The sequence below is a fragment of the Nocardia sp. NPDC057272 genome (genome assembly GCF_042668615.1).
Taxonomy (GTDB): Bacteria; Actinomycetota; Actinomycetes; order Mycobacteriales; family Mycobacteriaceae; genus Nocardia.
The window spans coordinates 226,341-284,011 of sequence record NZ_JBHUYK010000007.1; the positions used below are offsets into that span (position 1 = coordinate 226,341).

Annotated in this window: 47 protein-coding genes (2 of these 47 cut by a window edge); 27 read left to right on the plus strand and 20 right to left on the minus strand. The window is 68.6% G+C overall.

Features of this window, described 5'->3' with window-relative positions:
• Positions 1-1,143: the 3' portion of an SLC13 family permease gene (locus tag ACFULV_RS13620; protein ID WP_378656308.1), read on the plus strand. 141 nt of this gene lie to the left of the window's left edge; 1,143 of the gene's 1,284 nt are visible here — the last part of the coding sequence; its start codon lies off the left edge, out of view; the stop codon is at positions 1,141-1,143.
• Positions 1,144-1,158: 15 nt separating this feature from the next.
• On the opposite strand, the gene hutG is transcribed toward ACFULV_RS13620, so the two are convergent.
• The gene (gene hutG / locus ACFULV_RS13625; protein ID WP_378656311.1) at positions 1,159-2,076 is read right to left on the minus strand and encodes a formimidoylglutamase; all 918 of its coding nucleotides are present in this window, start codon (positions 2,074-2,076) and stop codon (positions 1,159-1,161) included.
• Entirely contained in the window at positions 2,073-3,260 is a 1,188-nt protein-coding gene (gene hutI, locus ACFULV_RS13630) for an imidazolonepropionase (RefSeq protein ID WP_378656313.1), read from the minus strand. Before hutI ends, hutG begins: the two co-directional genes overlap by 4 nt.
• 219 nt (positions 3,261-3,479) lie before the next feature.
• On the opposite strand from hutI, the gene hutH reads away from it, so the two are divergent.
• A complete protein-coding gene (gene hutH, locus ACFULV_RS13635) occupies positions 3,480-5,039 on the plus strand; it encodes a histidine ammonia-lyase (RefSeq protein ID WP_378656316.1) in 1,560 nt (519 codons plus the stop codon).
• Positions 5,040-5,122: 83 nt separating this feature from the next.
• Here hutH and helR read toward each other — a convergent pair whose 3' ends face one another.
• The gene (helR, locus tag ACFULV_RS13640) at positions 5,123-7,315 is read right to left on the minus strand and encodes an RNA polymerase recycling motor ATPase HelR (RefSeq protein ID WP_378656318.1); all 2,193 of its coding nucleotides are present in this window, start codon (positions 7,313-7,315) and stop codon (positions 5,123-5,125) included.
• Positions 7,316-7,458: 143 nt separating this feature from the next.
• Positions 7,459-9,135 (minus strand): urocanate hydratase, encoded by a 1,677-nt coding sequence (gene hutU, locus ACFULV_RS13645; protein ID WP_378656320.1) that lies wholly within the window; start codon positions 9,133-9,135, stop codon positions 7,459-7,461.
• A gap of 86 nt (positions 9,136-9,221) precedes the next feature.
• Here hutU and hutC point away from each other — a divergent pair, with 86 nt between their 5' ends.
• The 15 genes from hutC (at position 9,222) to ACFULV_RS13720 (ending at position 25,660) form a co-directional block, all read left to right on the plus strand.
• Positions 9,222-9,977, plus strand: a complete 756-nt coding sequence (gene hutC / locus ACFULV_RS13650) for a histidine utilization repressor (RefSeq protein ID WP_378627331.1) — start codon at positions 9,222-9,224, stop codon at positions 9,975-9,977.
• A gap of 381 nt (positions 9,978-10,358) precedes the next feature.
• Positions 10,359-10,688 (plus strand): hypothetical protein, encoded by a 330-nt coding sequence (locus ACFULV_RS13655; RefSeq protein ID WP_378627333.1) that lies wholly within the window; start codon positions 10,359-10,361, stop codon positions 10,686-10,688.
• Positions 10,689-10,698: 10 nt separating this feature from the next.
• On the plus strand, positions 10,699-11,295 hold the full coding sequence (locus tag ACFULV_RS13660) for a hypothetical protein (RefSeq protein WP_378627335.1): 597 nt from the start codon (positions 10,699-10,701) through the stop codon (positions 11,293-11,295).
• Between the two features lie 719 nt (positions 11,296-12,014).
• The gene (locus ACFULV_RS13665) at positions 12,015-13,064 is read left to right on the plus strand and encodes a polyprenyl synthetase family protein (protein ID WP_378656323.1); all 1,050 of its coding nucleotides are present in this window, start codon (positions 12,015-12,017) and stop codon (positions 13,062-13,064) included.
• Positions 13,061-14,323 (plus strand): hypothetical protein, encoded by a 1,263-nt coding sequence (locus tag ACFULV_RS13670; RefSeq protein ID WP_378656325.1) that lies wholly within the window; start codon positions 13,061-13,063, stop codon positions 14,321-14,323. The genes ACFULV_RS13665 and ACFULV_RS13670 overlap by 4 nt, the downstream gene beginning before the upstream one ends.
• A 50-nt stretch (positions 14,324-14,373) precedes the next feature.
• Complete coding sequence (locus ACFULV_RS13675; RefSeq protein ID WP_378627340.1) at positions 14,374-15,369, plus strand: fatty acid desaturase; 996 nt, start codon at positions 14,374-14,376, stop codon at positions 15,367-15,369.
• The gene (locus ACFULV_RS13680; RefSeq protein ID WP_378627342.1) at positions 15,360-16,157 is read left to right on the plus strand and encodes a methyltransferase family protein; all 798 of its coding nucleotides are present in this window, start codon (positions 15,360-15,362) and stop codon (positions 16,155-16,157) included. The genes ACFULV_RS13675 and ACFULV_RS13680 overlap by 10 nt, the downstream gene beginning before the upstream one ends.
• Before the next feature lie 36 nt (positions 16,158-16,193).
• Positions 16,194-17,240, plus strand: coding sequence for a mevalonate kinase (gene mvk / locus ACFULV_RS13685; RefSeq protein ID WP_378627343.1), 1,047 nt, complete (start codon positions 16,194-16,196; stop codon positions 17,238-17,240).
• Entirely contained in the window at positions 17,237-18,301 is a 1,065-nt protein-coding gene (gene mvaD, locus ACFULV_RS13690) for a diphosphomevalonate decarboxylase (RefSeq protein WP_378627344.1), read from the plus strand. Before mvk ends, mvaD begins: the two co-directional genes overlap by 4 nt.
• Positions 18,298-19,380: a phosphomevalonate kinase gene (locus ACFULV_RS13695; RefSeq protein WP_378656327.1), complete on the plus strand. Its 1,083-nt coding sequence runs from the start codon at positions 18,298-18,300 to the stop codon at positions 19,378-19,380. Before mvaD ends, ACFULV_RS13695 begins: the two co-directional genes overlap by 4 nt.
• Complete coding sequence (gene fni / locus ACFULV_RS13700) at positions 19,377-20,474, plus strand: type 2 isopentenyl-diphosphate Delta-isomerase (protein ID WP_378627347.1); 1,098 nt, start codon at positions 19,377-19,379, stop codon at positions 20,472-20,474. Before ACFULV_RS13695 ends, fni begins: the two co-directional genes overlap by 4 nt.
• Entirely contained in the window at positions 20,467-21,525 is a 1,059-nt protein-coding gene (locus ACFULV_RS13705; protein WP_358065645.1) for a hydroxymethylglutaryl-CoA reductase, read from the plus strand. The genes fni and ACFULV_RS13705 overlap by 8 nt, the downstream gene beginning before the upstream one ends.
• Positions 21,522-22,694 (plus strand): hydroxymethylglutaryl-CoA synthase, encoded by a 1,173-nt coding sequence (locus ACFULV_RS13710; RefSeq protein WP_378627350.1) that lies wholly within the window; start codon positions 21,522-21,524, stop codon positions 22,692-22,694. The genes ACFULV_RS13705 and ACFULV_RS13710 overlap by 4 nt, the downstream gene beginning before the upstream one ends.
• Positions 22,695-22,703: 9 nt before the next feature.
• Positions 22,704-24,185, plus strand: a complete 1,482-nt coding sequence (locus tag ACFULV_RS13715; RefSeq protein ID WP_378656329.1) for a flavin-containing monooxygenase — start codon at positions 22,704-22,706, stop codon at positions 24,183-24,185.
• Positions 24,182-25,660 (plus strand): flavin-containing monooxygenase, encoded by a 1,479-nt coding sequence (locus ACFULV_RS13720; protein ID WP_378656331.1) that lies wholly within the window; start codon positions 24,182-24,184, stop codon positions 25,658-25,660. The genes ACFULV_RS13715 and ACFULV_RS13720 overlap by 4 nt, the downstream gene beginning before the upstream one ends.
• Here the strand turns inward: ACFULV_RS13720 and ACFULV_RS13725 are convergent.
• The 6 genes from ACFULV_RS13725 to mftR form a co-directional block, all read right to left on the minus strand.
• Entirely contained in the window at positions 25,652-28,012 is a 2,361-nt protein-coding gene (locus tag ACFULV_RS13725) for a SpoIIE family protein phosphatase (RefSeq protein ID WP_378627356.1), read from the minus strand. The genes ACFULV_RS13720 and ACFULV_RS13725 overlap by 9 nt on opposite strands.
• Positions 28,013-28,064: 52 nt before the next feature.
• The gene (locus ACFULV_RS13730) at positions 28,065-28,658 is read right to left on the minus strand and encodes a SpoIIE family protein phosphatase (protein ID WP_170112222.1); all 594 of its coding nucleotides are present in this window, start codon (positions 28,656-28,658) and stop codon (positions 28,065-28,067) included.
• Positions 28,659-28,677: 19 nt separating this feature from the next.
• On the minus strand, positions 28,678-29,091 hold the full coding sequence (locus tag ACFULV_RS13735) for an ATP-binding protein (RefSeq protein ID WP_056809992.1): 414 nt from the start codon (positions 29,089-29,091) through the stop codon (positions 28,678-28,680).
• Positions 29,081-29,461 carry an STAS domain-containing protein gene (locus ACFULV_RS13740; protein ID WP_056809990.1) on the minus strand — a complete coding sequence of 127 codons (381 nt, stop codon included), beginning with the start codon at positions 29,459-29,461 and terminating at the stop codon, positions 29,081-29,083. Before ACFULV_RS13740 ends, ACFULV_RS13735 begins: the two co-directional genes overlap by 11 nt.
• A 10-nt stretch (positions 29,462-29,471) precedes the next feature.
• Complete coding sequence (locus tag ACFULV_RS13745; RefSeq protein ID WP_056809988.1) at positions 29,472-30,377, minus strand: STAS domain-containing protein; 906 nt, start codon at positions 30,375-30,377, stop codon at positions 29,472-29,474.
• A gap of 110 nt (positions 30,378-30,487) precedes the next feature.
• Positions 30,488-31,114 carry a mycofactocin system transcriptional regulator gene (gene mftR / locus ACFULV_RS13750; protein ID WP_378656334.1) on the minus strand — a complete coding sequence of 209 codons (627 nt, stop codon included), beginning with the start codon at positions 31,112-31,114 and terminating at the stop codon, positions 30,488-30,490.
• Between the two features lie 76 nt (positions 31,115-31,190).
• Between mftR and mftE the strand changes: the two genes are divergently transcribed.
• Both mftE and mftD read left to right on the plus strand, forming a co-directional pair.
• Positions 31,191-31,892, plus strand: a complete 702-nt coding sequence (gene mftE, locus ACFULV_RS13755; protein WP_378656336.1) for a mycofactocin biosynthesis peptidyl-dipeptidase MftE — start codon at positions 31,191-31,193, stop codon at positions 31,890-31,892.
• Positions 31,889-33,133 (plus strand): pre-mycofactocin synthase MftD, encoded by a 1,245-nt coding sequence (gene mftD, locus ACFULV_RS13760; protein ID WP_378656339.1) that lies wholly within the window; start codon positions 31,889-31,891, stop codon positions 33,131-33,133. The genes mftE and mftD overlap by 4 nt, the downstream gene beginning before the upstream one ends.
• Positions 33,134-33,233: 100 nt before the next feature.
• On the opposite strand, the gene ACFULV_RS13765 is transcribed toward mftD, so the two are convergent.
• Complete coding sequence (locus ACFULV_RS13765) at positions 33,234-33,425, minus strand: hypothetical protein (RefSeq protein WP_378627362.1); 192 nt, start codon at positions 33,423-33,425, stop codon at positions 33,234-33,236.
• On the opposite strand from ACFULV_RS13765, the gene ACFULV_RS13770 reads away from it, so the two are divergent.
• The gene (locus ACFULV_RS13770) at positions 33,418-33,687 is read left to right on the plus strand and encodes a hypothetical protein (protein WP_378656342.1); all 270 of its coding nucleotides are present in this window, start codon (positions 33,418-33,420) and stop codon (positions 33,685-33,687) included. The genes ACFULV_RS13765 and ACFULV_RS13770 overlap by 8 nt on opposite strands.
• Here the strand turns inward: ACFULV_RS13770 and ACFULV_RS13775 are convergent.
• Positions 33,684-34,193, minus strand: coding sequence for a MarR family winged helix-turn-helix transcriptional regulator (locus ACFULV_RS13775; RefSeq protein WP_378627366.1), 510 nt, complete (start codon positions 34,191-34,193; stop codon positions 33,684-33,686). The genes ACFULV_RS13770 and ACFULV_RS13775 overlap by 4 nt on opposite strands.
• Before the next feature lie 257 nt (positions 34,194-34,450).
• Between ACFULV_RS13775 and ACFULV_RS13780 the strand changes: the two genes are divergently transcribed.
• The 3 genes from ACFULV_RS13780 (at position 34,451) to ACFULV_RS13790 (ending at position 38,175) form a co-directional block, all read left to right on the plus strand.
• Positions 34,451-36,127 (plus strand): fumarate hydratase, encoded by a 1,677-nt coding sequence (locus ACFULV_RS13780; protein WP_266290066.1) that lies wholly within the window; start codon positions 34,451-34,453, stop codon positions 36,125-36,127.
• Positions 36,128-36,264: 137 nt separating this feature from the next.
• On the plus strand, positions 36,265-37,656 hold the full coding sequence (locus tag ACFULV_RS13785) for an ABC1 kinase family protein (RefSeq protein ID WP_378627367.1): 1,392 nt from the start codon (positions 36,265-36,267) through the stop codon (positions 37,654-37,656).
• Positions 37,657-37,665: 9 nt separating this feature from the next.
• Positions 37,666-38,175: a M15 family metallopeptidase gene (locus ACFULV_RS13790; RefSeq protein ID WP_378627369.1), complete on the plus strand. Its 510-nt coding sequence runs from the start codon at positions 37,666-37,668 to the stop codon at positions 38,173-38,175.
• Between the two features lie 48 nt (positions 38,176-38,223).
• Here ACFULV_RS13790 and ACFULV_RS13795 read toward each other — a convergent pair whose 3' ends face one another.
• Positions 38,224-39,363: an epoxide hydrolase family protein gene (locus ACFULV_RS13795; RefSeq protein WP_378656343.1), complete on the minus strand. Its 1,140-nt coding sequence runs from the start codon at positions 39,361-39,363 to the stop codon at positions 38,224-38,226.
• 85 nt (positions 39,364-39,448) lie between these two features.
• Between ACFULV_RS13795 and ACFULV_RS13800 the strand changes: the two genes are divergently transcribed.
• A complete protein-coding gene (locus tag ACFULV_RS13800) occupies positions 39,449-40,411 on the plus strand; it encodes a helix-turn-helix transcriptional regulator (RefSeq protein WP_378656345.1) in 963 nt (320 codons plus the stop codon).
• Between the two features lie 142 nt (positions 40,412-40,553).
• On the opposite strand, the gene ACFULV_RS13805 is transcribed toward ACFULV_RS13800, so the two are convergent.
• The gene (locus tag ACFULV_RS13805) at positions 40,554-40,973 is read right to left on the minus strand and encodes a RidA family protein (protein ID WP_378656347.1); all 420 of its coding nucleotides are present in this window, start codon (positions 40,971-40,973) and stop codon (positions 40,554-40,556) included.
• A gap of 63 nt (positions 40,974-41,036) precedes the next feature.
• Here ACFULV_RS13805 and ACFULV_RS13810 point away from each other — a divergent pair, with 63 nt between their 5' ends.
• Positions 41,037-42,041, plus strand: a complete 1,005-nt coding sequence (locus ACFULV_RS13810) for a helix-turn-helix transcriptional regulator (RefSeq protein WP_378656349.1) — start codon at positions 41,037-41,039, stop codon at positions 42,039-42,041.
• A gap of 23 nt (positions 42,042-42,064) precedes the next feature.
• Here ACFULV_RS13810 and ACFULV_RS13815 read toward each other — a convergent pair whose 3' ends face one another.
• The 4 genes from ACFULV_RS13815 to ACFULV_RS13830 form a co-directional block, all read right to left on the minus strand.
• Positions 42,065-46,471 (minus strand): SbcC/MukB-like Walker B domain-containing protein, encoded by a 4,407-nt coding sequence (locus ACFULV_RS13815; protein ID WP_378656351.1) that lies wholly within the window; start codon positions 46,469-46,471, stop codon positions 42,065-42,067.
• A 2-nt stretch (positions 46,472-46,473) separates the two neighbouring features.
• On the minus strand, positions 46,474-47,844 hold the full coding sequence (locus ACFULV_RS13820) for a TIGR02678 family protein (protein ID WP_378656353.1): 1,371 nt from the start codon (positions 47,842-47,844) through the stop codon (positions 46,474-46,476).
• Between the two features lie 88 nt (positions 47,845-47,932).
• On the minus strand, positions 47,933-49,435 hold the full coding sequence (locus tag ACFULV_RS13825; protein WP_378656400.1) for a TIGR02677 family protein: 1,503 nt from the start codon (positions 49,433-49,435) through the stop codon (positions 47,933-47,935).
• A 132-nt stretch (positions 49,436-49,567) separates the two neighbouring features.
• Positions 49,568-50,707, minus strand: a complete 1,140-nt coding sequence (locus ACFULV_RS13830) for an XRE family transcriptional regulator (protein WP_378627384.1) — start codon at positions 50,705-50,707, stop codon at positions 49,568-49,570.
• A gap of 348 nt (positions 50,708-51,055) precedes the next feature.
• Here ACFULV_RS13830 and ACFULV_RS13835 point away from each other — a divergent pair, with 348 nt between their 5' ends.
• The gene (locus ACFULV_RS13835) at positions 51,056-51,361 is read left to right on the plus strand and encodes a hypothetical protein (RefSeq protein WP_056809962.1); all 306 of its coding nucleotides are present in this window, start codon (positions 51,056-51,058) and stop codon (positions 51,359-51,361) included.
• Here the strand turns inward: ACFULV_RS13835 and ACFULV_RS13840 are convergent.
• Together ACFULV_RS13840 and ACFULV_RS13845 are read right to left on the minus strand one after the other, a co-directional pair.
• Positions 51,263-53,836 carry an AMP-binding protein gene (locus tag ACFULV_RS13840; RefSeq protein ID WP_378656355.1) on the minus strand — a complete coding sequence of 858 codons (2,574 nt, stop codon included), beginning with the start codon at positions 53,834-53,836 and terminating at the stop codon, positions 51,263-51,265. The two genes, ACFULV_RS13835 and ACFULV_RS13840, sit on opposite strands and share 99 nt — an antisense overlap.
• Before the next feature lie 72 nt (positions 53,837-53,908).
• On the minus strand, positions 53,909-54,739 hold the full coding sequence (locus tag ACFULV_RS13845; RefSeq protein ID WP_235569430.1) for a PAC2 family protein: 831 nt from the start codon (positions 54,737-54,739) through the stop codon (positions 53,909-53,911).
• 192 nt (positions 54,740-54,931) lie between these two features.
• Between ACFULV_RS13845 and metH the strand changes: the two genes are divergently transcribed.
• Positions 54,932-57,671, plus strand: the 5' portion of a protein-coding gene (gene metH / locus ACFULV_RS13850) for a methionine synthase (protein ID WP_378656357.1). Its footprint extends 857 nt past the window's final position; only the first 2,740 of its 3,597 coding nucleotides appear in the window; it begins with the start codon at positions 54,932-54,934; its stop codon lies off the right edge, out of view.

Genomic DNA, 57,671 nt, shown 5'->3' on the forward strand with positions numbered 1-57,671 from the left:
TATTCCGCCCACGAGGGCATCGACTGGAACGTCATCTTCCTGCTGCTCGGGATGATGATCATCGTCGGCGTCATCAAGCAGACCGGCCTGTTCGACTATCTGGCGATCTGGTCGGCGAAACGCTCGCGGGGCAATCCGTATCGCCTGATGGTGATGCTGATGTTGATCACCGCGGTCGCGTCACCGTTCCTCGACAACGTCACCATCATCATGCTGGTCGCCCCGGTGACGCTGGTGGTGTGCCGACGTCTCGGCATCGCCGCGCAACCGTTCCTGATCGCCGAGGTGCTCGCGTCCAATATCGGCGGTGCGGCGACGCTGATCGGTGACCCGCCCAACATCATCATCGCCAGCCGGGCCGGGCTGACGTTCAACGACTTCCTCGTGCACATGGCCCCGATCGTGGTGATCACCTTCGTGCTGTTCGTCGCGCTGACCCGGGTGCTGTTCCGCTCGGCGCTGCGCACCGATCCCACCTCGGCCGAGGCGGTGATGGCGCTGCAGGAACGGCGCGCGATCCGCGATCCGGCACTGCTGGTGCGCTCGATGGTCGTGCTCACCGGTGTGGTCGTCGGCTTCTGCCTGCACAGCGTGCTGCACGTCGCGCCGTCGGTGATCGCGCTGGTCGGCGCGGGCATCATGGTGCTGGTCTCCGGCCTCGACATCGGCGAGGTTCTGCACGAGGTGGAATGGCCGACGCTGGTGTTCTTCATGGGACTGTTCGTGATGGTCGCGGGCCTGGTACACACCGGGGTGATCGCCACCATCGGTGACGCCGCGATCGGCTGGGTCGGTGACGACTACTTCCTGGCCGCGACCGCGCTGGTGTTCGGTTCGGCGATCCTCGGCGCGTTCGTCGACAACATTCCCTACACCGCGACCATGGCGCCGGTGGTGGAGGACATCGTCGCGGGCGCACCGGATCCCGCTACCGGGCAAGCGCTGTGGTGGGCATTCGCCCTGGGCGCCGACTTCGGCGGGAACGGCACGGCGGTGGCGGCCAGCGCCAATGTGGTCGCCCTCGGGATCGCCGCCCGCGCGGGGCAGCGGATCACCTTCTGGCAGTTCACCAAGTACGGCATGTTGGTCACGATGCTCAGCAGCGTCATCGCCTGGATCTATGTGTGGATCCGCTACTTCTGAGTCCCGCGCCGGAGCTCACCCGACGTGGCGGGTGACGATCCGGTGGATCAGCCGGGCGGCGGTGCGGGCGGTGCGGTTGTCGATGTCGAGCCGCGGATTCAGTTCGGCGACATCGACAACCGCGAGTTTGCCGCAGGCGGTGACGCGGTCGCACACGGCCTGGATCGTGGACAGCGCGACACCGTAGGCGGCAGGGGCACTCACACCGGGGGCCACCGCGGCCGGAAGGACGTCGAGATCGATCGTCAGATACAGCAGGTCGATCCCGGCCAGGAAGACGTCGACGAAGGCGGCGACCCGGGTCGGCTCGCAGTCGTCGTCGAGGAGATAGCGCACGCCGAATCTGTCCGCGGTGTCGAACAGGACCCGGGTGTTGCTGGGCTGGCTGATCCCGATCACCGCGTACCGGACGTCGTCGCCGGTCTCGAGGATCTGCCGGAACGGGGTGCCGGAACTGGGCACGGGATCGGGCCGCAGGTCGAAATGCGCGTCGAGGTTGAGGATCCCGATGACGCTGCCGGGGACGCGGCGAGCCGAACCGGCCAGCCCGAGGTAGGTGCCGTAGGCGACCTCGTGGCCGCCGCCGAGAACGACCGGGAAAGCGCCGTCGTCCAGCAGCGCGGACACCGTCTCGCCCAGCCGCCGCTGACCGTCCTCCAACCGGTCGCCGGTGACGGCGATCGTGCCCGCGTCGAAGGCGCGCAGTTCGGTGGCGAGCGCCATCGGCGACAATGCCCCGCGCAGCGCGTCCGGGCCCGCCGCCGCGCCGAGGCGGCCCTTGTTCCGGCGCACGCCTTCCTCGCAGGCGAAACCGACGAAAACACACGCGCCGGGATCGTTGCCCGGCTGGTAGGGCGTGACGGCCTGATGCCAGCGCAGGTGCTCCGGCGTCGTGCCGTCGACGCGACCGGTCCAGGCGGATTCGGAAGTCATCGCACCCCACCTCGATGCGCGACGAGGACTCCTTCGCGCCACACCTGACCGACCAGCGCAACGCCGGGGCGGTAGGCGAGGTGCAGGTGCGAGGGGGCGTCGAGCGCGATGACATCGGCGCGGGAACCAGGGGAGAGGGAACCGATATCGGTGCGCCGCAACGCCTTCGCGCCACCTGCGGTTGCCGCCCAGACCGCTTCGTCGGGCGTCATGTGCATTTCCCGCACCGCCAGGGCGATACAGAACGGCAAGCTCGTGGTGTAGCTGGTGCCCGGATTGCAGTCCGCGCCGAGCGCGACGGTGACTCCCGCGTCCACCAGCGCCCTGGCATCGGGATAGCTGTTGCGCGTACAGAAGTCGGCGCCGGGCAGCAGCGTGGCCACCGTATCGCTGCCCGCGAGCGCGTCGATATCGGCACGATTCACGTGCGATACATGATCCACCGACGCGGCGCCGAGCTCGACGGCCAACTGCACCCCTGGTCCCTGCCGCAGCTGATTGCCGTGGACGCGCGGCACCAGCCCGTGCGCGATCCCCGCGGTCAGCACGGCATGCGCCTGATCGCGATCGAAGGCGCCCTGTTCGCAGAACACATCGATCCACCGGGCATACGGCGCGCACCGCGGAATCATCTGCTCGCACACCATCGTCACGTAGTCGTCGGTTCGCCCGGCGTATTCGGGCGGCGGCACGTGTGCGGCCAGCAGCGTCACCTCGTCGGTGCAGCGGGCCGCGATCCGGACGCTGCGCAGTTCGTCGGCCACGGTCTGCCCGTAGCCGCTCTTGCACTCGACCGTGGTGCTGCCTGCCCGCAACGACTCGTCCAGCAGCCGTCGCACAGTCGCTGCGAGCTGCTCGTCGCTCGCAGCCCGCGTCGCGGCGATCGTGGTGCGGATGCCACCCGCCCCGTAGGCCCGCCCCGCCATCCGCGCCGCGAACTCCTCGGCGCGGTCGCCCGCGAACACCAGATGCGAATGCGACTCGACGAACCCGGGCAGCACCGCGCGTCCGCCGAGATCGAACGCGGTGTCGGCGGCCGGTGCGGCGGCACTGTCACCGACCCATGCCACCCGCCCGTCGTCGATGACCAGTGCGGCGTCGCGCCGCAGCCCCAGCGGGCCCTCGCCCAGCGCCGGGTCGTTGGTGACGAGAGTGCCGATATCGCTCAGCACGGTGGTGGGCATGGAGGAGTCCTCCTGGGCGCGTTGTCGAGCACGGCGGTGTGTGAGGGGTACATCATGTGCGCGGGAGAGCAGCGCGGCACGTTCCCCGCACCGTAGCGGCCCTTCGGATCGTAGAGCGCGGGTAGAGCCCGGTGGATGCCCGCCGGGATACGTACGATAGGTATAGACCTGTATAGACAACAACGTCAAGGGATAGCCCGCAGTGAGGGGAGAAGCATCGTGAGCATCGACTCGGATCGGCCCGGACCGGTCGTCGTCGGCACAGGTCCGGTCTCGGCGCGGGATCTGGTCCGGGTGGCCAGGGACGGCGTCGCGGTGGTGGTGTCCGACGATGCCGTCGCCGCCGTCGAGGCGAGTCGTGCGCGGATCGAAGCGCTGGCCGCGGACCCGAGGCCGGTGTACGGGGTGTCGACCGGGTTCGGCGCGCTGGCCGTCCGTCATATTCCGCCGGAGTCACGCAAGCAGTTGCAGCGGAGCCTGATTCGCTCGCATGCGGCGGGGTCGGGCGCGGAAGTGGAGCGGGAGGTGGTGCGCGCGTTGATGTTGCTGCGCCTGTCGACCCTGGCCACCGGCCGGACCGGGGTGCGCCCGGTGGTCGCGCGGACCTATGCCGCGCTGCTGTCGGCGGGCATCACCCCGGTGGTCTACGAGTACGGCAGCCTGGGCTGTTCCGGTGATCTCGCGCCGCTGGCCCACGTCGCACTGGCGGTGATGGGGGAGGGCACCGCCCGGGACGCGACCGGCGCGCTGCGATCTGCCGCCGAGGCCATGGCCGATGCCGGGATCGCCCCGGTCGAGCTCGCGGAGAAAGAAGGCCTCGCGCTGATCAACGGCACCGACGGCATGCTCGGCATGCTGGTGCTCGCTTGCCACGACCTGCGGGCCCTGCTGCGGCTGGCCGATGTGACCGCGTCGATGAGCGTGGAGGGTCTGCTCGGCACCGACAAGGTCTTCGCCGCCGACCTGCAAGCACTGCGCCCGCAACCGGGCCAGGCGGTCGCGGCCGCCAATATGGTGCGCGTGCTGGCGGATTCGCCGATCGTGGCCAGCCACGCCACCCCGGACTGCACCGTCGTCCAGGATGCCTACTCGTTGCGCTGCGCACCCCAGGTCGCCGGCGCCGCCCGCGACACCCTCGACCACGCCGAACGCGTCGCCGGCCACGAATTGGCCAGTGCCGTGGACAATCCCGTCGTCACCCTCGACGGCCGGGTCGAGTCCAACGGTAATTTCCACGGCGCCCCCGTCGCCTATGTGCTGGACTTCTTGGCTATCGTGGTCGCCGACGTCGCCTCGATGAGCGAACGCCGCACCGACCGCTTCCTCGACAAGGCCCGCAACCACGGCCTCGCCCCGTTCCTGGCCGACGATCCCGGCGTCGACAGCGGTCACATGATCGCCCAGTACACCCAAGCCGCCATCGTCTCCGACCTCAAACGCCTGGCCGCCCCCGCCTCGGTCGACTCGATCCCCTCCTCGGCGATGCAGGAGGACCACGTCTCGATGGGCTGGTCCGCCGCCCGCAAACTCCGCCGCTCCCTCGACGGCCTCACCCGGGTGCTGGCCATCGAAGCCCTCACGGCGGCCCGCGGATTGGACCTGCGGGCACCCCTCACTCCAGCACCCGCCACTGCCGCCGTCGTGTCGAGGCTGCGCACCGAAGTTCCCGGTCCGGGCCCGGACCGCTACCTCGCCCCGGATATCGAAGCGGCGGTTCGGCTGGCGACATCGGGTGCGTTGCTGGCCGCCGCCGAATCGGTGACCGGCCCCCTCGGCTGACGGCGACCGCGGCCCTGGGTACCGAGGCGCCGACGTGGACCGCTGCCTCGCCCGCGAAGGCGAGGCAGCGGTCTCGTGAATCGCTACGCTCGCAGCTGTTGTGTCGGCTGGACCTCGGTGAGTCCGCGCAGCGACTCGGGCAACGGGCTCTGGTGCAGGACCCCGAGACGTTGGGTGGCCCGGGTCAGCGCGACGTAGAGTTCGGCGGCCCCGCGTGGCCCGTCGGCGAGAATCCGCTGCGGATCCACAACCAGTACCGCGTCGAACTCGAGACCTTTCGTCTCCGACGCGGGCACCGTGCCCGGCACGCCCGGCGGGCCGATCACGATGCTCGTCCCCTCGCGGCCTGCCTCGTCCCGAACGAATTCCTCGATCGCGGAGGACAATTCGTCGGCGGTGATCCTGCGCGACCAAGGGGCGACACCGCAGGACCGGACCGAATCCGGCGGCCGGACGTCGGGGGCGAATTCGGCGAGCACATCGGCGGCCACGGCCATGATTTCCGCGGGGGTGCGATAGTTCACGGTCAGGGAACGGTAGATCCAGCGGCCGGGGACATAGGGCTCGAGCATCGTGGCCCAGGACGTCGCGCCCGCCGCCGACCGGCGCTGGGCGAGATCGCCGACGATCGTGAAGGAGCGGCTCGGGCAGCGCCGCATCAGCACCCGCCAGTCCATCGCCGACAACTCCTGGGCCTCGTCGACCACCACGTGTCCGTAGGTCCACTCACGGTCGGCCGCGGCACGTTCGGCGAGTTCTCGGGTGTCGCGCTCGAGGAAGCGTTCGGCCAGGTCTTCGCCGTAGAGCATGTCCTGGGCGAGCAGGTGGTCCTCGTCGTCCATCAGGTCTTCGCGGCTGATGAGGGTGTCCAGCACACCGGCCGCGTACTCGGCTTCGGCCTTGCGCTCTCGCTCGGCGGAGTCGTCGGCGGCTTTGTCGCGGCCGAGCAGGTCGACGAGTTCGTCGAGCAGCGGCACGTCCGAGACCGTCCACGCGCCACCGTCGGCCCGCCACAGCGCCTCGTCCGCTCCTGCCGCCCGCAACCGATCGTGTGACGAATACAGCTGGGACAGCACGGTTTCCGGTTTCAGGATCGGCCAGCACTGATCCAGTGCCGCGGTGAACTCGTCGTTGTCGGCGAGCTCGCGGACCAGGTCGGCGCGCAGTTGTTCCCATGCCTCGGTGTCGTCGCGAGTCAGCCAGCCCTCGCCGATCCGGGCGATCGCGCGCTCGGTGAGGACATAGGTGATGATCTCGGTGAACACCGCGCGCGCCTCGTTGTGCGGGCGCCCGCTCTCCCTGGCCTCCTGCCTGGCCCACTCCGCGGTCGCGGCATCGATGCGCACCGTCACATCGGTCAGCGCGATCGTCAGCGGCGCCTCGGGCAGTCGCTGGCGATCCGCGATCGTCGCGGCGAGGACGTCGAGGATTCGCAGCGAACCCTTGTGCCGGGCCGCCTCGGGGGAGTCCTCCGCCGTCGCGCGCAGACCGGGCACCAGGTCGGCGGTGGTGGCGAACACGACATTCGTCTCGCCGAGCGAGGGCAGCACATGGGCGATGTGGTTCAGGAAGGCCGGATTGGGCCCCACCACGAGCACGCCTTGGCGCTCCATCCGCCTGCGCTGGGTGTAGAGCAAATACGCGACGCGGTGCAGCGCCACCACGGTCTTCCCGGTGCCGGGACCGCCCTCGATCACGGTCACGCCCGGGTGCTCCAGGCGGATGATCTCGTCCTGTTCGGCCTGGATCGTCGCGACGATGTCGCGCATCCCGTCCCCGCGTGGCGCGTCGACCGCGGCGAGCAGCGCGGCGTCCGTTCCGCCCTCGCTCCCGTCCGGGCGCCCGAGCACCTCATCGGTGAAATCGACCACCCGGCGGCCGCGGGTGTGGAACTGCCGACGCCGGCGCATGCCCTCCGGGTTGGCCGCGGTGGCGACGTAGAAAGCGCGCGCCGCGGGTGCCCGCCAGTCCAGGAGCAGCTGTTCCAGATCGTTCGACTCGTCGAACAGCCCGATCCGGCCGATATAGGACCGCTCGCCCGAGGCCGCGTCGAGCCGGCCGAAACACAGTCCGTTGTCGGCCACATCGAGGCGCTGTACTTCCTTGCCCAGCGCCCGCACCTCGTTGTCGCGCTCCATGGGGGAGTCGCCCTTCGTGCGCAGCGCCGCGCTGTAGCGGCCCTTCACCCGTGCCCGCTCGGCATCGAGGCGTGAGTACAACCCGGCGACATAGCTTTGCTCGGATCGGCGTTCCTCTTCGTACCCGTGCGCTGACATAGGCCCCTAACTGTACTTTTTCCGGTGCGACCGGATGATTGTGCAGCAACCCCGGGGCCTTGCCGCAAGTCCCTGTTTACGCTATATATTGAAAGTGGAAAGAGCCCCGGCGATGCCGGGGCTCTTCGTCTGTTCCGGGCCGGTCAGCCCTCCTGCATCGGAATCCGCACACCCCGTTCACGAGCTACCTCGGCTGCGTGCTCGTAACCCGCGTCGACGTGTCGCATCACGCCGGTGCCCGGGTCGTTGGTCAGCACCCGCTCCAGCTTCCGCGCGGCCAGCTCGGTGCCGTCGGCGATACACACCTGGCCCGCGTGGATCGAACGGCCCATCCCGACCCCGCCACCGTGATGGATCGACACCCAGCTCGCCCCGGACGCGGTATTGAGCAGTGCGTTGAGCAGCGGCCAGTCCGCGATCGCGTCGGAGCCGTCGGCCATCGCCTCGGTCTCGCGATAGGGGGAGGCCACCGACCCGGAATCGAGGTGATCGCGGCCGATGGCCAGCGGAGCGGACAGCTCACCCGAGGCGACCATCTCGTTGAATCTCAGGCCCGCGCGATGACGTTCGCCGTAGCCGAGCCAGCAGATCCGCGCGGGCAGACCTTCGAACTTCACCTTCTCGCCCGCCAGGGTGATCCAGCGGCGCAGATGGTCGTTGTCGGGGAACAGCTCCACGATCGCGCGGTCGGTGGCGGCGATATCGGCCGGATCACCCGAGAGCGCGGCCCAGCGGAACGGACCGAGGCCCTCTTCGAAGAGCGGGCGGATGTAGGCGGGAACGAAGCCGGGAAACGCGAAAGCCCGGTCGTAGCCGCCCTTTCTGGCCTCGTCGCGAATCGAGTTCCCGTAGTCGAACACCTCGGCGCCGGCGTCCATGAAGCCGACCATCGCCTCGACATGCGCGGCCATCGACGCCTGTGCCTCGGTGGTGAACCAGACCGGATCCTTCTCGGCGAGGGTGTGCCAGTCCTCGAGCGCGACCCCGATCGGCAAGTAGGACAACGGATCATGGGCCGAGGTCTGATCGGTGACGATATCCATCGGTGCGCCCATGGCCAGCAGTGCGGGAAAGACCTCGGCCGCATTGCCGACCAACCCGATCGAGAGCGGTCTGCGCTCGTCACGCGCTGCGACAGCGAGATCCAGTGCCTCCCGCAAGGTCTCGGCTTTGGTGTCGAGGTAGCCGTGCGCGATCCGCCGGTCGATGCGCGCCGGATCGCAGTCCACGCACAGCGCGACCCCGTCGTTCATCGTCACCGCGAGAGGCTGCGCGCCACCCATCCCGCCGACGCCCGCCGTGAGAGTGATGGTGCCGGCGAGGGTGCCGCCGAATCGCTTGCGTGCCACCGCGCCGAAGGTCTCGTAGGTGCCCTGCAGAATGCCCTGGCTGCCGATGTAGATCCACGACCCGGCCGTCATCTGCCCGTACATCATCAGCCCCATCTGCTCGAGCCTGCGGAACTCGTCCCAGGTAGCCCAGTCGCCGACGAGATTCGAATTCGCCAGCAGCACCCGCGGCGCCCACTCGTTGGTGCGGAACACCCCCACCGGCTTCCCGGACTGCACCAGCAACGTCTCGTCCGCGGCGAGGGTCTCCAGCGTTCGCACGATCGCGTCGAATGCCGCCCAGCTGCGTACCGCCCGCCCGGTCCCGCCGTAGACGACCAGGTCGTCGGGGCGTTCGGCGACCTCGGGATCGAGATTGTTCATCAACATCCGCAAGGCGCCCTCCTGCTGCCAACCGAGGGTGTGCAGCTCGGTGCCGCGCGGAGCGGACACGGGACGTGGGCCGGAGACAGGCGGTGTCGCATCGGTCATGGGGGCCAGTATATTCCTGTATATACAAGTAACGACGAGTTTCGAGCGCAACGTATTCTCTGGGCGAGGCGAGGAGATATTCGGTGGTGGCGATCGAGGTAGTCGATGCGGAGCTGGCCGCGCTCTACGGCGAGCTCGGCAGCGAATTCGCGGCGTATGAGCGGGTCAAGCAGCTGATCATGGCGCAGATCAAGGCGCGCCGGTGGAACGCGGGGGAGCAGATCCCCTCGGAGAACCAGTTCGTCGCCGCGCTCGGCCTGTCCCGGATGACGATCAATCGCGCCCTGCGTGACCTGACCGCCGACGGCGCGCTCACCCGGGTGATGGGTGTGGGCACCTTCGTCGCGGCGAGTAAGGCCTCCTCGCCGCTGTTCGAGGTCCGCAACATCGCCGACGAGATCACCGGTCGCGGACATCGCCATCGCACCGAGGTGGTGTTCGTGCGATCCGAGGTTCCGGGCGATGCCGAGCTGGCGAATGCCATGGGCGGCACCGTATTCCACTCGCTGCTGGTGCACTTGGAGGACGGCGTGCCGATCCAGCTCGAGGACCGCTACGTCAACCCGGCACAGGCCCCCGACTACCTCGCCCAGGACTTCACCGCCGTCACTCCGAACGTCTACCTCAGCGAGGTCGCGCCACTGTTGCGCGGTGAGCATGTCGTCGAGGCGGTGCGGGCCGCCCGCGAGGAGTGTGTGCTGCTCGGCATCGACGCCGACGAGCCGTGCCTGCTCATCCGGCGCCGCACCTGGTCCTCGGGCGGGTTGGTCAGCATGGCACGGCTCGTGCATCCGGGTTCGCGCAATCGGCTGGAAGGCAGTTTCGGTAGCGAACCGGGCTGACTGTGCGTCGAGTGCGCCGAACAATGGTCCCGACTCGAAACATCTGTCGCCGCTTGGCAATTGCTTGGTGAGATTCCGATCAGGCGGATTGTCGAACTGTTTCCTTTCCGAACGGGTGTGAAGACTTGCTTACCGAGGAGGATGGCGCGTGCATGCCCGCTCTCCGAGATTGTTATCCGATCTGAACAATAAACCGGAACAGCAAATTGACAGCTAATGAATAAATGCCGCCTGAGCTGGGAATATGTCTCCTGTTCGGATTTGGTTCAGTTTCGAGTTATCACTGTTTCGTGACGAAGTACGCGGTTGGCCGGATCGGGGCTGTACGTTTGGGACTCGATAGTTTCGCTGGGTTCCATTCAGGTAACGGAGAGGGCGGAAATGGCTACAGTCACGCAGCCGTCGGGGCCGCACACCATGATCTCTCGACGTGATTTCTCCGCAGCGAAAACAGTGATGACACCGTCGAGTCTGGTGACCCTCGGGTTGATCTTGCTGATTCCCGTGTTCATCACGGCGGGCCCGATTCTCGCGTCGGCGTTGATCGCGCGATACGACGGCGTCGGGTGGTCCGGTGGGGTGGTCTTCGGGGTGATCGCGACCGTCGTCGTCATGTCGGTGCTGGCCTCGGCGTGGGCGTTCCGCCTGGCGTGGCGGCGTGGTTCCGCCGCTGCCGCGCAGCGCCCGCTCGGTTCTTCTCTCGTGCGGTAGGAGGTCGACAATGCAGACGCACCGACAGGCGGCGGCGCCGCTCATCGAACCGCCCGTGACCACCGCTGCCGACGAATGCCGCCTGCTGCGGATCGTCGCCCGAATCGAAGCGCCCCACGTGTGGGACTCGACTTCCGCCCGGCTGCTCGACTGCGCGCGCCGGCGGTGGCAGGGCAGGCCCGACATCGCCGACCACCCGGCTTTGCGCCGCTGGTCGCAGATCCAGGACTCCCAGCAGCGACCCGAACAGCCTTGCCTGCGCACGCTTTTCGCCGCCTTCGCCTCCGGCTCGCTGGTCGGTGGAGATCCCTGCGCGGACCTGGCCGCCGCGATCATGCTCCTGTCGAGCTGCCCCGCCGAAGCGGTTCAGCAGGCGGACCCGCGCAACGAGCAGCACACGGTGCGCTTCTCGGTCTACGCCTATCGCGACGACGACCTCCCGCTGGCCGAAGACTTGATCACCACCACCGTCCATGCCTGCGGCACCGTTCTGGCCCGTCGCTGCACGATCATGCGTCCCCCTGTCCGGTCCACCGCCCCGCTCGTCGACCATCCGACACCGGACCTCCGGGTTCTCGGCCGTCTCGGCAGCACCGCCGCCCGCTGACCGAACCCGGTCGCGTCTTTTCACTCGGCCGCTTCGCTGCCCGCCGCGTTGCCGGTGAAACCAACGGTGCTGCACAAGGTTTCATCGTTACGTTGGGCGTGACAACGGATCGTCGCGGGCCTTCGGGTCGGTTCTCGAGCGCGCCTCGGCTCGCGGTAACGCGAATCGGATTGTATGGTTTGGACAGAGCTGTCACTGTCACCGGAGTTGTTGACGAACGGACAGTTCGTGTCACTGCGGTCCCGAATCATGTGTGTGCCAACAACATTGACGTTGCGAGCTCCGACTCGACCGCATCGCGGTCGACCCCACGCATCGCTGGACGACTCCCGAGGTGTCTATCTCGGGCGGCTCCGCGACGCGTGAGTTCGCCCCAGGATTCTCGCGATGACGCGGAAGCCATTGTAGTGCAGGCGATTACGCCGCACGCCTAGTGTCAGCAATCGGCCGTCGCTGCTGTCTCACCCGCCTGAAATCTCCGTAAACCATTGTGGTACAGCACAATTGCAGGTTTCAAACTTGGAACATGTTGGAATGCTTGACATCTCGAGCTTCCTCCAGAAAACTACCCGTCGGTAGCCAGCGAACGGGACGCTCGACCCCGTCGGCTGCGAGAGGTGACTCCCTACGACTGCCCCGCCGGAAACTCCATAAACCCGTGTCCGGCAGTCGCCGGTGAACCTCTCCGCATCGTGACCACACCAAAGGAGCTCAGCGCTATGGATAATCCCGCGCTACCCGCAGCACAGCACTCGGGTGACCAGCACTCGGGCGACCAAGTGGTGGTCATGCCCAGACCGGCCGGACCGACCGAGCAACTGGCGCTGGTCACCGCACGACTGCGGGAACTGCTCATCACCGGTGAGGATTTCGACGCGATCTACACCCACATCCTGGCCGCTCCCGGCAAGCGTGTGCGGGCCCGGCTCGTCCTGGCCTGTGCCGGGTTGCTCCCCGACGCCGCCGACACCGCCGCCCCGCTGGGCGATGCGGTCGACCTGGCCTGCGCGATGGAGATGCTGCACGAATCCTCGCTGGTCCACGACGACATCTGTGACGGATCGCTGCTGCGTCGCGACGCACCGTCGGTGCCCGCCGCATTCGGCGTGCGCACCAGTGCCCGCGCCGGATTTCACCTGGCCGGCGCATCGATGCAGGTCGTCGCCCGGGTGCTGACCGACAACCCCGAGGTCTTCGCGCGGGTCGGTGAGGCGCCCGGCATCACCTACGCCGACCGGCTCTCCGACCTGTCCTACGGTCAGCTCATCGAGACCCTGCCGCCCTCGATCGACGAGGTCGCGCTGCGCCGCCACTACGAACTCGTGGCGGGGGCCAAGACCGGCACCCTGTTCCGGCTGTCGTGCGCCTACGGCGGCACCGCGGGTGGGGTCGATCTCGACCGGCTCTACGCCCTGATGGAGTACGCCGACCAGCTCGCGCTCGCCTTCCAGATCATGGACGACGTCCGCGATATCGAGGGCGGACCTGGCCTGGGCAAGGACGCCGGCGGCGACCTCGAACGCCGGGTGCCCACCTGGCCGGTCATCGAATGGCTCGGCTCGCGCCCCGGCGCCCGCGAAATGTGGCTGGACGCGGAGATTTCCAGCGCGACCCTGCAAGAAGACCTGGTGGAGAGCGGCGCGACCAAAGCCGCCCGCCTGGTCGCGATGGACGCCACCGAGAAGGCCACCCGCGCACTCGACGTCTTCCCCCCTTCCCTCGCGCGTGACGACCTGCGCGAACTTCTCGAGCAGGTGATCTCCCGATGAGCACGGCACGACTTCCCCTCCTGATCCGCGGACTGCGCAATCTTCGCCGCGCACCGGATCTGGACGCACTGCGCACCGCGCGGTCTCCACAGGAACTGGCCGCGCTGGCGCTGATTCCCGCTGGCCGCAACCTGGGCATCGCCGTCGGCCTGCTACCTGCGACCTTGCGCGCCGAGGCCACCGCCGCGCTGCTCGCCTGTCGCGTGCTCGACGCTTTCGAAGATCTCAGCGACCGCGCGGTAGCCAGCGATGCCGTGCTGGCGGCAGTGGATTACCTCAACGGCACCAGTGACACCCTCCCGGCGCCGCTGCCCGCGCTCGAGGGCAAGATCCGCGACAGCGAAGCCGTCGACCGGGTACTCGCCGAGCGCATCGCCGACGTCAGGGCGCTGCTCGCGGCGTTGTCCGAGCAGGGTCGCCAGCGGGTCGGGCTGGTGCTCACCGATGTCGGCCGGGTGATGGCGCGCAACATCGACGCACCGCTGACCCGCGTCGCCTACAGCGAAGGTGTGCTCGGCCGGATCACCCACTACGCCTGCGCCCTGGTCGCCGAAGATGTACTGCCCGAAGCGGATCTGCGGGAGCTGACCGGTTGTGTGGCCGTGATCGCCCAGTCGGCCAACGACCTGCGCGACAACGAACTCGCGATCTACGGCGCCGCCGACCGTGAGGAACTCACCCGGATGGTGATGCTGCGCCAGCTCACCCCCGCCCTCGGCGGCTTCGCACTGCTGGCCAAGCTCGGTCCCGGCACACCGAGCCTGGGCGCGCGGGCGGCGATGGCGTACATGACGATCACGACTTCGGCGTTCCTGTGTGGCGCCGTCGGGGCGCCCGCGCCCTTCCGGCGCCCGGTCGCCGCGGCCACGCTGGCCGCCGCCTCGCCGGCCTACTGGACCACGATGCTCGAGCGTGTGCGCCGCAGCGGCGACGCCGCGATCCATCAAATGCTCGATGCCTCACCGGATTTCACCACCGGCTCGGCGTCGGCCTCGCAGGTGCTCGGTGCGGGCGACCTCGCGTCGACGGAAACCTCGTTGATGCCGCTGATCGTGGACACCACCTTCGCGCTGGTGCAAACCCTGCCCGAAGGCCGCCTGACCGGCGAACTCTCCGACTCGGCGATCCGCACCATGATGATCGCCGATCACCTGGCTTTCGGTGCCATGGAGCGGGTGCCGAGCCACGAACCCGACGCGATCCGGGCGCTGGCCACACGGCTGCAGCTCGCCGCTCTCGACAACAGCAGCCACCAGTAGTCGAGGAACACCTCCTCGATGATCGTCACTACTAGCGAAGGAGCTCTCCCATGAGCACCGGAACGCCCGTCGCGCCCACAGAGAAACCGCCGTTCAGCCGGCGCGTGTTCAAACTCGAGCACGCGTCCAACGTCGGCCCGCTGCTCCACATCGCGTTGTGGATCGGCATGACCGCAGCCGCGCTGTTCATTCCCGGCACCTCCACCTGGTACATCGCGGTACCGCTGATCATCGTGCTCTCGCTGCTGAACCTCTCGCTGACCATCGGCGTGATGCACATGCACACCCATCGCCCGCTGTTCGTGTCCAAGTTCCCCAACCGGGTGGTCGACATCCTGTGCTGCCTGCCCGGCAACCTGACCGCGGCCGAGATGCGCGAGGTGCACGTCCTCAACCATCACCGGTTCAACGACGGCCCGGGCGACGTCACCGCGACCACCGGCCTGGACAAGGGCATCGGCGCCCTCTGGTACTGGGTGCGCTACGGCATGGTCGTCAAGATCCACACGGTGCGTACGGTGTTCGCCGCGAACCCGGCGCCGCGCCGTCGCAAGACGCGCCACCAGTTCATCTTCGATCTCGCGGTGTACGCCGTCGTGATCGGCTCCGTCTGGTACGTCGCGGGCTTCGAGAAGTTCGTGCTGTTCTACTGGGTCCCGTTCCTGATCACCCAGGTCAACGCCGGCTACTTCGCCTGGCTGAGCCACGCTCCCGCACGCGGATTCACCGATGAGCCGAGCACCTCGCTGAACAACGCGGGCAACATCCTCAACTTCCTGATCTTCAACCAGGGCTACCACAGCGTGCACCACCGCTACCCCGGCATCCACTGGAGCCAGATCCCCGACAAGCTCGACTACATGCGTGACGTGAACCCCGGCGTCATCGTGCCGTATTGGATGGTGGCGCAGTCGGGTTGGCGTCTGGTCGTGCCTGGCGGCTTCCTCAACGAGGGCTACGGCAACAAGTGGAAGGCGCGCCTGGAGTCGCGTCTGGAAGCGGGCACCGTTCGCTCACGCTACCTGCCGTGGTTCGCATGGATCTGATGTCACCGCAACAGGTTCGGGGCGTGGTGACGAGTCCCTCGCGGCTCGTCCCGTTCCTGTTCTCCTTCGCCGTCTACGGTTTCGCCGGCATCACGGTGCCGCTGATGCTGCTGTTCGCCGGCGGTTGGTGGCTGCCCAAGACGGTGGACAAGGGACCGCACCTGTCCGCGGTCCCCGCGATCGCCATCGACCTGGTGCTGCTCGCGCTGTTCGCGCTGCAGCACTCGGGAATGGCCCGGCCCTCCTTCAAGGCGTTCATCACCCGCTGGGTGCCCGAGGCGCTCGAGCGCACCGTCTACATCATCGGCGTGTGCCTGGTGATGTGGGTGATCATGCTGGCGTGGCAGCCGGTGCCGCACGTGTTGTGGTCGGCCGACGGCGCGCTCGCAGTGGTGCTCGACACCGGGTTCTGGATCGGCTTCGTGCTGGTCTACGCGGCTACCCTGCTGCTGAACCACTTCCACCTGCTCGGCATCAGTCAGGCCTACCGCCAGTACGTGATCCAGGTACCGGACGCGACGGTCGACCGTCTGCAGGTGAACGGCGTCTACAAGCTGGTTCGTCATCCACTGATGACCGGTCTGCTGGTGTCGTTCTGGTTCGCCAGTGAGTTCACCGTCGGACACCTGGTGTGGGCGCTCGGGCTGACCGGGTACATCCTGCTGGGAACCTACCTGGAGGAGCGCGATCTCATCGCTCGTTTCGGTGCGTCCTATCGCGCGTACGCCGCGCAGGTGCCCGCGTTCTTCCCGTCCGTGCGCGCCATTTTCGGCCGATCGTCTCGGTAACCGGCACGGCCGGGCCGAGTCTGGAGAGGAATCGTCGTGAACAGTCCCGTTCGAGAACGTACTGAACACAGCTCCACAGCGACCGGCCCGGTCCGTGGCGTGGGCCGAGCCCACGCCAAGGCGATCCTGCTGGGTGAGCACACCGTGGTGCACGGGACGCCCGCCATCGCGTTTCCGCTGCCGACCCTGTCGGTGCGGGCGATCGCGCGTCCCGGCACCCCCGGCGGCGTCGTCGAGGTTCCCGAAGGACATTTCGGATTCGTCGCCGGCAACCCGAATGCCGTGGAGAACACGTTGTCCGGGCCGCGCGTAGCGGTCGAGGAGGCGTTGCGGCGTTGGGGCCTGACCGGTCATATCGCCGATGTGGTGATGGAGTGCGACATTCCGCTCGCTCGTGGGCTCGGATCGAGTGCGGCCTGCGCCGGCGCGGCCGTGCGTGCGGTCGCCGACCTGCACGGCCGGACCGTCGAGGCCGCCACGCTCTACGAACTCGTCCAGTGCGGCGAACAGGTCGCGCACGGCAGAGCCAGTGGCATCGACGCGAGCGCGGTGCTGGCCGACGGCCCGATCCTGTTCCACGAGGGCACCGCCACCGCACTCGACATCGGTCTCGACGCCGCGCTGGTGATCGCCGATACCGGGGTGCCCGGGTCCACCCAGCACGCGGTCGCCGGGGTGCGCCGCACACTCGACCGCGATCCGCGGTCCGCGCACCGGATGCTGACCAGGGCGGGCGAGCTGATCAGCGGTGCCGCGGCAGACCTCTCGTCCGGGGACGCCGCGTCGCTGGGCCGGGCGATGCTCGACTTCCAGGACCTGCTCGCCGGACTCGGCGTGAGCACCCCGCATATCGACACACTGGTCGCGGCGGCGCTGGAGGCGGGCGCGTACGGCGCCAAGCTCACCGGCGCCGGTCTGGGCGGCTGCGTCCTCGCGCTCACCGAGACCGGTGACGCGCGCACGGTCAGCGCCGCGTTGCGCCGCGCCGGCGCGGTACAGACCTGGACGGTCCCCACCCGCAGCCTGCGTTCAGGCGCGGAGTCCCTATCCGTCTCGACCTCGGAACACGGTGTAAATCCATGACTTTCACTCCCGCATCACCCGCGGTCGCCGAGCGCGGCGCCGTGACCGGGCCGTCCGCCGAGTCGGTCGCGTACCCGAACATCGCCCTGGTGAAGTACTGGGGCAAGCGGGACGAGGACCTGTTCCTGCCCGTCACGGGCAGCCTGTCGATGACCCTCGACATCTTCCCGACCACCACGTCGGTGCGGGTGATCGAGGGACCGGCCGATGTCGTCGAGTTCAACGGCGTCGCGGCCACCGGTGCCGCGCGGACCCGCATCGAGACGTTCCTGGATCTGGTGCGCGCCAAGGCCGGTCGGACCGACCGTGCGATGGTGGTGACGTCCAACGCCGGGCCCACCGGCGCCGGTCTGGCCTCCTCGGCCAGCGGCTTCGCGGCCCTGGCCACCGCCGCGGCGGCCGCCTATGAGCTCGACCTCGACGGTCGCGCCCTCTCGCGACTGGCCCGGCGCGGCTCCGGCTCCGCCTCGCGCTCCATCTTCGGCGGCTTCGTCGTCTGGCACGCCGGTGAAGGCGACGGCGAAGCAGGGGACCTGAGTTCGTTCGCGGAGCCGATCGGCGGCGACGAACTGGACCCGGCTCTGGTGGTCGCCGTGGTGAACCAGGGCGCGAAGGCAGTCTCGAGCCGTGTCGCCATGCGCGAGACCACCGCCACCTCGCCGTTCTATCGGCCGTGGGCCGAATCCTCGGTGCTCGATCTGGCGGAGATGCGCAAAGCCATCGCGCGGCAAGACCTTCCCGCGATCGGGGAGATCGCCGAGCGCAACGCCCTCGGCATGCACGCCACCATGCTCACCGCACGCCCCGGAATCCGGTACCTGTCACCGCATTCGCTCGCTATCCTCGACGCGGTCCTCGCGCTGCGTGCCGACGGGATCATGGCGTACGCCACGATCGACGCGGGTCCGAACGTCAAAGTATTGTGCTCGCGTGCGGACGCGCCACTGGTCGATGCCACCCTGGACGGTCTCGGCGATTTCGTCACCACCCGGACCGCGCACATCGGTCCCGGCGCGTCGCTGACGACGGCCGGTGCACCGGCGGCGGGTGGCGATCGATGACCAGTTGTCGCGCACCGGGCAAGCTCTTCATCGCCGGTGAATACGCCGTGGTCGAGCCGGGACACCTCGCGGTGCTCACGGCGGTCGACCGCTACGCGACCGCCACGGTCACGGCGGCGGATCCCGGCGAGGGCATCACCCTGCACTCGGATCTGGACGGCGGCGTCACGCTGTCGTGTGCGCGTCACGGTGACGAATTGGCGCCTATCTCCGATGCTGTTGTACCAGAGGCATTTTCGTACGTCTTCGCGGCCGTCTCGGTTGTTCACCAGCTGCTCCTGGAACGGGCCGTCCCCGTCTCCGACTTCCGGCTGAGCGTCACCGCCGACCTCGGCGACGACGATGGTCGCAAGTTCGGCTTGGGGTCCAGCGCGGCCGTCACGGTGGCCACCGTCGACGCCCTCGGACAGCACTTCGCGCTCGGGCTCGATCCCATGGATCGGTACCGGCTGGCCATGCTCGCCACGATCGCGGTCAATCCGCGAGCCTCGGGCGGCGATGTCGCCGTGAGTACCTGGGGTGGCTGGCTCGCCTATCGATCCCCGGACCGCGCGCAGGTGGCAGCCTCGCTCGCCCGTGACGGCGTCGACGCGACCCTGCGTTCGCCGTGGCCGGGCCTGTCGGTGCGCCCGCTGCCCACCCCGACCGAGCTCACCCTGCAGGTCGGTTGGACCGGGAACCCCGCCTCCACACCGGCGCTGGTCGCCGGCCTCGACGGCGACCGCAGCACCTTCCGGGCGCACAGCAACGAGTGTGTCGAACGGCTGGTCGCCGCCATCGAGGCCGACGACTCCCGCGCCGTGCGAGTCGAAATCGACAGCGCGCGAACACTGCTCGTCGATCTCGACGCGACGTCGGGCCTCGGCATCATGACACCGCGTCTGCACGCACTGTGCGACGCGGGCGCCGCGGTGGGTGCGGCGGCGAAGCCCTCGGGTGCCGGTGGTGGTGACTGCGGTATCGCGCTCATCGAACGCACCCGGCCCGCGGCGATCGCCGAGCTCACCGGGCGCTGGATCACCGCCGGAATCCGTCCGCTGCCCCTGCGAACCCACCTTGCCGAAGGGGACCCACGATGATCGCCGATCGCAAGGACGACCACGTTCGCCACGCGGTGAACCACCACCGCCAGGCCACCGGAGTCAGTGACTTCGACTCGGTCACCTTTGTCCACCACGCCCTCGCCGGCATCGATGCCGAGGACGTCTCCCTGGCCGTCGAAGTCGCGGGAAAGCAGTGGAACACACCGCTGTTCGTGAACGCGATGACCGGCGGCAGCACCAAGACCGGCGAGATCAACCGCCAGCTCGCCATCGCCGCGCGCGAGACCGGCATCCCCATCGCGTCGGGCTCGATGAGTGCCTACTTCCGTGATCCGTCGGTCGCGGGCACCTATCGCGTGCTGCGCCAGGAGAATCCGCACGGATTCGTGATGGCCAATGTCAACGCGAACGCGACCGTCGACCAGGTGCGCAGCGCCATCGATCTGCTCGAAGCCGATGCGTTGCAGATCCATCTCAACGCCGTGCAGGAAGTGGTCATGCCCGAGGGCGACCGCTCGTTCGGGGCGTGGCCGCGCCAGATCGAACGCATCGTCGCCGATACCGCGGTGCCGGTCTTCGTCAAGGAAGTCGGGTTCGGCCTGAGCAGGCAGACCGTCACCTGGTTGCGCGACGCGGGTGTGTCCGTGGCCGACGTGGGCGGTCGTGGCGGCACCAACTTCGCTCGCATCGAGAACGATCGGCGCGTCGGCGGCGACTTCGGGTTCATCGAGAGCTGGGGCCAGTCCACCCCGAACTGCCTGCTCGACTGCGCCGGCATCCCCGGCATCGACATTGCCGCCACCGGTGGCATCCGCTCGCCACTGGACATCGCGCGCGCGCTCGCGCTGGGCGCCGACGCGACCGGCGTCGCGGGGGCGTTCCTGGAAACACTGGTCAGCCACGACACCGCCGCCCTGGTCGACCAGATCGGGACCTGGCTCGACCAGCTGCGCACCATCCTCACCGTCCTCGGCGCCCGCACCCCCGCCGATCTGGTCGGCGCCGACCTGCTCATCACCGGCGATGTCGCGAACTTCTGCCTGCTTCGCGGCATCGACGCCGCAGCACTTGCCCACCGGAGCCCCTGGTGGCGTGAATCCGAAAATCGAGAAGGAGTCACCCATGAATGACATGTCGTATGCGGCGGTGCCGCTGCAGTGGGTGGGGCCTGTCCGCATTACCGGAAATGTCGTCGACGACGCCGTCGACGTTCCCCTCGCCACCTACGAAACCCCGCTGTGGCCCTCGGTCGGGCGCGGCGCGCGCATCAGCACCCTGGCCGAGAAGGGCATCGTCGCGACGCTGATCGACGAGCGGATGACGCGCTCGATCCTGCTGGAAGCCGACGACGCGTACACCGCCTACACCACGGTCCAGCAGTTGGAAGGCCGCATGGCCGAGCTCCAGGAGGTGGTCGCCGGCAGTAGTCGTTTCGCCCGGCTCATCGACCTGCACCACCAGATCACCGGCAACCTGCTGTTCCTGCGCTTCGAGTTCACCACCGGTGACGCGTCGGGCCACAACATGGCGACCCTGGCAAGTGACCACCTGATGGATCACATCCTGTCGACCATGCCCGGGGTGCGCTACGGCTCGATCTCGGGCAACTACTGCACCGACAAGAAGGCCACCGCGGTCAACGGCATTCTCGGTCGCGGCAAGAACGTGATCACCGAACTGCTCATCCCGCGCGAGGTGGTCGAGCAGCGGCTGCACACCACCGCGGCGCAGGTGACCCAGCTCAATATCCGCAAGAACCTGATCGGCACCCTGCTGGCGGGTGGAATCCGTTCCGCCAACGCGCATTACGCCAACATGCTGCTCGCGTACTACCTGGCGACCGGCCAGGACGCCGCCAATATCGTCGAAGGATCCCAGGGCATCACCCATGCCGAGGATCGTGACGGCGACCTCTACTTCTCGTGCACCCTGCCCAACCTGATCGTGGGCACGGTCGGCAACGGCAAGCACGCGAGTTTCGTCGACGAGAACCTGGAACGCCTCGGCTGCCGCGAAGATCGGCAGCCCGGCGAGAACGCCCGACGCCTCGCGGTGATCGGGGCGGCCACCGTGTTGTGCGGGGAGCTGTCGCTGATGGCGGCACAGACCAATCGCGGTGAATTGATGCGTGCCCATACCCAATTCGAGCGGTCCACCACGAGCAACGGAAGCCCACGATGACAACTACACCGGTCGGTATCCACGACCTCTCGTTCGCCACCACCCACTACGCTCTCGATCACGCCGTCCTCGCCGAGCGACTCGGCGTGGATCGCGACAAGTTCTACCTCGGCATCGGCCAGGAGAAGATGAGCGTCGCCGCCGCCGACGAGGACATCGTCACCATCGCCGCGGCCGCCGCCAAACCGATCCTGGAACGGCACGGCACCGACAACATCCGCACCGTGCTGCTGGCCACCGAGACCGGTGTCGACCAGTCCAAAGCCGCCGCGCTGTACCTGCATTCGCTGATCGGGCTGCCCAACGCCGCTCGTGTCGTCGAGCTCAAGCAAGCCTGCTACGGCGGCACCGCCGGGCTGCAGTTCGCCGCGGGGCTGATCGCTCGCGACCCGTCGCAGCGTGTGCTGGTCATCGCCGCCGACATCGCGAAGTACGAACTCGACACCCCGGGTGAGCCGACCCAGGGCGCCGCCGCTGTCGCGATGCTGGTCACCGCGGATCCAGCGATCCTGGCGCTGGACCCGATTTCGGGCCTCTACAGCGCCGACATCATGGACTTCTGGCGTCCGAACTACCGGACCGAGGCCATCGTGGACGGCAAGACCTCGGTCAACGCCTACCAGAAGGCCGCCCAGGAGGCCTGGTCGGACTACCGCCGTCAGGGTGGCCGCGAGCTCGGTGAGTTCGCCGCGTTCTGCTACCACCAGCCCTTCACCAAGATGGCCTACAAGGCGCACCGCCACCTGCTCGAAAGCCAGGGCCACACCGCCGACGCCGACGCGATCGAGGCCGCCATCGGCACGACGACGACCTACAACCGCACGGTCGGCAACAGCTACACCGCCTCGCTGTACCTCGGCCTGGCCTCGCTGCTCGATCACGCGGACGACCTCACCGACCGGGCACTGGCCATGATCAGCTACGGGTCGGGCAGTGTCGCCGAATTCTTCAGCGGCACCGTGCAGCCCGGTTACCGCGCGCACCTGCGGACCGAGGCGAACCTGGCTGCGATCGCCTCGCGTGAGTTGCTCGGCTACGAGCACTACCGGGCGCTGCACGAGGCCGCTTCGCCCAGTGACGGCGCGTACCACGCCATGGCCGAGGAAACGCGGCGCCCGTTCCGGCTGGCCGCCGTCTCCGGTCACAAACGCATCTACGAATCCCGCTGAGGTCGCCCCATGAGCACTAACGACACCCGCCACGTCCAGGTCATGATCGTGGGCAGCGGGCTCTCCGGCCTGGGCACCGCGATCCGGCTCAGCCAGCGTGGCCTGTCCGATTTCGTGGTCATCGAACGCGGCCCCGATGTCGGCGGAACCTGGCGTGACAACACCTATCCCGGTGCGGGCTGCGATGTGCCCTCACACCTGTACTCGTATTCGTTCGCGCTCAATCCCGACTGGTCCCGGTCGTTCTCGCCGCAGCCCGAGATCGAGCAGTACCTGCGCACCGTGTCCGAACGCTACGGCGTTCGCGACAAGCACATCTTCGACTGCGCGCTGACCGGGGCCCGCTGGAACGACGCCGACGGCCGGTGGGACATCGAGACCAGCAAGGGCACCTTCACCGCCGATTTCATCGTCTCGGCGGCGGGTGTGCTCGCCGAGCCGAATCTGCCCGATATCAAGGGCATCTCGAGCTTCGAGGGCGAGATCTTCCACTCCGCGCGGTGGAACCACGACGCCACCCTGGCCGGCAAGAAGGTCGCCGTCATCGGTACCGGTTCCTCGGCGGTGCAGATCGTTCCGTCGATCGCGCCCGAGGTGGAGCACCTCGACGTGTACCAGCGCACCGCCACCTGGGTGATGCCGCAGATCTCGCGGCCGTACCTGGGACTGGAACGCTTTGCCTTCAAACGCGTTCCGGGCCTGCAACGGTTCATCCGGGCGCTGATCTACATCACGCGCGAGCTGTTCGTGATCACGCAGGTGAAGTATCCGTGGACCGGCATCGTGCTCGAGACGGTCGGGCGATTCAAGATGCGCTTCGAGATCCGTGACCCGGAGCTGCGTCGAAAAGTGCTGCCCCAGCACCGGATCGGCTGCAAGCGCATGCTCGTGTCGAACAAGTTCTACGGTGCGCTCGATCGTGACAACGTCGACGTCGTCACCGACGGCATCGCCGAGGTCCGCAGCGGCTCGATCGTGTCCGAGGACGGCACGGAGCGGGAGGTGGACGCGATCGTGCTGGCCACCGGCTTCCACGTCGCCGATTCACCGACCTTCAACCTGTACACCGGTCGCGACGGCCGGACCGTGTCCGAGGCCGCCGATGCCGAGGGCTACCAGATGTACAAGGGCACCACGGTCGCCAATTTCCCGAACATCTTCTTCATGCTCGGCGCCAACTCCGGGCTGAACTACACCTCGCTGATCTACATCATCGAATCCCAGATCAACTACATCGTCGACGCGATCACCACGATGGAGCAGCGCAACCTGCAATCGTTCGAGGTCCGCCTGGACGCACAGGTCGAATACAACGAGCAGCTCCAGCCGAAGATGGCCCGCACCGTGTGGGTCAACGGCGGCTGCACCAGCTGGTTCCTCGACAAGCACGGCAACAACTCGGCGCTGTGGCCGGACTTCAGCTTCAAATATCGGCGAATGGTGCGCACCTTCGACATCGACGCCTACGACACCACGACGAAGACACGATGACCGCACCGTCGACGCGTCCCACCCGCGTCGCGATCATCGGCGCCGGCTTCGCCGGGCTGGGTGTGGCTGTTCGACTGCGCCAGCTGGGGATCACCGACTTCGTCGTCCTCGAGCGGGCGAGCGATATCGGCGGTACGTGGCGCGACAACACCTATCCCGGCGCCGGGTGCGATGTCCCGTCGCAGCTGTATTCGTACTCGTTCGCCCGCAATCCGCACTGGACGCATTCGTTCTCGACACAGCCGCAGATCCAGCGGTATGTCCAGGACGTGGTCGATCGGCACGGGGTGCGCGACTCGATCGTCCTCGACTGCGAGGTCATCGGCGCGCGCTGGGACAACGACGCCGCGCGCTGGGAGATCCAGACCAGCGACGGCGCCTACACCGCCGACATCATGGTGTCGGCGGCAGGCCCGCTGAGTGCCCCGAAGCTGCCCGACATCAAGGGCATCACCACGTTTCGTGGCGCGATGTTCCACTCCGCGCGCTGGGATCACGAGTTCGAGCTCGCGGGCAAGCGGGTCGCGGTCGTCGGCACCGGTGCGTCCGCGATCCAGATCGTGCCGTCCATCGCGGGCGAGGTCGCCAAGCTCGACCTGTATCAACGCAGCGCACCGTGGGTGTTGCCGCGCATGGGACGCAAGTACTCGTGGCTGGAACGCCTCTACTACCGGCGTGTTCCGGGTGCGCAGCGGTTGGCGCGGATCGGCGTGTACTGGGTGCGTGAGTCTTTCGTGCTCTGGCAGTCCAAGTACCCACCGTTCGCCGACTTCTTCTCGCGCGGTGCGCGATTGAAGATGTGGTGGGTGATCCGGGACCGGGAGCTGCGCCGCACCGTCACTCCCGGCTACCGCCTCGGGTGCAAGCGGATGCTGGTCTCGAACGTGTACTACCCCGCGCTGGCCCGAGACAATGTCGAGGTCGTCGCCGACGGCATCGCCGAGATCCGCGAGCAGTCGATCGTCGCGAACGACGGCACCGAGCGTGACGTCGACGCCATCGTGCTGGCGACGGGCTTCCGGATCGCCGACTCGCCGACCTACGACCTGATCAGCGGGCGGGACGGCCGCACGCTGTCCGAGGTTTTCGGTGCCGAGGGGATGAGCGGCTACAAGGGTACGACCATCGCGAACTTCCCCAACATGTTCCTGATGATCGGCCCGAACTCCGCGCTGAGCTACACCTCGGCGATCTTCACCATCGAATCCCAGATCAACTACATCAGCGACGCGATCACCACGATGTCGGCCGGTGGGTTGCGCACGGTCGAGGTCAAGGCGGACGCGCAGGCCGGTTACAACCGGGACCTGCAGAAGAAATTCGACGGCACCGTGTGGAACGCGGGCGACTGCACCAGCTGGTTCGTCGACGAGGACGGCCACAACGCCACGCTGTGGCCGGACTTCAGCTTCCGGTTCCATCGGATGCTGAAGACCTTCGACGTCGAGGCCTATGAGACGACCCGGTCAGAATGAATTCTGCCGCGAGCTGACGGTCGGCGGCCGCGACGAGGCCCGCAGCGGGTTCGCGGTGGGGAAGGTGATCGAGGGCAGGGTCACCCACATGCGCACCCGGGTGCCGGTCTCGTCGTGGTCGAAGGTGAGATCCTCGGTGAGTACCCGCATCATCTCCACGCCGCGACCACGGTAGCCGGGGTCGGTGGGAGTGGGGATCCAGTTGCCGTTGTCGGCGATCTCCAGGACCACCCGGTCACCGTCGCAGCGGGCCGTGAGGTTCACGCGGCCCGGTTCGGTGTCCCGGTAGGCGTGTTCGACGCTGTTGCTGCAGGCCTCGTTGGCGGCCGCGACCAGGTCGGCGGCCAGGTCGTGCGGAACCGCGGCGGTGGCGAACCAGCGGTAGAGACCGCGGCGCACCCCGGCCAGTTCGGTGGCGGCGGCGGGAAAGTCGAGGCTCAGCGGCTCCGGGGGCTGGCGGTAGACGACCATGGCGACGTCGTCGTCGTAGCCCGCGGGCGGGCACAGCCGCGACAGCACCGCGTCGGCGACGTCGCGGGGGAGTGCGGCGCCGGTTTCGCTGAGCACTTCGGCGATCTTGACGAAGCCCTCGGCGATGTCGTACCCACGCTGCTCGACCAGGCCGTCGGTGAACAGCACCAGGGTGGCGCCCGGCGGGAGCGCGGTCGTGGCCTCCGGCCTGCGCGGTGTGTCGAAGGTCGCCAGGGGAACCGCGCGTCCACCCTCGAGGATCCGGCCCGGCCCACCGGGGGGCGCGAGGACCGGCGGCATGTGGCCCGCGTTCGAGTACCGCACCATCCCGCGCTCCGGGTCGAGCACCGCCGCGCACACGGTCGTACACATGGCGCCCGGGATCCGGGAGGCCACGGCGTCGAGTTCGGCGAGCAGCTGTGCCGGTCCGGCGCCGCGCAGCAGCAGAGCCCTTGCCGCGGTACGCAATTGGCCCATCACCACGGCGGCCGACAGGCCACGGCCGACGCAGTCGCCCACGACGACGCCGATGGTGCCGTCACGCAACGGCACCACGTCGTACCAGTCGCCGCCGATCTCCAGCGGTGGCAGGGCGGGTTCGTAGTGCACCGAGAACCGCGGCGGCAGTTCGATCGGCCCGAGCATCGCCCGCTGCAGGGTGAGCGAGGTGGCGCGCGCCTGATCGAAGTTGCGGGCGCGCTGCAGTGCCACGCTGAGATGGCCGACGAGCAGCGAGTACAGGGCCCAGTCGGCGGCGCTCACCGCGCGCGGCGCGCCGAAGCGTACCCACAGCGCCGCGTCACCGGTCTCGCCGAGCGGTGCGACGACCGCGTCGACCCCGCCCTCGTCACCGGTGATGGCCGACAGGCCACGGGCGGATTGCCTGCGCGAGCGATCGAGCAGAGCCTGGGTGTCGTCGTCGAGCACAACGGGGCCGTCCGCGCGCGGGCCACTCTGCCGCATCGGCGTCGCGGTGAATTGTGATGCGGTGGCGATGGTTTCGGGAGCGGGCTGCGCTTCTTCGCTGCTCGACGGCGTCACGCCGCAGGAGTAGACATCGGGGCGCCCGGTCCGGCTCGGCCAGATCGCGACCAGCGCGGTCTCGGCGCCCATGGTCCGGCGCAGCTCGTCGAGTCCGACCGCGAGGACCTCCACCATGCTCGTCGCGGCCCCGACGGCGGTGGCCAGACGCGAGGCGGCCTGGTCGCGGGCCTGTGCGTCGTGTTCGGCGGTCACATCGCGCACGGTGCCGACGAAGATCCGCTCGTCGTTCTCCTGCTTCACCAGCGAACTCGCGCTCACCGCCAGCCAGCGTTCCCGGCCGTCGCGATGACGCACCGGCATCACGAATCGCGCTGCCTCCGTGCCGATCTGGGGGTAGCCGGTGCGATCGCTCAGTGCCCAGGGGTGCGGTAGCGAGAACGGCACCTCGGTGGCGCCGTAGCCGGTGAGCACCCCGAACGCGGAGTTCACCTCGACGATGGTGCCGTGGTCGTCGGCGACGAAGAACCCGTCCTGCAACGACTCGACGAGCGCGGTGCGAAACGCGTCGCGGCCTTCGAGATCCTCCGCGCGGGAACGCTGTTGCTCGTAGCGGCGAGTGCCGTCGAGATAGCCGCGGGTGGCGATATCGAGGGCCGCCATGGTCTGCAGCAGGAATTCCAGTGCCACTTCGGCGCGGCGCGGATCGGCCCGCGTGCCGGCGTCCTCGGCGACCGCCCGGAAGTGATGCTCGGTGAGATCGAGCAGGCTGATGCCCTCCACGAGGGCGCGCCTGCCCAGGTCGTAACCCTCCGAGAGGCCGGCCTGGCCTGGTGCGGCGACATGGCGGCGCATGGCCGCCGAATAGTCGTCGAGAAATGCGACCAGGACAGCGCTCATCGGCAACCTCTCATCGGCCGGGTCGGTGTGAACAGACCGCGGTCTCGGGGCCTCACGGGCACGGCCCACGGAAACGCGCCGCGAGCACCAGCGCGTCATCGGTGTCCTTCGCGTCGCGGGCGAGCAGATCGCCCGCGATGGCAGTGGCCGGTTTGGCCAGGTCCAGCGATTCCGGGCCGACCGCGACGATCCCGTCGGTCGCCATCAGCAGCAGATCGCCGGGGCGGATCGGCAGCGTCTGCGGCTGCAGGTGCGAGGGCAGCCGGTACCCGACGATGCCGCCGGTGAGCAGCATCGTGGCCCGCAGCTCCGGACCGGCCGGGCCGAGGGTGAGCAGTCGTGAATCGACGTTGCCCACACCGAGCCATTGCAGCGTCTCGCCCGGCTCGATCAACGCCAACGACACTGCGGCGCCGCGAGTTTCGACCATCGCGCGATGACAGAGCACCATCAGCACATCCAGCGGTTCGCCACAGTTCTCGGTGAGGATGACCGTCGCGCGATCGGCGGCCTCGGCCGCGGGCGCACCGTGACCGAGCCCGTCGAGCACCGCGAACAGCACACCGGCGCCGGTGTCGAGCACGAGCGCGCGGTCACCGGAGACGTCCTGGCCGGGCAGAGCCCGACCGGCCGTCGACCACTCCATGCGCCCGATGATCCCGTCCTCATGCAACGTCGGGTACCCACTTCCACATCTCGATCAACGTCCCGCGGCCCGGGGCGGAATCGATGGTGAGGCGGTCCATCAGTCTGCGCGCGCCGGGCAGTCCGAGTCCGAGTCCGCGGCCGGTGGAATAGCCGTCCTCCAGCGCGCGGGGAATGTCGCGGATGCCGGGACCCTGGTCCTCGGCTTGGATGACGAGCGCGCGGCGACCCTCGCGCAAGTCGATGAGCAGCCTGATCTCGCCGCTGCCCGCGTAACTGGTGATGTTGCGAGCGATTTCGGAGATGGCGGTGGAGATCATCGTGCGGTCGGTGAGGGTGAACCCGAGGTCACCGGCCAACTCGCTCCCGGCCTGCCGGGCGGTAACGATGTCCTCGGACACCTTGACCGCGATCGCCACCTGCTCAGCGGCCACTGTCGCGACCGTCTCGTCGCCGCGGGTGCCGATTCAGCCAGGAGAGGCCTTCCTCGAGATCCAGCGCGGTGTGCATGTCTTCGAATGTAAGGCCCAGTTGCACCATGGCGAAGGCGACTTCGGGTTGCAGTCCGACGATGACGGTTTCCGCGCCGCGCAACTGGGTCATGTGCGCGATGGTGCGCAACGAGCGCGCGGCGAAGGAATCCATCACATCGATGGCGGTGACGTCGACGATGATGCCGGTCGCGCGATAGCGACTGACCTGCTTCATCAGGTCGTCCTGTAGCCGCTCGGTGTCGGCGTCGGTCAGGGCCGACTGTACCGAGGCGATCAGGTACGTGCCCTGCTTGAGAATAGGTACCGGCATGGTGGCTTGGTCAGCGCCCGTCCCGCTCGCTCAAGCGCTCGGTCACTCGGGAGACCTCGTAGCCGAGGAGACGCTCGGCCTCTTCGATACCGCCCTGGAGGTCGCCGACCGCGTTCATCTTGGACAGATCGAGGCCGATGGTCACCAGGGTCAGCGCGATCTCCGAGGACAGGCCGGTGATGATCACGCTCGCGCCCATCAGACCCGACGCGTCGACGGTCTGCACGAGGTGGTTGGCCACCACGGAGTCGATCGCGGGCACACCGGTGATGTCGATGACGACCACCTTGGCGCGATTGGCGCGGATGGCGCGCAGCAGCTGCTCGGTGAGCTGGCGGGCGCGCTGGGAGTCGAGCACACCGATGATCGGCAGGATGAGCAGCTGCTCGCGGACCTGCAGAACCGGGGTGGACAGCTCGCGGATGGCCTCTTGCTGGCGGCTGATGACGCGCTCGCGCTCCTGCACGAACGACACGGCCACGGTGTTGGCGATGCGGTTGGCGGCCGGTTCGTAGGCGTCGAGCACGCGATTGAGCAGCTCGAAGTTGGACTGGTACTTCTCGAAGAGGCTGCGTGCCAGCACGTCGCGCAGCAGCAGCACGATGCCGATGACCTCGTCGGTCTCGACGCCTCGCGGAATGATGCGCTCGGACAGGTCGCGGGCGTAGGCCTGCAGTGCCTCGACGCTACCGGTGACGAGCACCTCGACGTAGTTGTCGTACATCGACGTCGCCTCGGAGAAGATCTCCTCCGGGGTCATCGCGGTCAGCAGTTCGGCTTCGGTGATGCGCCGTGCCCACTCTTCCCGCAGCCCGGTGCGGTTCTGCCGCAGGTGCTCGACCAGCTGCGGCAGCAGATTGTCGAGCGGTTGCGCCGGCAGCGAATCCGCCGAAAGACTCGTGGACACCTCGGACATGGAAACCCCTGCCCCTTTCGACGACGGACGTTTTCGGTGCGCACAGTGCGCGTTGAGCCTGAGCCTACTCATACCCCCTCCGTGGTGCTGCCCAAACGTGGCGCGCCCGGCTATTCCGGGGCGAACCCACGTTCCAGCGCGCGCAGTGCCCGATCCAGGTACACGGTCAGATCGGTGTCGCCGCGCTCGAGCCAGGCATCGAAGGCGGCCCGCGCGGCGGCCAGGGTGGTGCGCCCGATAGCGAGCGGAATCAGGTCGCCCGCGCCCGCGCCGAGACGGCTCGCGGCGAACTCGCCGACGGCGTGTTCCCACGCGTCGTAGTGCGCCCCGGCGCCTGCCGAGAGGGCGGGAACTCCGGAGACGAGCCGCATTCTGGTGCGCAGTTCAGGGATGTCCTCGGGGCGATATCTGTTGGCCGCCACAACAATTCGGCGCACCGCTGTCATCATCGGCTCGTCGGAGGGGACGGCGGCGAACGCGGCGCGCAGGTCGTCGACCTCGTTGTCGAACTGGTGCCACAGCACCTCGGCCTTGGTGGGGAAGTAGCGGAAGAACGTGCGTTCGCTCACTCCGGCCTCGGCGGCGATGCGTTCGACGGTGACGTCGTCGAACCCGTGTTCGGCGAACAGCTTCATCGCGATCACCTCGAGCTCGCGGCGCGTGGTGCGTGGCGGACGCCCGCGGTGCCCCGACTGCTTCGGAATCGACATCGGTGCGCGCGGCGGCGGGGCGGACATGGATACAGGATAGGGACGAGCTTTCGACCTGCACGCGCTCTTGATTATGTCAGTGACTGACGTTAATGTTGGCGCCATGTTCGTGGCGCACCTCACATCGCCCGAGGCGGGTGTGCGCGCCGCCGAGGGCGTGATCCTGGTCATCCCACTCGGCGCGACCGAGCAGCACGGCCCGCATCTGCCGCTGTCGACCGACAGCGATATCGCCTCGGCGGTGAGCCGACGGGCCGCGGCCGAGCGGTCCGATCTGCTGATCGCGCCTGCCGTGGCCTACGGGGCCAGCGGCGAGCACGCGGGGTTCGCGGGCACCTTGTCGATCGGACAGGCGGCGCTGGAACTGCTCGTCGTCGAACTGTGCCGCTCCGCCACGGACACGTTCTCGCGGATCGTGCTGGTCAACGGGCACGGCGGGAACATGGAAGCGCTGCGCCGAGCCGTTGCGCTGCTGCGGTCGGAGTCGCGCGACGTGCGGCTGTTCTCACCCGGCTACGGCGGCGACCCGCACGCCGGGCGCACCGAGACCTCGATCCAGCTCGCGCTGTGCCCCGACCGGGTGCGCACCGAACTGGCCGAACCGGGCGACAGCCGCCCGCTGGCCGAACTGCTGCCGCTGCTGCGCGCGGGCGGCGTGCGGGCAGCCAGCCCCAACGGAATCCTCGGCGACCCCACTGGATCGAGCGCCGAAGAAGGCGCGGACCTGCTGACGATCGCCACTACCGCATTGCTGGAAGACCTGCGCCGATGGTGGCCGCAGGATCATGAGGAAGGACCCCGATGAATCCCTGGTTCGAGACCGTGGCCGAGGCGCAGCGGCGCGCCCGCAAGCGCCTGCCGAAGTCGGTGTACGGCGCGCTGATCGCCGGATCCGAACGCGGACAGACCATCGAAGACAACCAGACCGCGTTCACCGAACTCGGTTTCGCCCCGCACTGCGCGGGCCCGATCGGCGACCGTGACCAATCGACCACGGTGCTCGGTCAGCAGGTGTCGATGCCGGTGCTGATCTCGCCGACCGGCGTGCAGGCGGTGCACCCCGACGGTGAGGTCGCCGTCGCCCGCGCCGCGGCGGCCCGCGGAATCGCCATGGGGCTCAGTTCCTTCGCGAGCAAGCCCGTCGAGGACGTGGTCGCGGCCAACCCGGCGACCCTGTTCCAGCTGTACTGGTGTGGCAACAAGGATCAGATCCTCGAGCGGATGGCCAGGGCGAAGAAGGCCGGTGCGGTGGGCCTGATCCTCACCCTGGACTGGTCGTTCTCGCACGGTCGGGACTGGGGCAGCCCGGTGATCCCGGAGTCGCTGAACCTGCGCACGATGATGAAATTCGCGCCGCAGACCCTCGCGCGCCCCCGCTGGCTCGCGACCTACCTGCGCTCGGGCAGCATCCCCGACCTCACCGCGCCCAACATGGCGGTCGGTGGCGGCGCGGCCCCCGGGTTCTTCGGCGCCTACGGCGAATGGATGCAGACACCGGCACCCGATTGGGACGATGTCGCCTGGATCTGCGCGCAGTGGGACGGCCCGGTACTGCTCAAGGGTGTGATGCGGGTCGACGACGCCCTGCGCGCCGTCGACGCGGGCGTCGCGGGCATCTCGGTGTCCAACCACGGCGGCAACAACCTCGACGGCACCCCCGCCGCCATCCGCGCCCTGCCGGTGCTCGCCGACGCGGTCGGCGACCAGATCGAGGTGCTCCTCGACGGCGGTATCCGGCGCGGCAGCGATGTCGTCAAGGCCGTGGCGCTCGGTGCGCGCGCGGTGCTGATCGGGCGCGCCTCCCTGTGGGGTCTGGCGGCCAACGGTCAAGCCGGCGTCGAGAACGTTCTCGACATCCTGCGTGGCGGTATCGATTCGGCGCTGCTGGGTCTACGCAAGACCTCGATCACCGACCTGGCCCGCGACGACATCATCGTTCCCGCCGGTTTCGAACGCGCGTTGGGCGTCGGTTCGGGTCGAAAGGATTCCGGCAAAGGGGAATTCGCTACCAACGGAACTGTCGTGAGCGGCGCCGCTGCTGGATAGTATCGGCGGTTGGTCAACACCGCCCGAGGGGGAATTTCGTGAGTGTGGTTTCGGAAATCGAGGGTTCGCGCAGGCGAATCATGATGTCGCGCAGCGTGTCCTACACGTTGCCCGCCGTGGTGGCGGTGGCGCTGGTCTCGGCCGGATGTGGCACCGCCACCCCGAAACCGGCACCGCGCGCGGCGTCGGCCACCCTCACGACCACCTCGAAGCCGCCGACGACGACATCGCGGGTGACCACCACGACCTCGACCGCCGCCACACCGGCGTCGGTCGGTGTCTGCGTGGACAAGACGACCAACGTCCGCGTGGCCGACGACCGGTGCGACACCAGCGATACCACGTACTCGCGCTTCTGGTATCAGCACACCGATACGTTCGTGTACCCGGCGATCGGCGTCGCCGTCGCCCTGGCGGCGGGCAGTTTCCTGCGTCCGACCAGCGGCGATGTCTTCGATCGCGGCGCACCCACCAAGGGTGGCGCCATCGCGCGCGGTGGGTTGGGCAAGGCCCGTCCCGACTCCTCCGGTGGGGGCGGCAGCGGCGGGTCCTAGTCCTCGCCGGGCGCGGCGGTCTGTAGCCGGCCGATCGGTTCGGCCGACTTCGCGCCGCGGTGATGATCGACGAGCACGTCGTAGATCTCCGCGAGGGTCGCCAGCTGGTCGCGATCGAGCACGTCGATCATGTGCTTGCGCACGCTGCGCACATGGGCGGGCGCGGCCGTGGTGAGCAGTTGCCCGCCGGTCGGGGTCAGCTTGGCCACGGTCCGGCGCTGGTCGTGCGGCATCGTCTCGCGGGAGACCAGACCGCGCTTCTGCATGCGGGTGATCTGGTGCGAGAGCCGGCTCTGCGACCATTCGAGCGCGCAGGCCAGGTCGGCGAAGGTGAGTCGCTGACCTGGTGCGTCGGCTAGGTAGACCAGCACGGAATACTCGACATAGCTCAGGTTGGCTGCCCGGCCGGCGTCGCGCCCGATCGCCGCGGCGATCAGGTCGCGGGTTCGGACATAGCCCAGCCAGGCACGCATTTCGACATCATCGAGCCACTGTGGATCGGTCACGATCGAGCTCCAGATTCTGAAGGTGCAGGCTTCGGATTGAACGGTGCACTCCCGCCACCGCCCGGGAGAATGGGTAGCACCGTTTGGGTTGAACGTGCAACCTCGATATTAGTTAGGGTCGGTCAGGAACCTCACATAGGGTTGCCTAACCGCAGTGCGGGTGTGGGTGGTCGTTAGGCTGCGGATTGCTTTGTGACCAGCCTTGCCTGGTGCTCCGCAGTGTTGCGGTGCCCGCCCTGCCCGAAGGAGTGCGATCCGTGACCGCGCCGGAGTTCCGCTATTCCGATCTGCTTCCGATCGGCGCCGACGAGACGCCCTACCGCCTGCTCACCAGTGAGGGGGTCAGCACCTTCGAGCACAACGGGCGCACCTTCCTGCAGGTCGAGCCCGAGGCGTTGCGGCTGCTGACCGAGACGGCGATCCACGACATCAGCCACTACCTGCGGCCCGCGCACCTGCGTCAGCTGCGCAAGATCATCGACGACCCGGAGTCCTCGGGCAACGACCGCTTCGTCGCGCTCGACCTGCTCAAGAACCTCAACATCTCCGCCGGCGGCGTGCTGCCGATGTGTCAGGACACCGGCACCGCGATCGTGATGGGCAAGAAGAGCGAAGGCGTGCTCACCGGTGTCGACGACGCCGAATGGCTCAGCCGCGGCATCTTCGACGCCTATACCAAGCTGAACCTGCGCTACTCCCAGCTCGCCCCGATCACCATGTGGGACGAGAAGAACACCGGCACCAACCTGCCCGCCCAGATCGAGCTGTACTCGACCGAGGGCGACGCCGACAACCCGGTGTACAAGTTCCTGTTCATGGCCAAGGGTGGCGGTTCGGCCAACAAGTCGTTCCTGTACCAGGAGACCAAGGCCGTCCTGAACCCCGAGCGCATGCTCGAGTTCCTCGACGAGAAGATCCGCTCGCTGGGCACCGCGGCCTGCCCGCCGTACCACCTCGCGGTGGTCATCGGTGGCACCAGCGCCGAATTCGCCTTGAAGACAGCGAAATACGCCTCCGCGCACTACCTGGACAACCTGCCCACCGAGGGCTCGATCACCGGTCACGCGTTCCGCGACGTCGAGCTCGAGGAGGAGGTCTTCCAGCTCACCCGTGAGTTCGGCATCGGCGCGCAGTTCGGCGGCAAGTACTTCTGCCACGACGTGCGCGTGGTCCGTCTGCCCCGCCACGGCGCCTCCTGCCCCGTCGCGATCGCCGTCTCCTGCTCGGCCGACCGCCAGGCGCTGGCGAAGATCACCAAGGACGGCATCTTCCTGGAGCAGCTGGAAACCGAACCGGCCCAGTACCTACCGGAGCAGACCGCCGACATCCTCGGCGGCGACGTGGTGAAGATCGATCTGAACCGCCCGATGGACGAGATCCGCGCCGAGTTGTCGAAATACCCGGTCAAGACCCGTCTTTCGCTGACCGGCCCGTTGGTCGTGGCCCGTGACATCGCGCACGCCAAGATCAAGGAACGGCTCGACGCGGGCGAACCCATGCCGCAGTACCTGCGCGACATGGCCGTCTACTACGCCGGTCCGGCCAAGACTCCCGAGGGGTACGCGTCGGGCTCCTTCGGCCCCACGACCGCGGGTCGCATGGACTCCTACGTCGACCAGTTCCAGGCCGCGGGCGGCTCGATGGTGATGCTCGCCAAGGGCAACCGCTCGGCCCAGGTCACCAAGGCCTGCAACGAACACGGCGGCTTCTACCTCGGCTCCATCGGTGGTCCCGCCGCCCGTCTCGCGCTGGACTGCATCAAGAACGTCGAGGTCCTGGAATACGCCGAACTCGGCATGGAAGCGGTCTGGAAGATCGACGTCGAGGACTTCCCCGCGTTCATCGTCGTCGACGACAAGGGCAACGACTTCTTCGCCGAGACCTCCAAGCCGATCGCCCTGCGCGTGCGCACCCGTTCCAAGGAACGCGTGTAGCCATCCGGTCGTAGATAGCCCCGGTGTCCGCTGCGGTGGGCGCCGGGGTTTCGTCTGTTCCGCGGGCCCGGCGACGACCGCCACCCCGGTGTAATGTGACGCACGACATACGGTGTACAGCCTGACAGGGGTGCGGATTGGCGAGCGGTGGAGTTCCCCGGGGGCGGGCGACGCGGAGCGCGAAGCTGGGGCAGTTCGCCGCCGGGCAGGCGGTGCGCGAAGTCGGGCGTCGGCTGTCGATGATCGGGCGCACCGACGAGGCCCGTGAGGTGCTGGCGGAGCGGTCGGCGATGATGAAGGCGCAGCAGATCGTCGCGGTGCTGGGGAGCATGAAGGGCTCGGCGATGAAGCTCGGGCAGATGGGCTCGGTGCTCGATCTCGACTTCGTTCCCGAAGCCCATCGCGAGCAGTTCCGCGCCCAGCTCGCGGCCCTGCAGGACCGAGCGCCCGCGATGCCGTTCGCGACGATGCGGCAGGTGATCGAGGACGACCTCGGCCCCTTGGCCCAGACATTCGCCGAGTTCGGTGAGACATCGATCGCGGCGGCGTCGATCGGGCAGGTACACCGGGCGCGACTGCACGACGGACGCGTCGTCGCGGTCAAGGTGAAGTATCCCGGGGTGGAGCGTGCCGTCCACGCCGACATCAGCAATCTCGAGTTCCTCGGCAAAATGGCCAGAACAGTGCTGCCGAGCATGGCCGACACCGGTGTGCTGGAGGAGGTCGCCAGCAATCTGCGCAGCGAACTCGACTACGAACGCGAGGCTCAGACCCAGCATCGGGTCGCGCGACGCTATCGTGGCCATCCCTTCATCACCGTGCCCGACAGCATCGAGGAATTCTGCACGCACAATGTGCTGGTCACCGAATTCGTTGAAGGGCATCCCTTTTCGCACATCCAGACACTGCCTGCCGCCGAGCGGGACCGGCTCGGCGAGCTGATCTACCGCTTCTACATCGCCGGTCTGTTCGCCGACAACGAGTTCTGTGGCGATCCACATCCCGGCAATGTGCTGCTGGCCGCCGACGGCAAACTCGCCTTCGTCGATTTCGGCCTCTACAAGGAGATGGATCCGGAGCACGTCGAGTTCGAGCGCTCGGTCCTGCGGGCCGCCGCGGAGGGCCGGGGCGAGGATCTGTTCGCCGCGTGGCTGGGCCGGGGGATCATCGACCCCGATTCCGAGGTCACCGTGGAGGAGAGTCTGGCCTACGTCTGGGCCGCCACCGGCTGGCACCTGCTCGACGAGGAAGTCACGATCACCCCCGAACTGGCCACCGGCGCACTACTTCTCGCCGTCGACCCGAGAGCGTCGGACTTCCAGGGCATGCACAAACAGCTGCTGCCGCCCGAGCACGTGTTCTCCCGCCGCGCCGACCTGTTCACCTTCGCCACCCTCGGTCAGCTGCGCGTTACCGCCAACTGGCATCAGCTCGCCCGCGAATGGCTCTACGACGAACCCCCGCAGACCGAGATCGGCCGGGCGATCGAGCAGTGGCGCCGTGGTCTCGATGACCGGACCGGTCGATAGAATCCGCCTATGAATACTGTGCTCGGCCGCGTAGCCGACCGGATCCTGGTGACCATGACGGCCGCCGCGGCCGTCACCGCCGTCGGCATCGGCGCCGCCGACGCCCAACCCGAGCCGCGCGAACAGTTCCAATCGGCAGCGGGCACCGAAGGCCTCGACCCGCCGCTCGCCGCCGCCTACACCCTCGCCGAACAGCAGGCGCACGCCGAGAACGTGCCGCTGTCGATCACCTCCGGTCATCGCACCTACGAGCAGCAGCTGTGGCTCTGGCAGGACGGCCTGGCCACCTACGGCAGCCCCGAGGAAGCGCGACGCTGGGTGCTGCCGCCGGAGGAGTCCACCCATGTCTCCGGCCATGCCGTCGATGTGGGCCCACAGGTGGGGGCACAGTGGCTCGAGGACAACGGCAACCGGTGGGGACTGTGCCGGACCTTCGACAACGAGTGGTGGCATTTCGAGCTGGTGACCGCGCCCGGTGCGCCGTGTCCGCCGCGGGTGCCGGACGCGAGTCAACGCTAGAGCCGAACCCCGTCGTGGCAGTGCACCCGGGTGCACTGCCACGAGGGCTCAGCGCAGCCCGGCGAAGAAGGTCCGGATGTCGGCGACGTGCGCGGTGGGTTCTTCCATCGCGACGAAATGGTTGCCCGGATTTCCCGACGGCCAATGGGTGATCTTGTTGCCGTGATCGGCGAGTTTGCGCATGAGCGGTGAACCGCCACCGTAGACGCCGGTCGGCACCAGGTTCTGGTCGGTAGGCCAGCCGAAGCCGCCGCCGTCGCGCAGTCCGTCGTACATCGGCCAGGACGAGGTGCCGGTGGTCTGGGTGAACCAGTACAGGGCGATATTGGTCAGCAGGTGGTCGCGCTCGATCACGTCTTCGGCGCGGTCGGCCATATAGGCGAACTCCTGGAACTTCTGCATCATCCACGCCAGCAGTGCGACCGGCGAATCGTTCCAGCCGAGGGCGAAGGTTTGCGGGGCCGCCCGCAACAGGGCGTGGTGGTCGACGCCGCCGGTCATCCACTGCTGCATCTGCGCCCACTGCGCGCGATCCTCGGCCGACATCGCGGGCACGTCGGCCTCGGTCGGCATGCCGATCCCGCCGTCGAGATGCACGCCGATCACGTGTTCCGGTGCGGCGAGCGCCATTTCCGGCGCGACGTAGGCGCCGAGGTCGCCGCCCTGCGTGCCGTAGCGGTCATAGCCGAGGCGGTCCATCAGGGTGGCCCACATCGCGGCGACCCGTGCGGTGGTCATTCCGGGTTCGCGTGGCGCCGCCGAGAAGGCGAAGCCGGGGACGGACGGGATCACCACGTCGAAGGCGAGTGCGGGGTCGAGGCCGTGGGCGCGCGGATCGGTGAGTGGGCCGATGGTGCGGGTGAACTCGACGAACGAGTTGGGCCAGCCGTGGGTCAGCAGCAGCGGCACCGCGTCGGGCTCGGGGGAGCGCACGTGCACGAAATGGACGTCGAGGCCGTCGATCTCGGTGATGAACTGGGGAAACGCGTTCAGCGCGGCTTCTTGTGCCCGCCAATCGAATTCGTTCGCCCAGTAGGTGGCGAGCTCGCGCAGGTACTCGGTGGGGATGCCGCGTTCCCAGCCCTCGCCCGGCAGCGGAGCCGCCCAGCGCGCCCTGCTCAGCCGGTCGTGCAGATCGTCGATGTCGGCCTGGGGGATGTCGATGCGGAACGGGCGGATGGTGGTCATCGGGACTCCTCGTCGTCGGTGTGATGTCGACGCTATCGACCATCTAGGACGGTTCTGGTCCTAGATGTGCGGAAGAATGGAAAACATGACCGACACCGCCGCCCGCCTGCTCCGCCTGCTCTCCCTGTTACAGATGCCACGGGAGTGGCCGGGCAGTGAACTGGCCGACCGGCTCGGCGTCACCGATCGGACCGTGCGACGCGACATCGACCGCCTGCGTGATCTGGGCTATCCGGTAGTCGCCGCGATGGGTGCGGCAGGCGGCTACCGGCTCACCGCGGGCTCGGCGCTCCCGCCGCTGATCCTCGACGCGGACGAGGCCGTCGCCGTCGCGGTAGGGCTGAGAGTCGCCGCGGGACAGGCGGTCGCGGGCATCGAGGACGCGTCGGTGCGAGCCTTGACCAAACTCGAGCAAGTCCTGCCCGCGACACTGCGCAGACGAGTGCGCGTGGTCGGCGCGGCGGTCACGGTCCGAGCGGGCGAGGGTCCCACCGTAGACCCGGAGGTCCTCACCACCCTCGCCGCCGCCGTCACCAACCGAGAACGCCTCCGCTTCACCTACCGCGACGCCACCGGCGCCGAGTCCCGCCGCCACACCGAACCCGCGGGCGTCGCCGCCGCAGGCCGCCGCTGGTACCTCGTCGCCTACGACCTCGACCGCGACGCCTGGCGCAGCTTCCGCGCCGACCGCATCGAAACCCCCCACCCCACCGGCGCCCGCATCACTGCACGCGACCTCCCCGCCGCCGACCCAGCCGACTACGTCGCAGGCCGCCGAACCGACTGGGCCACACCCGAATACCACGTCGACGTCACCATCGACGCGCCACCCGGCCGGATCGCGGGCCGCCTCGGCGAGCAACCGAACACCCTGCGCTCTGACGGCGACACCACCTGCCGCCTCACCGGCACCCGAGACGACGACCCCACCTGGCTCGCCGCACAACTGACGTCGCTGGGAGTGCCGTTCCACGTCCACGCTTCACCAGAGCTGACGGCGGCATTGCGTTCCCTCACGCGTCGCCTGCACGCCGCCGTGGGTGATTGAGCGACCGGCCGTGCTCGTTCGAGCATCTCGGATCGTCACCGGCGCGGTGGCGGCTGTCGCCGATTTACCAGGTCAGGAAAGCGACCCCAGATCCGGACCCACCTGCATCCGGTCCGATTGCCCGATGCAGGTGGGCAGACACTCAGGGGCGGGCGGCGACGGCTTCGACCTCGAACAGGACGTCGGGGGTGGCCAGGCTCGCGACGCCGATGAGGGTTTGGGTGGGTGGGGTCGCGCCCCAGTTCGCCTGTACGGCACCGGCGATGGGGCCGAGTTTGCTGACATCGTGATCGACGACGTAGGTGCGGAGCTGGACGACGTGGCGGAGGTCGAGGCCATGGGCGGCCAGGGCGGTAGCGACGTTGCGGAAGGTTCGGTCGACCTGCTCGGTGAAGTCGGGGGAGACGACCGCGCCGTCGGGTCGGGATCCGTACTGTCCTGAGACGAGAACCAATTCGGTGCCCGCGGGGATGACCGCGGTGTGGCTGTAGCCGAAGGGGGTCGGGTCGTGCAGGCCGTCAGGGTTGACGATGGTGTGGCGCGCGTGGTCGATGTTTGTCATGGCGATGAACCTGCCAGGAATACACGACATCCTGTGTCGTGTATTCCTGGCATAGTTTTTCGTATGCGAGCTGACCGGCTGGTCTCCCTGGTGCTGCTGTTGCGGCGGCACGGGCAGTTGTCGGCCGAGACGCTCGCGCGCGAGTTGGAGGTGTCGACCCGGACCGTGCTGCGCGACATCGAGGCGCTGTCCACGGCGGGCGTTCCGGTCTATGCCGAACGTGGCAGGCATGGCGGGTTCGCGTTGCTGCCCGGGTTCCGGACCGAGCTGACCGGGCTGAACCACGAGGAGGCGCTCGCCCTGCTGATCGCCGGATCACGGCGTGGCGCACAGGCATTCGGGCTCGGCTCGGCGCTCGCGTCGGCCATGCTCAAGGTGGTCGACGCGCTGCCGGAAAGCTATCGGGAGACCGCGAGCGACGCGGCCGAGCGGTTGCTCATCGATCCCGAGACCGATCTGCTGTCGCGTCGGCTCGACGCCGAGGAATTGTCCGACACGATCGTGACCGAGGTCCGGCGCGCGGTGCTGGCCGGACACAAGCTGCGCATCCACTACGCGGCCGTCGACCAGAGCCCCGAATGGCGCACGGTGGACCCGATCGGCCTGGTGACCGTCCGAGGCCAGGGCTACTTGCTCGCCACGAGATCCGGCGCCGACCGCACCTACCGGCTGTCGCGGGTGACGGCCGCCGAGGAGCTCCCCGAACCTGCCCAGCGACCGGGTCGGGTCGACCTGGACCAGGCATGGCGGGACCGCAGCGCCCGGTTTCGCGCCGGCGGCGACCTGGTCACCGTGCGGGTTCTGCTCGACCCGGCACGACGGGAGGAGTTGCTCGGCACCGCGCTGGCTGTCCACAGCGAGGAAGCGGACGACGACGGCCGACTGCGGCTCGAGGTCACCTTCCAGGACCGCAGACACGCCGAATGGGCAATGTGGCAGCTCGCCACGAGCGCGCGAGTGCTGGACCCGCAGTGGCTGCGCACCACCCTGCGCGAGCGCGCCGCCGCCATCGTCGCCCGCTATGACTCCTCGTTCGAGGTGATGGGTCGCGAGCCGGACAGCCGGTGAGCAGGGCGCCGGCGGTCGGCAGCTCAGCCGACCGATGCCGGTTCGCCGGGCATGCCCTCCAGCGTCAATCCGCCCTCGATGGTGTTGGGCACGCGGCGGCGGTTGGGGGAGCCCAGCGCCGTGGTGAGGTCGCCGCCGTCGTGTTCGGCGAGAAGCTCACCGCTGTCCCACACGAGAAGGGTCGCGCTGACGGTGTTCTCGGCGGTGGAGTGGGCCAGGTCGTAGTGCGCGCAGCCGGGAACGTGGGCGTAGGTGATCCACAGGTCGTAGCCGGTCATGAACAGGTCCAGGTCGAATTGCACACTGAGGCCGAGCAATTCGCTGCGACCGTTGTCGTCGACGCCGGCGAAGGCTTCGTCGAGTGCCAGTAGGCGAGGGGCCTGCGGGTCGGCGGAGTCGAGCATCACGTGGGCGGCGGCGAACAGGGGCAGGTGCAGCGAGACGGACTGTTCGCCGCCGGAGAGGGCGCTGTGGCGGGCGACGGTGAGTTTGTCCTCGGTGCCGTCGCCGGAGATCAGCGTGAAGGAGAAGACTCGCCAAGTCCGGTAATCGAGAGTCGCGGCGAGGATCTCGGGGTACGAACGCTCCGGGTGCGCGGTGCGGGCGGCGCGGATCTCGGCGGCGAAGTGGGCGCGCACCGAGCCGAGGTCTTCCGGGCTCAGGGCGGTGGTGTCGCGGTCGAGGAGTTTGCACATGGAGCGCGCGGACTCCGACAACCCGTCGGCGAGGATCCAGTGCACACCGATGGTGTTGCCCGACGACATCCGCCGCTGCTTCATCTCCGCACCCATGCGGGAGATGAGCTCGCGAGCGTCGGTGGTGCGTTCGTGGATCTGCTGGGCCAGACCGGTGAGCAGCGCGTCCTCGAGGATGCGTCGCTCGGCGTCGGTGAGCAGCAGTTCCTGGTCGCGGCGGGCGGCGTCGATGCGGGCGGCGAAGTCGGCGAGGGCGGCCTGGCCGTTCTCGTCGTGGACGGCGACGACGGTGAGTCCGTCGGCGGCGTCCCAGTTCAGCCGGTAGTCGCGGCCGGAGGCGGTGAGCGCGGCGTCGAATTCCTGGAGTGCGGTGGTGACCGCGGACCGGGTGGACTTGCGGCCCGCCTCGGTGGCGCGGACCTGGCTGGTGGCGGTGTCGAGGTCGGCGAACAGGGCCGCCACCTCGTCGGGCAGCACCACCGGATCGGTTTCCGGCCCCGCGGCGACGATGCGGTACTGCAGTTGCTCCGGCGTGGACCACGCGGCATCGCTACTGGGCCAGCGGTGTTCGACCGAGGCGCCGAGCAGGCTCAACAGGTCCGGTCGGGCGTACGGGGCCAGTGAACGCACCTCGGCGAGCACTTCGGTGAGTGCGGTGGCGAGCGCTTCGTTGGCGGTGCGATAGGCCGCCTCGGCATCGCCGACCGCTTCGATGGCGGCATTGGCGGCCTTGCGCGCGGCCCGCTGCTCGGCCTTGGCCGCCTCGATGGCACCGCGGGCCAGGTCGAGATCGCGGTCGATGTCGGCGGCACTGGCGCCCAGCGCTTCACGCAGCGTTTCGAGTTTGCGCTGCTGCTCGGTGTAGCCCAGTCGGGCAGCCTCGGCTTCTTCGGCGAACGCCTCGGCCAGTGCGCGTGCCTCGTCGTGCCGGTCGGTGCCCTCGCGTTCGCGTTCGCGTTCGCGCTCGTGTTCGGCGCGCAGGCGGAGCAGTCCCGTACCGGTGTTCTCGAAATGGCGGATCGCGGCGGCCAGCGCGTCGAGTTCGCGTGCCTCGCGAGGGGTTCGGTGCGCCTGGGCGGCGGCGCGCACCTTCTTGTCCAGGGCCGCGACTTCGGCGACGGCCTGGTCGAGTTCGCGCTCGGACTGAGTAGCGGCCTCCACCCTCGACCGCATCAGGCCGGCGGCCTCGGACACGGCACGCAGGGCAGAGGTCACCGCCGACGGGCGGGGCAGTGCCTTGGCACCGGCCGACAGCGCGGCCAATTCGGCAGTGGCGGAACTATCTTCGTCTCTCGCCGCCTGGTGCTCGGCAGCGGCGGCCTCGATCGCCGCCTCGATTTCGGCGAGCCTCGTCGCACGCCTGCGCGCTCGCGCGGTGGTCCCGATGAACTCGGCTTCGGGCTTGTGGTGGTGGCCGACGAGAACGCCCTGCCGGAAAGTTCCGGCGAGCCCGACCACGACCTGCGGCGCGGCGGCGGTGGTCAGCGCGGTGAGGGTGGCGCCGGTGACCTGCCGGGTGGCATCGCCGGACACGGATCGTTCTGCGTCCGGCGTGTCATCGGTCGTCGTACCCGGCTGTGCGGACGTGTCGTGGAGGGCGATGGAGGCCAGCACCGCGGCAACGGTCTCGGTAGGCACGGTGAGATCGGCCGAATCGTCTTCGACGACAAGGACATCGGCGAGAGTACGGCCGGACGGGCGCTGATCGATCGGCAAGGGGAGCAGGAAGTGATCGGAGTCGATGCCGGCGGGCAGACCCGGGCCGCAGATCCAGCTGTCGAGGAGACCACTGGACTGCAGTGCCGCCTCGATACCGGCCGCGTCCCGTGGGGACACCGAGTCGGCGAACCGCACCAGCTGCCAGAGCGGCCCACCCGGAAGTCCTTCGCGGACAACTGTTCTGGCGGGATGGGCCGGGGGAGCATCGTCACGCTGGGCGGCGATCTGTGTGCGTTCGGCGACCAGGGCATCGCGGCGCACGGCAGCGGCGGTGGCACGGGAGCGCGCCTGCTCGCGGCGGGTGCGGATCTGCTCCCGCAGCGGCTCGCACCACTCGGCCAAGACCTCGGAGGCGGCGGGAATGTCCTCTACGCCCGCACCGGCCATGGCAGCGTCGAGCGCGGCGAACAAGCCGACGGCGGTATCGGACGCCACCTTTCGGCGACGTTCACCCTTACCGTCCTGTCCGTCGGGATGTGCATCCGAGCGGCCGTCGTGCGCCCCCGGTTCGGCCACGGCCCCGAAGATCTCGCTGTGCGCGTTCCACCAGGTGCGCAGGGCAGCGGCGGATTCGCTGCGGGCCAAGGCGACCGCGGCTTCGGCGTGGGCGACTTCGGCGGCGGCCGAGTCGCGCAATTCGACGGCGCGTTCGGCCAGGCGCTCGGAGCGGGTGCGGTCGGCGGCGGCGGTTTCCCACTTGCCCACTGCTTGTCGCACCGCACGCACGTCGGCGTCACGTTCCTCCGCGTGCCCGCGCACCGCCGCGGTGAACTGGTCGCCGCGGCCCTCGGCGCTCGGCGGGGTCCATTCGATGCCCGCCTCTTCGGCGGCGGCGCGGACTGCGTCCTCGCCGCGGACGAGGGCGGCGGCCGCTGTGCGGACCGCTTCGGTGGCGCGAGAGGCTTCCTCGGCGCGGCGTTGCAGCGTGTGCGCGGCTTCGGCGGCCTTGTCGCGGTGGGCCGCGGCGGAGGTCTCGAGGCGGCGGACGGCGTCGGCCAGGTCGTCGAGTTGCTGTTTGCCCTCGTACGCGCTGGAGCGCTGGAGATTCTCGCGGTCGGCGATGGCCTGCTCGTAGGCCTGGTCGGCGTTCTCGGCCCTGGTCTCGGCTTCGGTGCGGTCGGTGTCGCGGCGGGTGCGCAGGGCGGTCGCGGCGAAGAGCGCGGTGGAGGCGTTGGTCACGGCATGGAGGCGGGTGCGGAGCTGGTCGACGTCCGTTTTCGCCTGTACCGCAAGGTATTTGCGGTACACATCGACGAATCGGTGAGTGGCGGTGTCGGCTTGGACGAGCCCGTCGAGGGTGCGGCCGACCTCCTCCATATCGCTGAACGAGCGTGCGGCGTCGAGGATCAACTGCTCGTCGAGGGGCCGAAGACCGTCGGTGAGTGCCTGGGAGAGGCCGCGCGGGTCGAGATTCTTGGCGAGCTGGGGCCTGCGCAGGGTGAGGATCAGATTGATCAGCTGGTCGTAGCGCTGTACGCCGAGCCCGAACATGCGCGCGTCGATCGCCGCCCGGTACTCCACGGGCCGGTCCACGATCGCGTCGCTGCCGATCTGCTCGGCCAGCTGCTTGCGGGTGAGCGGGCGGTCGTCGGGACCGATGAGCGAGAAGTCGACTCCGGCGCGGCCGTCGGCGACGAAGTACCAGCGGGTCACCTTGTCCGAGGAGCGGGTGGCGCGCATGCCGATGCCGACGGTGACCGTCTCCGGGTCGTCCCAGCTGCCGCGCGCGAACTCCATCCACACATACGAGTAGGCCGATTCCTGCTTGCGATAGAGCAGATTCGACTTCATGGTGCGTTCTTCGCCGGCGAACGGGTTCAGCCTGCGCGGTTCGATCCGCCCGTCCAGCACGAACGGGAACAACACTTCCAGGGCCTTGGTCTTGCCGGAGCCGTTGGGCCCGCGCAGCACCAGGCGCCCGTCGGCGAAACTGAATTCCTGGTCGCGGTAGTCCCACAGGTTGACGATGCCGGCACGGGTCGGGACGAACCGCACTCCGCCGTGGATGAGTGACATGCTCAGACCCCTCCCTCTCCGGTGCTGCCGTCGGTATCGGCGGCGGTGACGAACAATTCCTCGGCCTTGCGCACGCGCACGGTGACCACCGCGCCGCGATATCTGGCCAGCGCGGGCAATACCAGCAGCCCGTCCTCGACTGGCCGGATCAGCCGCAGCTTGGTGAGCAGCGCGAGGACCTCGGTGGTGAGCCCGCCGACATCGGCCTGCCACTGGGCGGCGAAGGTCGCGCCGTAGCGGTCGGTGAGCGCGGTGACGGTCGTGCGCACCCAGGCGTCGTCGAGGAACGGATAGGTGACGGGTTCGAGGTCGTCGAGGTCGTCGGTGAAATCCGGGGCCTGCGTGCTGGTTTCGAGGTCCTCGGCGAGCGGGGCGAACACGCCCGCAGTGGGGATGGACGCATCGAGGTGCTCGAGCAGGGTGTCATCGGGGGTGAGTGCGCCGGGGCGCCGGGGGATCGGGTTGTCGATGTCGAGGACCGTGTCGGCGATCTCGCCGATCAACAACAGCGCCACCTGCGCCAGGGTTCCGGTGCCGGGGAAGCGGGTGTCGGACAGTCGCCCCGAGCTGTCGATCAGCGCCACACCTTCGGCCCGGCGTTCGGCCCGCAAGCCGGTGCAGTATTCGACCTCGCCGACCAGCCGGTCCTGGCCGAGCAGCGCACTCTCGGCTGCCGACAGTTCGTCGAGATACACGACGGGGCGCTCGACCAGCGCACGGCGAACCCGGCGAGCCTGATCAGCCTGGTCGGTGTCCTCGGCCAGCAACCCGCGCACGCTGTGCAGATGCTGCAGTGCCCGTGAGGGCCGGAACAGCGCGAACACCACCGGCCGGTCGATGTCGTAGAGTGCCTCGCCCGCCTCCGGATCGCTGGCCCAACCGCCCGCGTCGCCGTCGGCCAACGTCAGCGCACCCCGCGCGCCCAGCCAGCCGACGGCATCGACGAAGGCGTCGCGATCGGCGGCTCGCTCGGTCGACAGGTCGAGGCCCTCGATCCGGCTCGCGTAATCGGCGACGTGCTCGGCCAATTCGGACAGGGTGATCTGGTCGCCTGCCCGGCCGAGCGCGGCCAGCGCCAGCGACAGATAGGCGTAGCGGCGGCGGTCGAAGACCCGATCGTTGACGCTGCGGGCGGGCCGGGCGTCGTCGAGCCGATCGTGCACCGGGTAGAGCCGGGCCGTGGTCTCGGTGACCTCCAAGCGGTAACCGAACAGTTCGGCCAGATCCTCGCGCAGTTCCGTGGCCCACCGCCGAATCAACGGCAGCGCGATCCGGTCGGGATACACCCGGGTGACCAGGTGATTGGCGAGCATCACTCGCGCCGCCCGCTGATAACTGTCGAGCGCGAGCGCATCGATCCGTTGTCGCTTCACAGTCTTGCCCCTCGTGCCGACGTCGGTCGCGCCGACCGGAGTCGCACCGAGCGATGGACGCCGAGATCGGGCGAGTCGATGCGCAGTGTCATCGCGCGACCCCGCGGCGGCTCGACTCGCGTACTTCGAGGCGACGGTTGTTCAGATGGAGCAGCCCCGCGGCGGTCCGGATGACCGTCGACCCGTCGCAGGGGCGCACTGTCAATGTGACGCCGTTGTCGGAACCTGTTGTGCCGTCGACCTTTCCGCTCACCGGAACCCAGGCGGTCGAGGCGGCGTCGATCAGGCGCAACAGCACCTCGGTCTCACGCTGATCCAGCACTCGGTCGTGCACATTGCCCTGGGACAGCGAGGCGGCGGCCGCGGCGCGTTCACGCTGCGCCGCCAGTTGGGCCTCCCGCAGCCGCCGCACGCCCGCGTCGTTGCGCGCGATCCGGGCCGGGGCGCCCGCCGTGGGTGCGCGACCCGTTTCGGCGAGCGTGCGGGAGATCTCCAAAGGCGGCGCTTCCCACCAGGATCGGCTGGTGGGGATCAGCTCCGCATCGGGATGCTCGAGCGACAGGTGGCGCGGCTTGCCGAGCCCGAACACCGCGTCATAGAGCGCGTGCGCACTGCCCCCGCTGGGGGTGGCGACGAACCATTCGGCCAGGTGACGCAACGCCGATTCCCGGCTGACGCCACCTCGGCGGGTCTCGGTGACCCGGCGCAGCAGCGACAGCACCGCCGCGATCGCGCTCATCGTCGCCTCGCGGAGCCGATCGGCCTCGCAGGTGTCCGACGACTCGGTGCCCGCGGCGACGAACCAGGTGCGCAGCCCGTCCCAGCGGGAACGCCAATCCGCTTCGCGCTCGTCGATACTCAACAGCACCCGCTCGTCGCACCCGGCCGCGCGGCCGATCAACTGGTCGACGCCGGTTTCCTCGACTTCGCCGATCGCGGCCGCCAGCCGCGGGGCGAACCGGGCCAGATCCATGCTGAACTCCCGCATGTGTGCCAGCAGCGCGTCCTTGTGCGCGAGGAAGGATTCCGGCGTGATCTCGGTGGTGCGCACCAGATCGCCCAGTGACAGGTAGAAATGCGCGGCGCGCGCGGCCATGTCGGTGAGCGCGGCGTCGAGCCTGCGCAAGGTGGTGTAGACCCGCTCGGCGTCGCCGTCGCGGTTGGCGGCGGAGAGGGTGCGCAGGTCGGCGAGCAGCTCGGGCAGCACCAGCCGAGACAGCGACGCGTCCTCCATCCGGGCCGCGAGCACCCCGGCCACCGCCCGGTAGGCCTGGAACCCGGCCTGCGCGAACTGGTAGACGTAGTGCCGGTTGCGGTACTCGGCCAGGGTGGCCGCACGGGTGCCGTCGTAGCTGCGTTCGAGCACACCCCAGCGATGCAGCTGCTCGAGCAGGGGACCGATCTCGACCGCGGGCAGTGGGACGCCCGCGGCCGCCTCGGCTCGACCGCCCGCCTCGGCTCGCGCTATCCACTCGGCGACGTCGTCGGCGTGCAACAACACCACGTAGGCGGCACGAGCGCTGTCGAAGGCGCGCAGCACCCGCAGGTAGTCGGCGCGCTTCTCGGCGGTCGCGAACGAGAACAACCGCAGACGCTCGTCCCACAGGGCGGGTACGGCGCTGGGCAGGCCGTCGGCGGAGTCGGTCACCGTAGACAGGTTAGTGGTGGCCTTCCCGTGCTCCGCCGGACCCGTCCCCGATCGGCGTGGCATCGCCACGCGAGCTCACCCGACATTGAGCGATCGCAGCTGCTCGAGGAACGTTTGGGTGCGGTGATCTCCTGGGTACCGTTCGATGATCTCCCTGGCCGCCTCGCCCGCGATCCACGCCAGTGACGGCAGCGACTTGCGCCCCGCGGAGAACGCCGCGACACCCTCCTCGACCGCGCGCTCGAGATCGCGATCGCGCACGGCCACGACGGCCAGGGTGAGCCGCGCCTCCGAGACCCGCATGGGATTGCGGACCGAACCGTCCGGTCGGGTCGAATCGCTGATCACCTGCTGGGCGTAGCGCTCGGCCAGTCGATCCTGGCCCGCCACCCGGCAGCAGTCCATCGCGTAGAAGTCGAACTTCGTGGCGTCGACGACGAAGTGGTTGTCCAGATCGGCCGGATGACCCATCCGCGACAGGATCGCCCTGCCCTCGTCGAGGGCGGTCTGCACATTGCGGCGATCACCGAGCCGGGCCCAGCCCTTGGCGCGCTGCGCCGCCAACTGCACCCCCACGCTCGACGACGTGGTACCCGCCATCGCCTTCTCCGAGACATCGATCGCGCCACGGAAGTTGCCCTGGGTCAACGCGAACCACGCCGACATCTCCGCGGCCCACCCGACGATCTCGGCATTGCCCGCCTCGCGGCCCAGCGAATCGGCGGCTCGGCGGGTGGCCTCGGCGCCACCCCGGCGGCCCAGATCGTAGTCGACGCAACCGACCAGCAACGCGACCCAGCCTGCCAGGACGAGGATTTCGCGATGCTGGCTCAGCGTCAGTCTGCCGTCGAGCAGAGAGGTGATCCGGCGCAGCCACGCGGTCCCCTCGGTGTGCAGTGCGTAGGGGTCGGCGTAGGCGTATTCGCAGCACAGCCTTTCGGCGGTGATCCGCACCGCGTCCAGGGTGGCGCTGTTGACGTCGGACATTCTGAGTCGTCCGATGAACTCCAGAGTGTCCATACCGGTTGCCGATAACAGCTCGTCATCCCGGTTAGGACGGGACTTCGGGAAGAACGCGGCGGGGACGGTGTCGAACGCGGCCGCGATGATCGGCGCGTAGAACTCGTCAGGTCGCGATTCCCCGGATTCCCAGCGGCGCCAGTTGCGCAGCAGGGTACTGTCCGTCGGCAGGTTGTGGGAGGACTTGGCACGCATAGCGCGAACGGCATCGGCTTGCGACCACCCCCTCGCGTCACGTTCCGAGCGCATCCGAACAGCCCAGACGGGTCGATCATCAGTTGCGGTCACGGCGGTAGTATTCCACCAGTTAACGTTCGGCGTCCCGGATAGGGCATGTAGATGTCATCGGATTGACATCTGCTGCCGGGGGCCATGATTGTTCATGATGTAAGCAGGTACTCGGCTCGACAACCGGATGCCGGCTTTGCAGGAGAGCTTGCAGGGCAACGAAGTACCCCCGCGTGGCGTGCCGCGCGACGCGGGGGGATCGGTACACGACAGGTCCGACAACAGAACAGCGATCCCAATCCAACGGAGGTTCGGGTGGAAGCGTTGATCTATGGATACTTGCGGGACGATCTGGCTGATGGTCAGAGCGACCAATTGGAGGATGCGCTACGCAGCCTCGCGCGGACCGCGGGCATGTGTTTCGCCGCGACGTTCCACGAAGCACCCGCGGGTGACGGTGCGGCGTTCGCCGAACTCACCCAGGAATTGAAGCGGGCCGATGCTCACCACGTGGTGGTGCCGTCACTCGATCACCTTGCCGGTCAGACGATTCCGCGTGACCTGCTGATCGCGAAGCTGGCGCACGAGGCGGCCGCTCAAGTGCTGACCCTGGAGCGTTAGCCATGGGATCCGATGCCTGCACCGATCCACCATCTCGGTAGCGGCCGCTCCGGCGGCCAGGCAGGCCACCAGTGCGAGCAATCGCTGGTCGCCGAACGCCGGGTACACCTGCCAGTGCAGCAGATACGCGAACAACGAGCTGTCGGCCACCGCCACCGCCACCACGGCGACGACGGCGGGCACGCGCAGCGCGGGCAGCCAGATCAAGATCAGAATGCCCGCCATGACAAGGCGTTCCCGCTCGGTGACGCCAAAGTATCCGGGCACACAAGCCAGCAGCACGGCGCTGACGATCAGCCGCTGCCAGACCGCCGTCGCCTTCGCTCCGGCCCAGCCGAGAACGAAGTACCAACAGGCCAGCGGTGACAACGCGATATCGCGTGCGGGATAGAGCCCGAACGAATGCCAGCGCAAGACCAGGGTGAGGCCGAGCAGGCCGAGGGCGAACCAGAACGGTGCCCGCCGCTCCCAGCCGTCGATCCGGGGGATCCGGATCAGCAGCGCGCAGGCCACGGTGCAGTACACGAGCACTTCCAGGAACCACAGGTGTCCCGCCGTGTCATTGCGGGGTCCGAGGATCTTGTTGAGCAGCAACACATTCTGCCAGCCGTAATAGCCGGGTTGCCAGACCATCGTGATCAGGACCCAGAGCGCGGTCGGCACCGCGATCATCGCCACGGCCCGCCCGGTGAGTCGCAGTCGCCGGGCGCGCGGGGCCGAACTCACCGCGAACCGGGCGAAGTTGTAGCCCGCCACGGCCAGCAGCACGTGCGCGGCGCCCCAGAGTTCGAACAGCTGGATGTGCGAGCCGAGGATCAGCACGATCCCGATCGCGCGCAGAGCCGTCGAGGAGTCGAGGGCCCGGCCGAAGCGGGCGCGGGTACGGGGAGATCGCCCCAGGTCGGCGATCGAACGTTGTGGCCAGTCGGTGGGCAGGGTGCCGAGCACCCGCTCGAGGCGTGCCGCCACGGTGACGTAACTCAGCGAACTGCCACCCAGGTCCGCGAAACTGTGTGCGGGCGAGATCGTCTCGATCGGCAGGCCGAGGGCGTCGGCGTAGATCGCGCCGACGTCGTCACCCGGGCTCGCCGGTGTGATCGCGATCGCGCGCACTGCCGGATAGTCGATTTTTCCGGTGGCCAGCCGAGGCAGTTCGGCGACGACGGCCACGCTGATCGCGGTGGCGGGCAGCCCCGTCACCTGGGCGATCAGTCGCGCGGCCGCCGCCCCGTGCGCTCGGCGCGAGGTCGCCGACGCTGCCGGGCGGGGGAGTATCGCCGCGATGACCCGGCTGCCGTCGTCGGTGCAGGCGGTGGCGAAACCGGCTGCGGCCAGCTCCGATTCGACGCGGCCCAGATCGATGCGCAGACCGAACAGCTTGGCGAAGCGGCTGCGCCTGCCGACGACCTGGTACAGCCCGTCGGGGGTGCGCCGGGCCAGATCGCCGGTACGCAGGGCGTCGACCGTGCGGCCCAGGGCCAGGTCGGCCGAGCAGCGGGCGTAGCCGAGCATCACGTTCGGGCCGTGGTAGACGAGTTCCTCCGCGGCGCCGTCGTCGACCGGTGCCAAGGTGAAATGGCCGCCCGGGACGGGGATTCCGATGCAATCGGGGTGCTCGTCGGCCGATTCCGGTGGGAGATACGCCATTCGGGCGGTGGCCTCGGTCTGGCCGTACATCACGAAGAACCGCCAGCCCGCGGCCGCGCCGAGCCGCGCGTAGGTCCGGACCCTGGCCGGGTCGAGCCTGCCGCCCGCCTGGGTCACGTATCGCAGATCAGGCAGTGACATCCGCGCGAAGCCGATCCGGTCGAGGAGATCGACGGTGTAGGGCACCGCGGCGAGCGAGGTGGCCCGGTGCGCGCGGAACTCGTCCCAGAACTCGGGCTCGAGCACCGAGCGCTCGGTGAGCAGCAGGCTCGCGCCGCGCAACAGATGACTGTGGACCACCGACAGGCCGTAGCAGTAGAACAGCGGCAGGGTGGTCGCCGCGCGGTCGTCCGGGCCGATACCGAGGTACTCGGCGATGGATTCGGCGTTGGCGCTGAGATTGCGCGCCGACAGCCGCACCAGCTTCGGCGACCCGGTCGACCCGGAGGTGCTGAGCAACAGCGTTAACTCCGGGTGCAGCCGGTGCGCCGACCGCGAGCGGTTCGCGATGACCCGGCCCCGGTCGATGATCACGTCCGGGTCGTAGGTTGCGGCCAGTTCGCCGGTGAGCTCGCCGGTGAGCAAGACCGCGCACCCCGCGTCGAGTGCGCCGAGGTAGGCAACGAGGGAGTCGAGATCGTTGCCCGCGGTGAGCGCGACGAGCCGGCGAACCGGTCCCAGTCCGGCCGAGAACTCCGCGACGCGGTCGGCGAGCTGGGCATAGGTCACCGAGGTGATGGTGCCGGTGGAGTCGGGCCCCGCCGGGTGCAGCACCGCGATGCGGTCGTCGAAACCACGCAGATGGGCGACGATCGGCAGGGTCGGCACGCGAAAAAGTCTAGGCGGCGTGCCGAGGGCGGCCGAGAGGCGCCTGTGCGGCGAACTCCCGGTGAACGAGAACTAGAGGCCGAAGCTGCCGGGCCCGCGTCTGCGCAGGTACTTCTCGAACTCGGCCGCGATGGCGTCGCCGTCGATCTTGGACATGGTCTCGTTGAGGTCGATCGCCGCGTCGCCGCGCTCCTCGAGCGAGCGCACGTACTCGCTGATCTCCTCGTCGCCGAGGGTCATCTCGTTGACCGCGGCTTCCCACTCCTCGGCCTGTTTCGGCAGCTCACCGAGCGGAACCTCGATATCGAGGACGTCTTCGACCCGGTGCAGCAGCGCGATCGTCGCCTTCGGGTTCGGCGGCTGCGACACATAGTGCGGGACGGCGGCCCAGAACGACACCGCGGGCACCCCGGCCTTCACGCACTGGTCCTGCAGTACGCCGGTGATCCCGGTCGGACCCTCGTACCTGGTCTGTTCCAGGCTGAATCGCTCGGCGGCCTCGGGGCTGTAGGCCGAACCGGTCACCGGCACCGGCCGGGTGTGGGGGGTATCGGCCAGCAGCGCGCCGAGGATGACGACCGTCTCCACGCCGAGCTGCTCGATGAACTCGAGCAGGTCGTCGCAGAAACTGCGCCATTTCATGTTCGGTTCGATGCCACGCAGCAACACCACGTCGCGGTCGCTACCGGGCGGGGAACACACCGACAGCATCGTCGAGGGCCACTGGATCTCCCTGGTCACCCCGTCGACCTGACGGACTGTCGGCCGGTTCACCTGGTAGTCGTAGTAGTCCTCGGAATCGAGTTCGGCCAGCGGCTCGGCATCCCAGATCAACTCCAGATGTTCGATGGCGCCACTGGCGGCATCGCCGGCGTCGTTCCAGCCCTCGAAGGCGGCAACCATGACGGGATTGCGCAACGTCGGCAGTTCCGTCTCGGGGGTCTCACTGGCATCCACCCGGTCAGCCTAGTGTCTTGTGCGAATTGTTTTGCGGTGACCGACGGTGTTGCGTGTTTCCACCGGGAACAGTGGCGCAGGCCACTCGATTCACCCACAGTGGTCTCGTTCGTCGGGGGTGCCCTCTAGTCTTGAATCATGTCTGCGTCCTTGCCCACCGGGTTCGATACCACGCTCCTCGACACGCTGCGGCGGCGTGTCGTCATCGGCGACGGCGCGATGGGCACGATGTTGCAGGCCGCGGATCTGTCGCTCGACGACTTCCGCGGCCTCGAGGGATGCAACGAGATCCTCAACGACACCCGCCCGGATGTGCTCGCCGAGATTCACCGCGCCTACTTCGCCGCGGGCGCGGATGCGGTGGAGACCAACACCTTCGGCTGCAACCTGCCCAACCTCGCCGACTACGACATCCAGGACCGGATCCGCGATCTGTCCGAGCGCGGCACCCGCATCGCCCGCGATGTCGCCGACGAGATGGGTCCGTCCGCCGACGGCACCCCGCGCTATGTCCTCGGCTCGATGGGCCCCGGCACGAAGCTGCCGACCCTGGGCCACGCGCCGTTCGTCTCGCTGCGCGACGCCTACACCGAAGCCGCGCTCGGCATGCTCGACGGCGGTGCCGATGCCATCCTCATCGAGACCTGCCAGGACCTGCTCCAGGTCAAGGCGGCGATCACCGGCAGCCGCCGGGCGATGATCGCGGCGGGCCGCCGGATCCCGATCATCACCCACGTCACCGTGGAGACCACCGGCACCATGCTGGTCGGCAGTGAGATCGGCGCGGCGCTCACCGCGCTGGAACCGCTCGGTATCGACATGATCGGGCTGAACTGCGCGACCGGCCCCGCGGAGATGAGTGAGCACCTGCGGCACCTGTCGCGCCACGCCACCATCCCGGTGTCGGTGATGCCGAACGCCGGTCTGCCCGTGCTCGGTGCCAACGGCGCCGAGTACCCGCTCACCCCCGAAGAGCTCGCCGTCGCGATGAGCGGGTTCGTGTCCGAGTTCGGGCTCTCGCTGGTCGGTGGCTGCTGTGGCACCACCCCGGAGCACATTCGCCAGGTCGCCGAGGCGGTGCGCGAGGTCGAGAAGACGCTGCCCGCGATCGAGGATCGGCGCCACCCCGAGCACGAGCCTGCCGTCTCGAGCATGTACACCGCGGTGCCGTTCGAGCAGGACGCGTCGATCATGATGATCGGCGAGCGCACCAATGCCAACGGCTCCAAGGCTTTCCGTGACGCGATGCTGGCCGCCGACTGGCAGCGGTGCCTCGAGATCGCCAAGGACCAGACCCGCGACGGCGCGCACATGCTCGACCTCTGCGTCGACTACGTGGGCCGCGACGGTGCCGACGACATGAACGAGCTGGCCTCACGGCTGGCCACCGCCTCGACGCTGCCGATCATGCTCGACTCCACCGAGGTGCCGGTGTTGCAGGCGGGTCTGCAGCACCTGGGTGGCCGGTGTGCGGTGAACTCGGTGAACTACGAGGACGGCGCGGGCCCGGATTCGCGGTTCCAGCAGATCATGCGGCTGGTCTCCGAGCACGGTGCCGCCGTCGTCGCGCTGACCATCGACGAAGAGGGTCAGGCTCGCACGGCCGATCACAAGGTCGCGATCGCCCAGCGGCTCATCGACGACATCACCGGCAACTGGGGCCTGGCCGAGTCCGACATCATCATCGACACCCTGACGTTCACCCTGGGCACCGGGCAGGAGGAGTCGCGCAAGGACGGCGAGGAGACGATCAAGGCCATCCGCGAGCTCAAGCGCCGCCGCCCGCAGGTGCAGACCACCCTGGGTCTGTCGAATATCTCCTTCGGTCTGAACCCGGCCGCCCGGCAGGTGCTGAACTCGGTGTTCATGCACGAATGTGTCGAAGCGGGACTGGATTCGGCGATCGTGCACGCGTCGAAGATCCTGCCGATGAGCCGGATCCCCGACGAGCACCAGCAGGTGGCCCTCGATCTGATCTATGACCGCCGCACCGAGGACTACGACCCGCTGCAGAAGCTGATGGCGTTGTTCGAGGGTGTCTCGACGGCCTCGTCGAAGGCCTCGCGCGCCGAGGAAATGGCGCTGCTGCCCTTGTTCGAGCGTCTCGAGCGGCGCATCGTCGACGGTGAACGCAACGGTCTCGGTGACGATCTCGACGAGGCGATGCAGACCGTGCCGCCGCTGCAGATCATCAACGAGACCCTGCTCTCGGGCATGAAGACCGTCGGTGAACTGTTCGGTTCGGGCCAGATGCAGCTGCCGTTCGTGTTGCAGTCGGCCGAGGTGATGAAAACCGCTGTCGCGCACCTGGAACCGCACATGGAAGCCACCGACGACGCGGGTAAGGGCCGGATCGTGCTGGCCACGGTGAAGGGCGATGTCCACGACATCGGCAAGAACCTGGTCGACATCATCTTGTCCAACAACGGCTACGAGGTGGTGAACCTCGGCATCAAGCAGCCCATCGCGACCATTCTCGACGCCGCGCAGGACAAGAAGGCCGACGTGATCGGCATGTCCGGGCTGCTGGTGAAGTCGACCGTGGTGATGAAGGAGAACCTCGGCGAACTCAACTCCAAGGGTGTCGCAGAACAGTTCCCGGTGCTGCTCGGTGGCGCCGCGCTGACTCGCTCCTACGTGGAGAACGACCTCACCGCGGTCTACGACGGCGACGTGTACTACGCCCGCGACGCCTTCGAGGGCCTGCGGTTGATGGACGAGATCATGACCGTCAAGCGTGGCGGCGGGCTCGACCCGGACAGCCCGGCGGCGATCGCCGCCAAGGAGAAGGCCGCCGAGCGCAAGGCGCGTCATGAGCGGTCCAAGCGGATCGCGGCCGAGCGCAAGGCCGCCGAGGCGCCGATCGTGGTGCCCGAAC

Excerpts from the sequence above, each read along its gene's own strand:
- hutG (WP_378656311.1), bottom strand. The coding sequence starts at position 2,076 with ATGACTTCCGAATCCGCCTGGACCGGTCGCGTCGACGGCACGACGCCG.
- hutI (WP_378656313.1), bottom strand. The coding sequence starts at position 3,260 with ATGCCCACCACCGTGCTGAGCGATATCGGCACTCTCGTCACCAACGAC.
- helR (WP_378656318.1), bottom strand. The coding sequence starts at position 7,315 with ATGTCAGCGCACGGGTACGAAGAGGAACGCCGATCCGAGCAAAGCTAT.
- hutU (WP_378656320.1), bottom strand. The coding sequence starts at position 9,135 with ATGACCGATGCGACACCGCCTGTCTCCGGCCCACGTCCCGTGTCCGCT.
- ACFULV_RS13655 (WP_378627333.1), top strand. The coding sequence starts at position 10,359 with ATGGCTACAGTCACGCAGCCGTCGGGGCCGCACACCATGATCTCTCGA.
- ACFULV_RS13660 (WP_378627335.1), top strand. The coding sequence starts at position 10,699 with ATGCAGACGCACCGACAGGCGGCGGCGCCGCTCATCGAACCGCCCGTG.
- ACFULV_RS13665 (WP_378656323.1), top strand. The coding sequence starts at position 12,015 with ATGGATAATCCCGCGCTACCCGCAGCACAGCACTCGGGTGACCAGCAC.
- ACFULV_RS13670 (WP_378656325.1), top strand. The coding sequence starts at position 13,061 with ATGAGCACGGCACGACTTCCCCTCCTGATCCGCGGACTGCGCAATCTT.
- ACFULV_RS13675 (WP_378627340.1), top strand. The coding sequence starts at position 14,374 with ATGAGCACCGGAACGCCCGTCGCGCCCACAGAGAAACCGCCGTTCAGC.
- ACFULV_RS13680 (WP_378627342.1), top strand. The coding sequence starts at position 15,360 with ATGGATCTGATGTCACCGCAACAGGTTCGGGGCGTGGTGACGAGTCCC.
- mvaD (WP_378627344.1), top strand. The coding sequence starts at position 17,237 with ATGACTTTCACTCCCGCATCACCCGCGGTCGCCGAGCGCGGCGCCGTG.
- ACFULV_RS13695 (WP_378656327.1), top strand. The coding sequence starts at position 18,298 with ATGACCAGTTGTCGCGCACCGGGCAAGCTCTTCATCGCCGGTGAATAC.
- fni (WP_378627347.1), top strand. The coding sequence starts at position 19,377 with ATGATCGCCGATCGCAAGGACGACCACGTTCGCCACGCGGTGAACCAC.
- ACFULV_RS13705 (WP_358065645.1), top strand. The coding sequence starts at position 20,467 with ATGAATGACATGTCGTATGCGGCGGTGCCGCTGCAGTGGGTGGGGCCT.
- ACFULV_RS13710 (WP_378627350.1), top strand. The coding sequence starts at position 21,522 with ATGACAACTACACCGGTCGGTATCCACGACCTCTCGTTCGCCACCACC.
- ACFULV_RS13715 (WP_378656329.1), top strand. The coding sequence starts at position 22,704 with ATGAGCACTAACGACACCCGCCACGTCCAGGTCATGATCGTGGGCAGC.
- ACFULV_RS13720 (WP_378656331.1), top strand. The coding sequence starts at position 24,182 with ATGACCGCACCGTCGACGCGTCCCACCCGCGTCGCGATCATCGGCGCC.
- ACFULV_RS13725 (WP_378627356.1), bottom strand. The coding sequence starts at position 28,012 with ATGAGCGCTGTCCTGGTCGCATTTCTCGACGACTATTCGGCGGCCATG.
- ACFULV_RS13730 (WP_170112222.1), bottom strand. The coding sequence starts at position 28,658 with ATGGAGTGGTCGACGGCCGGTCGGGCTCTGCCCGGCCAGGACGTCTCC.
- ACFULV_RS13740 (WP_056809990.1), bottom strand. The coding sequence starts at position 29,461 with ATGCCGGTACCTATTCTCAAGCAGGGCACGTACCTGATCGCCTCGGTA.
- ACFULV_RS13745 (WP_056809988.1), bottom strand. The coding sequence starts at position 30,377 with ATGTCCGAGGTGTCCACGAGTCTTTCGGCGGATTCGCTGCCGGCGCAA.
- mftR (WP_378656334.1), bottom strand. The coding sequence starts at position 31,114 with ATGTCCGCCCCGCCGCCGCGCGCACCGATGTCGATTCCGAAGCAGTCG.
- mftE (WP_378656336.1), top strand. The coding sequence starts at position 31,191 with ATGTTCGTGGCGCACCTCACATCGCCCGAGGCGGGTGTGCGCGCCGCC.
- mftD (WP_378656339.1), top strand. The coding sequence starts at position 31,889 with ATGAATCCCTGGTTCGAGACCGTGGCCGAGGCGCAGCGGCGCGCCCGC.
- ACFULV_RS13790 (WP_378627369.1), top strand. The coding sequence starts at position 37,666 with ATGAATACTGTGCTCGGCCGCGTAGCCGACCGGATCCTGGTGACCATG.
- ACFULV_RS13795 (WP_378656343.1), bottom strand. The coding sequence starts at position 39,363 with ATGACCACCATCCGCCCGTTCCGCATCGACATCCCCCAGGCCGACATC.
- ACFULV_RS13800 (WP_378656345.1), top strand. The coding sequence starts at position 39,449 with ATGACCGACACCGCCGCCCGCCTGCTCCGCCTGCTCTCCCTGTTACAG.
- ACFULV_RS13805 (WP_378656347.1), bottom strand. The coding sequence starts at position 40,973 with ATGACAAACATCGACCACGCGCGCCACACCATCGTCAACCCTGACGGC.
- ACFULV_RS13810 (WP_378656349.1), top strand. The coding sequence starts at position 41,037 with ATGCGAGCTGACCGGCTGGTCTCCCTGGTGCTGCTGTTGCGGCGGCAC.
- ACFULV_RS13815 (WP_378656351.1), bottom strand. The coding sequence starts at position 46,471 with ATGTCACTCATCCACGGCGGAGTGCGGTTCGTCCCGACCCGTGCCGGC.
- ACFULV_RS13830 (WP_378627384.1), bottom strand. The coding sequence starts at position 50,707 with ATGCGTGCCAAGTCCTCCCACAACCTGCCGACGGACAGTACCCTGCTG.
- ACFULV_RS13845 (WP_235569430.1), bottom strand. The coding sequence starts at position 54,739 with ATGGTTGCCGCCTTCGAGGGCTGGAACGACGCCGGCGATGCCGCCAGT.